We start from the raw sequence: 46,214 nt of genomic DNA on the forward strand, positions 1-46,214 counted from the left end.
GCGAACGGCTCGCGCCAATGGCCGGCGATCGAAGGTGCGCTCGGCGGTCGAGCATGTCTTCGCCCGGCAGAAAGGGCCGATGGGCCTGTTCGTGCGCACCATCGGCATCGTGCGCGCCGAGGCGAAGATCGGCATGGCCAATCTCGCCTACAATCTCACCCGCTTCGTCTGGCATCAGGGGCGAGGTGCGCCCGCATGACGGCAAAATCGCCACCGGTCTGAAGTTCCAATGGCGGATGAGCGCCAAGTGCCGCAAAGCCACACCGATCAAGCCCAAATCGGGCCGCCATCACCAATGACGTCTCTTCAATGCCGCCAAAACGTCGGTTCTTCGAGGTGTCCAGTTTCTCCTGGAAGCGGTGCTCGTCTGCCTGCTGGGAGGTGTGATCGGAGTGTTGATCGCGGTCGCCGCAGGGCCGGTGATTTCGCTGATCCAGCCCAACTATACCTTCGTCTATTCCCCTGCGACGATCCTCGTCGCCTTCGTCAGTTCCAGCCTCATCGGGGTGGCATTCGGCTATCTGCCGGCCCGCAGCGCCTCGCGGCTCGATCCGGTGGTTGCCCTGTCGAAGTAGATGTCGTTGCGTGGCGATAGGGAGACGAGTGCGGCTCCCCCTCGTGTAATCGAAGCGTCGGGCCGTTCATTCGGTGGTTCGACTAAGCCTCCAGTATCCGCCCCGAAGTGCCAACAGCTCACCGTGAGTACCGACCTCCTGCACGGTGCCCGCCTCCATATAGACGATCAGATCGGCGTTGCGGATGGTGGAGAGGCGATGGGCGATCACGAAGCTGGTGCGGCCTTGGCGCAATTCGGCCATCGCCGTCTGGATCTGCATTTCCGTGCGCGTGTCGACCGAACTGGTGGCCTCGTCCAGAATCAAGACGGGCGCGCTGAGTAGGAAAGCCCGCGCGATGGTCATCAGCTGTCTTTGTCCCTGCGACAAGGAGGCGCCAGCGTTTTCGAGCAGGGTGTCGTAGCCGCCCGGCAGAGTGCGGACGAATTCGTCGACATGGCACCGGCGAGCAGCGGCGACCACCTCTTCGCGCGAAGCTTCGGGGCGGCCATAGGCGATGTTGTCGTGCACGGTGCCGGTGAAGAGCCAGGTGTCCTGCAGCACCATGCCCATCGCCTGCCGCAGCTGCACCCGCGAAAGGCCGCAGATGTCGACGCCGTCGAGCAAAATGCGGCCACCCCCGACCTCGTAAAAACGCATCAGTAGGTTGACCAGCGTCGTCTTGCCGGCACCCGTCGGCCCGACGATGGCCAGCATCTGGCCCGGCTGCGCCTCAAGGCTGATATCCTCGAACAAGGGCCGGTCGGGCCGATAGCGGAAATGGACGTGCTCGAAACGCACCTCGCCGCGCAGCGGCACGGGCAACGTGGTTCCGCTCTTCTCGCCCTCCGGGTCCATCTCGCCGGCGTCGAGGAATTCGAAAACGCGCTCTGCCGAAGCCAGCGCCGACTGCACGAGCGTGGCCATGCTGCCGAGCTGTGAAATCGGCTGGCCGATCTGGCGGATATACTGGATGAAGGCCTGCAGCTCGCCGAGCGACAAGGCGCCGGCCAGGACCCTGAAACCGCCCAGCGCGACGACCGCGATATAGGCGAGGTTGGTCACGAACATCGTCGTGGGCTGGATCATGCTGCCGAGGATCTGACCCGTCAGGCTGGCTTCGACCAGAGCGTCGTTTCGGGCGCGGAACCGCTGCTCGATGCGCTCGCGTGCGCCAAACACCTTGATCAGGCTCTGCGCGGCGAAACTCTCTTCGACGATGGCGTTGAGATGGCCCGTCTCGCGCCATTGAGAGGTGAAGAAGGGATGCGCCAGCCGGGCGATGATCCGAGTGACCGTCAGGGACGCCGCGATGGCAGTCAGCGCCACGCAGGCCAGCGGCGGCGAAAGCACGACCATCATCACGACGACGCCAATGATCGTCAGCAGCATCAGCATTGCCTGGCTGGCGACCTGTTGAAAGTTTTGGACGATGTTGTCGATGTCGTTGGTGAAGCGCGACAGCACCTCGCCGTGAGGCTGCGCGTCGAACCAGCTCAGAGGCACACGGTCGAGCTTGGCCTGCGCCTCGCTTCGCAGCCTGCGTCCCATGGTTTGGACCAGCTCGTTGATCATCCACGCCTGGACCAGGTTCAGCCCTGAGGCGGCGAGATAAATCGCGACCACTAACACAAGCTGACTCACCAGCGCCGCCTTGCTGAACGTGCCGCTTTCCGCCGCCTCGGCCAGGATGTCGGTCGCCTTGCCGAGCTGCCACGGGCCGATCGCGCTGCCGGTGACGCTGGCCAGGCTCAAGACGATTGTGATGACGATCGCAAGGTGATGGCCGCTCAGGGCATGCCAGACGCGGCGCAGCGCACCACGCAGGTCGCGCGGCTTGGCGCCGGCGATGACGGCGCCCGGTCCGCGGGGCTGCGCGGCCGTCTGGATTGCGGACTGTCGTCTCATACGGCCAGTCCTTCATGACTCTGCTGCGAGGTTACGATGTCGGCATAGACGGGGCAGCCGTGCATCAGCACTTCGTGCCGACCCCGTCCGACGACGCGCCCCTTGTCGAGAACCAGGATCGTATCGGCGTCGCGAATGGAGACGGCGCGCTGACTGACGATCACCAGGGCCGCATCCTTGAGGTCGCGACGCAGCGCTACCCGCAGACGGCCGTCGGTCGCCTGGTCGAGCGCGGAGAAACTATCGTCGAAAACATAGATCGAGCTTCGGCAGACCAGCGCGCGGGCAATGGCCAGACGCTGGCGTTGGCCGCCGGAAAAATTCGAGCCACCCTGCGATACCGGCGCCCGCAGCCGATCGGGCAGCGCTTCGACAAAATCGGCAGCCTGGGCGATTTCCAGCGCGTGCCAGAGGTCGTCTTCGCTCGCTTCGGGTTTGCCGAGAGACAGAGTTTCGGCAACGGTACCGGAGAGCAGATAGGATGTCTGAGGCACATAGCCGATGTGGGCGGACAACGTCTCGGGCGACAGGGCGCGGAGATCGACCCCGCCCAGGGTCACGCGTCCTTCGCTCGGATCGTCGAGGCGTGGGATGAGATTGACGATCGTCGATTTGCCTGAACCGGTGGCGCCGATGATGCCGAGCACTTGTCCCGGCCCGACGTCGAACGACACGGTTTCGAGCACCATCGCCTCGGCACCGGGATACCCAAAGCTGACGGTCTCGAAGCGGAGCGATGGCCCCCTGTCTGCCGCCGGCAGGGGCGTCGGCGAGGCGGGCGGCGCAAGCGCCACCGGCACGCGGAGCAGTTCGCCGATGCGTTGTCCGCTGACCAGAGCGCGCGGCAGCATGACGATGAGCATGCCCATCATCATCACCGAAATGAGGATCAGCGCGACGTAGGAGAGGAAGGCGATCAGCGTGCCGACCTGCAGATCTCCGGAGGGCACCCGCGACGAGCCGACCCAGATCAGCGCAACCGAGGTCAATTGCACGATCATCATGACCGTCGGCGCGATCATGCTCATCAACCGGCCCGCGGCCGTCGCCGTATGGGTCAGGTTCGTATTCGCGGTGGCGAACCGGGCCGCCTCGCGTCGTTGCTGGAGAAATGCCCGGATGACCCGGATGCCGCTGATCTGCTCGCGCAGAACGGCGTTGACCCGGTCGATCTGTTTTTGCATCCGCCGAAAAAGGGGCGTGGCGCGAAACGTCAGGGTTGCGATGATGGCGGCGAGAATCGGAACCACGACGAGAAGCAGCAGGGAAAGCTGCGCGTCCTGCCGGACCGCCATAACGGCTGCACCGACGCCGATGATCGGTGCGATGATGATCATCGTCAGCGCCATGGTCAGCATCGTCTGCACCTGCAGGACGTCGTTCGTGCAGCGGGTGATGAGCGAATCGACCGTGAAGCTGCGGACCTGGGTGGCGGCCAGCGCGTGAACCTTGGCAAAGACCTCGGAGCGCAGGTCCCAGCCCACGCGATAGGCGACCGTGGCGCCGACGATCACCGCCGAGGCGCTCAAGACGACCTGGACGATCGCCGCAACGCCCATGAGCACGCTGTAGTGGACGATGACGTCCGGTTTGCCGGCGACGATGCCCTCATCGACCACATCGGCGCTCAGCGCCGGCAGCAAAAGGGACGCCGCAACCTGCCCAAGCTGGCAAGATACGAGCGCCAGCAACCGCCAGCGATACGGGCGAATGCGCCGCCACCAACCTCTCGCCGTCGCATTCAAGCGCGCATGGGAACCCGAATTGCTTCCCAGGATCATCTCATGTCTCGTCGCCGGTTGGCCTCGCGGAGCCCTCGAGCCTTCATGTTTTCCGCGCGATTGGATCGACCGAGGCGGTCGTCGGCTGTTCAGGAGCGCGCCGCTGGCTCGACGGTCGGGATCGAGCAAAGGCGAACCAGGCCGCGGACATCCGCTCGCTGGTCAATCGACCCGAGCCCCGACTTGGAGAATCTTCGACGTCGAGGCTGCGCTCGTGGTCCGGTTAGTTTGAGGTGACAACCGAAAGAATGGCGCCCGTGGCCACGGTGATCAGCAGATATTGACCATCGACCCGCACCCACTTCTGGCCATCTCCAGGCGACTTAAGACCTTTTTTCTTATAGTCGCTCACCGCATTATACTTCTTGGGTGACAATAGCTTGTCGCCGCTTCGCCAAATTTTCTTCTGACTTGTGCTTGACGATTGCGTCGCTTTGTTGTGCTGCGTCGCTTGTTGCGCCGAAGCGCCTGTAACGCAAATGGCCGATGCCAAAACGGCGGCTGCGATGATGGATTTCATGCTTCATTTCCTTTTTCTGTTTCTTCCGACTGGTTTCGTGGGCGCAAGCCGTCCATGATCACTGCGAAGCAGGTCTTGAGATAGTGGGTGCGGTCGCTGTTGGCGCCCCATTGCGAATCGCCCGACGATTTGGGCGACGATAGACCGAACGCGACATCCATCAGCATGCATGCGGTTATCTTCGCATCGGCGATCTGAATGCGCCCTTGCGCCTGTTGGTCTTCCAACCATTCGATCAGCAGTTCGCGGGCATATTCCGGGCCTTGGCCGTGAAACACCGGACGCAACTCCGGAAACCGGTGTTCCTCGGCAACGAACATCCGCACCAGTTCGGACCGTCGACGCTCGGTTTCGGCGTCGATATCGACCCAAAAGATTTTCTCCAGCGCGGCTTCGATCGACAGCCCGTCGAAGTCGCCGGGCAGCGCAATCATGCTGTGCCGATGCTGATCGACCAGCGCCGAGAAGAGCTGGGGCTTGCCTGGGAAAAGCCGATAGATCGTGCTGAGAGAAACGTGGGCGGCCGCCGCCACCTTCGCCATCGTCACACTCTGATAACCCTGCTCCACGAAAAGCGCGCAGGTCGCCTCGATAATCTTCTGGCGCGCGACCTCGTCAGGAACAACCTTCGGCCGCCCTATCGAGCGGCGCCCTACCGGTTCCGCGTTTGCCCCGCTATTCGTCTTGTCGAACTGGGACCTCTTGGGTGGCTTCATTTCGAAACAAAAATCGCCGTTGACAGTGATTTTGAGTAATGTCACTTACTCTAAGTGTCAACTGGAAACCCCCGCTGTCCCGTTCGGTGGCCACAACGTGTCCTTGGCTCGATGGATGGGGGGCGAATGCGCGGACGCAGGGCCGCGAGGCCTGTCGAAAGTACGATGGTTTCATCCACAGGACTGTCGGAGAGAGACCCCGTCACCCCACGAATGTGGTGCGGAGGACGGCCCTTCTCTGCGGTGGAAACACTAGAGCGCCAATGTCTTCGAAAACCTTTGCCGGAGCGCATGTTGTTTAGATCGGCCCATGTCTTCATCATTGCCACAGGTATCGGCATTTGCCTGGCCGCCGCTGGCGATGCGTCTGCGCAACCGGCAGAACAAAACAGCCAGCCGATGAAAGTCGGCGTGCTGACATTGGAGCGGCAGTCCGTTCCACAGACATTTGATCTTCCCGGTCGAGCGGTCGCTTACGAGCAAGTCCAAATCCGACCCCGCGTGGACGGCGTCGTCAAGAAGATACTCTATACGCCCGGACAGATGCTTCAGGCGGGCGATCCGCTGTTTCAGCTCGACGACGCCAGCTATGTCGCCACGGTCGCGTCCGACCAAGCCGATCTTGCCAAGGCGAAGGCGGATCTGCCAGTTAAGCAGGCCGCCTATGATCGTGCCGTCAAGCTGAAGGGGCAAGGTTACACCCAGGCCGAAGTGGAAAGCGCACAATCCGATCTCGCATCCGCCCAAGCGACGCTCGATGCGGCCAAGTCGGCGCTCGACTACGCGCAAACGCAATTGTCATGGACCAAGATCGCCAGTCCCATTCAAGGGATCGCCGATGTCTCAGAGGTTTCGGTAGGCGATCTGGTGACATCGGGGCAGGACGATGCGATGGCCACGGTCACCCGGCCCGATCCCATCTATGTCGACATGCTGGAGCCGTCCGCGAGGCTTCTCGAAATTCGGCGCAAGATCGAAAGCGGAAAGCTGGCGCCCAACGCGAAGCTCCATGCCACGCTCATCCTTGAAGACGGAGAGACTTACACCGGGAGCGGGTCTCTGGTGGCCCCGAGCGCAACGGTTTCGACATCCACGGGTACGGTCAGTATCCGCTTCCAGTTCGAGAATGCCGATCGCAAGATCCTGCCGGGCATGTTTCTCAGAGGCTCGGTCCAGATCGGTACGACCCAGGCGGTCCTCGTTCCGCAGCGTGCGGTCGAAATATCCAGCACCGGCGAATTGACCGCCTACATCGTCGGAGACGATGGCAAGGCCAGGCAGGTCAGCTTTTTTTCCATCGGCAGCTACAACAACAACTGGGTCGTGTCGGACGGGCTGGAAGCGGGACAGCGGCTCATTCTCGATGGGTTGAAAACCATGGCGAGCGGAACCGTGATCGATCCGGTTCCGGCGGAGATCGACGAAAACGGGCTGGTCAAGGATACGGTCGCAGACGGCACCGACGCGAGCAGCGGATCAGATGGCTCAGATACCTCCGACGCAAAAGCGGAGGAATAGTCCGATATGGCGAAGTTCTTCATTCATCGCCCAGTCTTTGCCTGGGTGCTCGCCATCATTGTCATGTTGGCCGGCTATTTCGGGATAACGAACCTTCCTATCTCGCAATACCCCGATATCGCTCCGACGACGGTCCGGATTTCGGCGACATACACCGGCGCGACCGCCACGACGGTGCAGAATTCGGTCACCACCGTGATGGAGGACGGGATGACCGGTCTCGACGGCTTGACCTATATGACCTCGACCTCGTCGGCCGGAAGCTCTTCGATATCGCTCGTTTTCGACGACAGCATCGATGCCGACATGGCGCAGGTCGAGGTGCAGAACAAGTTGCAGCTTGTTCAGTCTTCGCTGCCGGATACTGTCACCAGTGCGGGGGTCAGTGTTACCCGTTCGACCTCGTCCATCCTGCTGGTTGGTGCGCTGGTTTCGGAGGACGGATCCTATTCCCAGGTCGAGCTCGGAGACATTCTGGATCGCACGGTGAAAGATCCGATCCGGCGAACCTCGGGCGTCGGATCCATCGACACTTTCTCGTCCTCTTATGCGATGCGGATTTGGCTCGATCCGGACAAGCTCTACAAATACGGCTTGACAGCCAATGACGTCACCGACGCGGTTTCCGAGCAGAACGAGAACGTCACCGTCGGTTCCCTGGGCGATCTGCCTTCATCCCAAGGCCAGCAATTCACCGTTCCCCTGAACGCTCAATCGCAGCTTTCGACCGTCGAGGAGTTCGAGAAGATCGCGCTGTCGACCGCCTCGGATGGTTCGACGATCTATCTTGGCGACGTGGCACGCATCGAAATCAACTCGGAGGACCTATCCTCCACGTCGCGCTTCAATGGCAAACCCGCAGCGGGCTTCGGAGTGAACCTGGCCAACGGGGCAAACGCGGTCGAAACGGCAGCGGCGGTTCGGAAGACCATAGCCGGACTCCAAAAGGCGCTGCCGGACGGCGTGCGCGTCGAATACCCTTACGACACGTCCCCCTTTGTCGAGCAATCGATTCACGAAGTGTATCGCACGCTGGGTGAAGCGATCGTGCTCGTCTTCCTGGTCATTCTCGCCTTTTTGCAAAGCTGGCGCGCGACCATCATTCCGACGGTCGCCGTCCCGATCGTGCTGTTGGGAACGTTCGGCGTTCTGTCCGTCTTCGACATGTCGATCAACACGCTATCGATGTTCGCCCTGGTCCTTGCCATCGGCCTGCTCGTCGACGACGCGATCGTGGTCGTCGAAAACGTCGAGCGGATCATGGACGAGGAAAAGCTCGACGCGGTCGCCGCGACCGAAAAGAGCATGTCCGAGATTTCGGGCGCCTTGGTCGGTATCGTCATGGTGCTGTCGGCGGTCTTTCTGCCGATGGCCTTCATGTCCGGTTCGACAGGTGTGATCTATCGGCAGTTTTCGATCACCATCATCTCTGCGATGGTCCTTTCGCTTTTCGTGGCGCTGATCCTGACGCCGGCGATGTGCGCAAGCCTGCTGAAGCCCAGTCACGGCGAATCGCATCTTCTTCCCGCAAGGCTCTTCAATCGCGGCGTGCGCGGCGTGAACCGCGGATATTCCGGTGCCGTCGGCCGTCTTGTCAAACGTCCGTTCCGCTTGGTGATCGTGCTCGTCGCGGTCGGGCTCACCATTGGCTTCGTCTACCAAAAACTGCCGTCCTCGTTCGTTCCGACGGAAGATCAGGGCGTCCTGATGGGCATCATCCAGCTTCCCGAGAGCGCAACCCAGGCGCAAACCGAAGAAGCCATCGCGGATGTCGAAGACTACCTGCTCAACGGGCAGAAGGCCTATGTCGATGCCGTCTTCTCGGCCGTCGGATTCAGCTTCAACGGGTCGGGCCAGAACAACGCGATGATGTTCATCAAGCTTAAGAACTTCGATGAACGGCAGGACATGACTGCAGGCCAGATCGCGCTGGCGGCGAACATGCATTATGCAAACAACCGGATGGGCCAGATCGTCTTCATGCAGCCCGCCGCGATTCAAGGCATGGGAACGTCGTCGGGATTCGACATGTATTTGGTCGATGACGGCGGCAACGGGTCCGAAAAGCTGCATGAAGCCGCCGACGAGCTGGTGGCAAAAGCACAAGAAACCGGCGAGATCACCGGCTTGCGAGGCAATGAAGCGGCCACCAAATCCTCGCTGCAGTTGGATATCGACCGCGAGAAGGCGCAGGCGTTCGGCCTGACGCTATCCGAAATCAACTCGATGCTGACGACGATCTTCGCCGGCACGTACGTCAACGATTTCACGCTCAACGACAAGCTGCGCGAAGTCATCGTGCAGGGCGACGCGCCCTACCGGATGCAGCCTGAAGACGTTCTGAAATGGTACGCTCATAACAGCGACGGCGATATGGTGCCCTTTGGCGCCTTCCTCAGCCAGTCCTGGAAAAAGACCGCCTCTACGCTGTATCGGTATGGCGGCACCGGAGCGATCGAGATCACCGGCGATGCCGTCGAAGGCATCTCGACCGGCGACGCGATGGACAAGATGGAGGAATTGGTTTCCGACCTGCCCGGAAACTACGGTCTGGCGTGGGTCGGTCTGTCACTGCAAGAGCAGATGTCAGGCAATCAAGAACCGCTCCTGTACACCCTGTCGGCACTCGTGGTCTTTCTTTGCCTCGCGGCGCTCTACGAAAGCTGGACGGTGCCGTTCGCCGTGCTGCTGTCCGTCCCCGTTGGTGTGCTCGGCGCGCTTCTCGCCGCGCAATTCTTCGGCCAGTCCAACGACGTCTATTTCAAGGTCGGCATGTTGACGACGATCGGCCTTGCGGCGCGCAACGCGATCCTGATCGTCGAGTTCGCTCAGAGCCTTCGTGAAGAGGGCCGATCGTTGATCGAGGCGACGACCATCGCTGCGCGTCAGCGGCTGCGCCCGATCATGATGACGACGCTTGCCTTCATGCTCGGTATTTTGCCGTTGGCGATCGCGACCGGCGCCGGCGCGAACGCCCAGAATTCCATCGGCATCGGCATGCTGGGCGGAATCATCTTTTCCGCGCTCTTCGGGATCCTCATGGTCCCCGTGTTCTACGTCGCCGTGATGACCTTGCTGATAAAGGTCAAAGGTAAGGAGTCCGTGTGATGAACCTGGTGAAGCTTGCTCCTCTCCTGCTCATGGCAGGCTGCACAGCCGTCGGCCCGGACTATCAACGCCCTGCAATCGGTGTATCGCGAAGCTTCGTCGGCGGGACCCATGCACCCTTGGCTGCGGTCGCTTGGCGCGCCTGGTGGCAAGACTATCATGATCCGATGCTCAACGAGCTGATCTCCCGCGGCCTGAACCAGGGTCTCGACATCGCTTCGGCCAGTGAGAGGATTCGTGAAGCCGAAGCCAATTTGCGAGCCACGGGTATCGCCGCGGCACTCGATGGTTCAGCAAGCCTCGCACGAATGCGCAGCGGTGGCGACGGCGTATCGACGACGACCACCAACAGCAGGGAACTCAGCGGATCTCTAGTGGTCGACATGTTCGGCGGTATCCGGCGTGAGCGCGAGGCGGCCAAAGCCGATCTCGTTGCAGCACGAGCTGACCTTGAATCAACGCGTCTGGCCTGGCTTGCAGAACTGATCGCCGCCTATTCGGACGCCCGCTACTACCAGGAGTCCCTGGCCCTGACCCGCGAGACGATCAATTCGCGGGTCCAGACCGTGAGCGTTACCCAAAAGCAGTATGAAGCCGGCGCTGAGACCGAATACGATCTGGCCGAAGCGCAGGCGCTTCTGGATGCGGCGCGCGCTGATCTTCCGCAATACCTTGCCGAATTCAATGCCAACGTCTTTGCCATTGCGACCTTGCTGAACGAGCCGGCGGGGCCAATCATGGCGCAGATGCAGAAAGGCGCCCCCCAGCTCCGGACGCCAGGAAAGGTTTCGGTGGGCGTCCCTGCGGATCTGTTACGCACCCGCCCGGACGTTCGCTACTATGAGGGGCTTCTGCATGCGGCCGTCGCCGAGATCGGCGTTGCGACGGCCGACATGCTGCCGTCCGTCACCCTGACCGGTGACATCACCGTCTCGGGCAGCATAACGTCCTGGTCATACGGCCCCGAATTGTCTCTTCCCGTGCTCAATCAAGGACAGCTCGCGGCGCAACGCGACGCGAAAATATCGGAGGCGAAGCAGGCCGAGATCGACTGGCGGTCGGCCGTGGCCTCGGCGGTCGAGGATGTGCAGGTCGCTCTCTCCAATCTCGCCCAATATCGCCTTCGCAGTGTCGCGCTGCAAAAGTCGGTGGCGTCCTACAGCAGGGCTTTGTCCATGGCGCAGGAAAACTATCGGGCGGGCGCCATCACGCTGCTCGATCTGCTGGATACCGATCGCTCCACCGCTTCGGCGAAGATCAGCGCCGCCTCGGCTCGAAACGATGCGGCGAAGGAATGGGCGACGCTTCAGATCGCGATCGGCGCAGGAGCCTCTGCAGACGATGATTGATACATCCGCTACAGGAGGTTGCTGCTCTCTCCGGCGGAGGTGAGATCCTCTCTACTGCTGATCTGGCAAAGATGGAGAGCCGCGACTTCCTGTCGCGGATGTATAACTATATGCGCGCCATATTCCTTGGCGCGCTATTTCCTGTCTTTCTTTGCTATCGCAGGACGGTCCCGCCGTTTTCTCTACACCTCCTTGAACCGCTCCGGCAGTACGCTCGATCTTCTTCCGAAAGGAGAAAGGCGTGACGGCAGCCAAAATACTCTGGGGCCAGATTGTCATCGTCGTTGCAATCGTCATCGCGACGACGTGGGCGGCGACGGAGTGGACGGCCTGGCGGCTAGGGTTTCAGGCGCAGCTCGGGGTGCCATGGTTCGAGTTGGCCGGCTGGCCGGTCTACGCTCCACCGTCCTTCTTCTGGTGGTGGTACTTCTACGACGCCTATGCGCCGCCGATCTTCGTCGAGGGCGCGTATATCGCAGCGTCGGGCGGCTTCCTCGCCGTCGCCGTGGCAATCGGCCTGTCGGTGTGGCGGGCGTGCGAGGCGAAGAACGCCGAGACCTTCGGCTCGGCCCGCTGGGCGCGGCCGGATGAGGTGAAGGCAGCGGGGCTGCTTGGTCCCGATGGCGTTGTGCTCGGCAAGCTCGATCGCCAGTATCTTCGCCACGACGGCCCGGAGCACGTGCTGTGCTTCGCGCCAACCCGCTCCGGCAAGGGCGTCGGCCTCGTCGTGCCCTCGCTGCTGACCTGGCCGGGCTCGGCCATCGTCCACGACATCAAAGGCGAGAACTGGCAGATCACCGCCGGCTTTCGGGCACGGCACGGCCGCGTGCTGCTGTTCGACCCGACCAACGCGAAGTCGGCTGCCTACAATCCGCTGCTGGAAGTCCGTCGAGGCGAGTGGGAGGTCCGCGATGTCCAGAACATCGCCGACATCCTGGTCGATCCCGAAGGCAGCCTGGAGAAGCGGAACCACTGGGAGAAGACCGGCCGACGATCAGAGCAGGCGCACGGCCGAGCAGGCGCTCGACCGTTTTGGCCCTGCGCCCGCTCCGGGCCTATCGAATGCGCAGCCAACACCGATTCGGCGCTGGACAACGGGAGTGAAACACGCCGTAACGGGCGCCGGTGGCCGCGTCGACCTCCAGATCCATCAGCCGTTCGGCGACAAAGCGATCATCTCGCGCAGGAAGTCTGCATCCGCGCTCTTCTCCACGAGCGCCGGCAGGTTCATCATCTCGTCGGCCATCGGCGGTCTTCCCGATTCGGGTTGGGGTTGGCAACCAGACCCTACCGGAGATCGTCGGCGACCACCGCACCTGCTGTGTGAGAAAACAGTGGTCCGCCATCGACGTCCGGCGGCCTGCTGCGGGGCAATCGACTGCCGAGGTCGAAGGCCCTCCATGGCCGCCTATTCTCTTGCTCTCTTACCCGACGTCTCCAGCCAGGAGTTGCCATGACCGTCATTCCGACCATCGCCGCCTTCGCCGACGAGCTCACGGCGATTCGCCGCGACCTGCATGCCCATCCCGAACTGGGCTTCGAAGAGGTCCGCACGTCTGGCATCGTCGCCGCAGCGTTGGCGAGCTATGGCATCCAGGTACATCGCGGCGTTGGCGGCACCGGCGTCGTCGGCATCCTTCGCAGCGGCGATGGCGGACGGAGGGTCGGACTTCGCGCCGACATGGATGCGCTGCCGATGGACGAGCTCACCAACCTCCCCTACCGCTCCGCCGAGTCGGGCCGGTTTCACGGCTGCGGCCACGACGGTCACACGACCATGCTTCTTGGCGCCGCCCGCTATCTCGCCCAGACACGGAATTTCGACGGGACCGTGGTGTTCGTCTTCCAGCCCGCCGAGGAGGGCCTGGGCGGCGCGCGTGCGATGATCGCCGACGGCCTGTTCGAGCGATTTCCCTGCGACGAAATCTATGGCCTCCACAACCGCACCGACCTCGATCTTGGCCAGATCGGCTTCTGCGCCGGCAAGGCGATGGCCGGGGCCAGCTTCTTCGACATCACGATCAAGGGACTTGGCGCCCACGCCGCCCAGCCGCAGGAATCCAGGGATCCAATCATCGTCGCGACGGCGCTGGCGCAAGCCCTCCAGAGCATCGTCAGCCGCAACGTCCATCCGCTGCAGTCGGCGGTCCTGTCGATCACCACGATCCGCGGTGGCTCGGCCTACAACATCGTGCCGGAAACCGCCACGATGGGCGGCACCATCCGCTACCTCGACGAGGACGTGGGTGCCCTCGTCGAGCAGCGCCTGCGCGAGATCTGCGCCGGAGCCGCACAGATGTACGGTTGCGAGATCGGCGTCGACACCCGCAATGTCTTCTCCGTTCTGCACAACGATCCTGAGCGAACGGAAGCGCTGCGCCGGGCCGCAGCCGAAATCGTCGGCGAAGGCGGTATCGTCCCCGCGCTCGAGCCGATTATGGGCAGCGAGGACTTTGCCGACATGCTGCGCGTCGTGCCCGGCGCCTACTGCTGGGTCGGCCACGGCGGGTCGGTTCCGGTGCACAACCCCGGCTTCATCCTCGATGACGGGGTCCTGCCGGTCGGCGCCAGCCTGCTCGCGCGGATCGCCGAACGGCGCCTTGCCGCCTGATCACGCGGCCGAATGCCCCTCCCCGATCAGAGCCAGGACTGGACTTCGAGCTTGCTGCCCTGGCCGAAGCGTTCGAGATTGAAGGCGGCAAGGTCCACCGACGGACGCTCGCCGGTCGCCAGCTCGGCGACCACTTGGCCGGCGCCCGGCCCGATGCCGAAACCGTGGCCCGAAAATCCCGTCGCGACGAAGCAGCCGGGAACCGACGCAATCTGCGAGATCACCGGGATCACGTCCGGCAAGGTGTCGATCATCCCGCTCCAGCTCCGGGCGACAGCGACATCGCGAAAGGCCGGCAGGGTTTCGGCAAGGCGCCGGCGGACAGTTTCCAGCGTGGCTGCGTCCGGTGCCGGGCTGAGAATCCGCACCGCCTCGTAGATCGACGGCCGGTCCGCCTGCCCCGGCTTCCAGTCAAGGGCTTCGGCCAGGAACGCCCGCCCGAACCGCAGCCGGACACTGGTCAGCTGTCGGCGCAGCACCGGGAGAAAATCGCAGAAGTAGCGAAAGCTGTCCGGCGTCACATAGGAATTGCTCGCCGACGACGTGGCGGCGAGATAGGAGCCATCAAGCCGCCGGCCGACTGCCAGATCCGAAAAGCTGACGGAGGCTCGTGGCCCTGCCTCGACCGGTGCGGTCGCCAGCACCGACGACAAGACCTTGAGCTGCGGCAGACGGACGCCGAGCCCCCTGAGCATTAGCTGCGACCAGGCGCCGCCCGCCACGATCACCGACGAGGAATGCACAAGGCCCCGCTCGGTCACCACCTCGCTTGTCCGGCCGCCCTGGGTTTCGATCGCGCGCACTGCGCAGCCCTCGACGATCACGGCCCCCTTCGCCACCGCCGCGGCGGCGATCGCATGGCTGGCCCGCTGCGGCTCGGCCCGACCGTCTGCGGGCGTATAGATGGCGCCAGGCACCTTGCGCGTCACGCCGGGCACCAGGCGCTCCACCGCCGCGCCATCAATGATCCGGCTGTCGATGCCGACGTCCTTGGCATGGGCCGCCCAGCGAGCGTGGCGCTCCATCACCTCCTCGGAGCGCGCCGTATAGAGGATGCCCGTGCGCCGCAGACCGGTGTCGTCCGCAAGCTCCTCGGAAAAGCGATCCCAGAGCCGGTTGGCGAGCTGCATCAGCGGCAACTCACGCAGGTCCCGGCCGGTCTGGCGCACCCAGCCCCAGTTGCGGCTCGACTGTTCGCCGGCGATCCGCCCCTTTTCGAACAGCGCCACGGAGATCCCTCTGGACGCCAGCGCCCAGGCGGCGCTGACCCCGACGATGCCGCCACCGACGATGGCGACGTCGCAGCTCTTCGGGAACGACTGCGACGACGCGAAAGCCGGCAGCGACGGCCCGTCGGCCTGACGATAGGCACGCATCAGTAGCTGTCCTCCACCCGCCAGTTCACCGGAATTTCCGCAATGCTCGCCGAGGCGGGCAGTTCGAGCACCAGGCGGACGATCCGCGCGACGTCCGCCGGCTTCGTCACCGCATCGAGGTCGACGCCCTGCATGGACCCAGCCATGTCGGTGGCCACGAAGCCGGGACAGATGGCGGTCGAACGGATGCCGGCCTCGCTACCGCATTGGCGGATCGCGTGCGAGAGCGCGACGGCCGAAAATTTCGACATGGCGTAGAGACTGGAGCGGGGCGATTTCACGCGTTTGCCGGACAGCGAGGCGAGGATGACGACCTTGCCCTTCGTTTCGGCCAGCGCCGGCCAGGCGGCCCGGGTCAGCCGCAGCGGTGCCTTGACGTTGACGCCGAAGAGACGATCGAAGTCGTCGTCGTCGGCCTCGATCACCGATTTCTCGATCATGATGCCGGCCGAGTGGACCAGGGCGTCGATGCGGCCATAGCGCTGCCGGGTCGCCTCGACCCAGCCGGCTTCGCTGCCGGGCTCCAAGGCCTCGAAGCGACAGACCAGATCGTCAGGGTGCGCTTGCAACGCCGCGGGCCGGCGCACGCCGAGGCTGAGACCCCAGCCGGCTTGGCGCAAGGCGGCCGCAATGGCGGCGCCTATCCCTCGCGAAGCGCCGGAAATCATCGCGACGGGCTGTTCGGTGGTCATTGACTGTCTCTGTCTTCAGTCTCTGTCGGACGACATGGGTTGACCTGAACGCCGAGTCATGGCCGATCGAGTGTCATCACCGAACCGTCCTCGCGTTCGATCGCAACGCTCAAGATGCCCTCGCTGGCCGCGCGACTTTGATCCGTCGCGGTCGGGGTGACCTCCACCCAGCGGCCGGCGAAGTCGAAGCGATCAAGTCCGTCGACAACGCGTGGGGGCGCACCGAACACCGAGGCGAGCTGTGCACCGGCCAACGCGGTATCCTCCGCGGCGAGCCGAACGCCGACGATGCGGCGCGCGCCGTTGGCGTGGGCGATGCGCTCGTCGGGAACGCGCAGATGATGATCGGTGAGATCCTCGGCGAGCATCGGCATGAAGGCGCCGCCCACACCGCGCCCGAGATGGCACAGGATCACCGACCAGCGCTCGCCGTCGATCAGCGGCTTCGTCACCGTGCGCGGCGGCGAGGTGGCAAGGCCGGCCGCGGCGACCGCCTCGCAGAGGCCCTGCAGGCCTTCGGTGCGCACCACGTAGTCGGCCCAGCCGCCGGTCTCGGCCAGGGGCGCGAAGCGATGCCGGGCGAGCTGCGCCGGATCGCGGAAGCGCACGATCTCGATGTAGGAGCCGTCGGCGAAGCACACGAGCCGGTTTTCCGTCGGCGACGCCTCGGCATCGTGCCGCTCCGAGATCGAAAAGCCGAGCCGCTCGAAGCGGGCCGCGCCGTCGGCGAGATCCTCGACGAGAAAGATCAGGTGGTCGAAACCAAGCAGCATCGAAACGTCCCTCAAACCAAAGCGAACAACCGGCCGGGTCCGGCCGGATCCTCGACGCCCACAAGCCGCAGCGCATGCCAGGCGAGCGCCTGGCTGCTGGTGACCACCGGCAGGCCGGTGACGCGCTCGACCGTGGCAATCGCCTCGACGGCGCGAATGCCCGTGCAGGAGATGAAGACGGCCTGGCTGCCGCAGTCGGCCGCCGCGATTGCGGCCTCCGCGATCGCGGCCGGGGTCAGGCGCGCAAAGTCCGTGCCCAGCGCCAGGTCGAAGCAAGACGATGCGGAGATGTCGAAGCCGGCGCCCTCGCAGGCGGCGACGACCGCCTCGTGCACCGAGCGCTTGTAGGGCGAGACGAGCGCAATCCGCCGCGCCCCCAGTTGCGTCAGCGCGAGGCGCGCGGCCAGCAGCGGCGTCGTCGCCGCCACGCCCGGCCGCGCCGCCTCGAGCAGATCGATCATCGCCTGCTCGCCCTTTTCAGCCGAGCGCGACGTGCAACTGAAAGCGAGGCAGTCGATCCCTGCCTCCGGCAGCAGCTGACCGGCGGCCGCGGCCAACTCCACGTCCTCCTGGTCGGGCGCGTCGGCCGGCACGTAGCGGTACATCACGCGGGTGGTGAAGACGCGGGCGCCAGCGCCTTCGGCGATGCCATGGAACGCCCCCTCGCCAACCTGGTCGCTCGACAGGACCACAAGACCGATGCGTCGGCTGGGAGCGATGCCGGCATCGAAGCGCGCCGGAACGATCGTGGGTGCTCGGGTCGGCATGGCGGCTATCGGCTGACGAAGTCGGGAGGGCGATGGGCGGCGGGGGTGGGCGCGTCGGCGGCGGCTTCCACGTCGACGAGAGCGGAGAGCGCCGCGCAGCCCTGCGCCAGTTGCGAGGTGCCGGCGTCGCGGGTCAACACGTTGGGATTGCCCGCCTTTTCCAGCGGGTTCGGCGATCCGTAATCTTCGGCATCGTACCAGGCGCCGGTGGCCATGCGCACGACGCCCGGCATGATCGCGTCGCTGAGCTCGAGCCCGGCCAGACAAGCGCCGCGATCGTTGAAGACCCGAACGATCTGTCCGTCCGTCAGGCCACGGGCCGCGGCGTCGACAGGGTGCATGGTCAGCGGCTCGACGCCGGCGATCTTGCTTGCGGCGCTGGCGCCGACGCCGTCGAGCTGGCTGTGCAGCCGCGTCGCCGGCTGGCTGGTCACCAGATGCAGCGGCCAGCGCGCGACCGTCTCGGCGCCAAGCCATTCGGCCGGCGGCAGCCAGGTGGCATGGCCGGGGCAGTCGGCATAGCCGAAATCGGCGATGGTCTGCGACCACAGCTCGATGCGCCCGGACGGCGTCGCCAGCGGATGGCCTTGCGGGTTGGCGCGAAACGCCTGCAGCATCACCTGCCGCTGCTCCGGTTCGGGGAGTTCGACGAAGCCGGCCTCCCAGAAGGACTCGAATTCCGGCAGGGCGAACCCGTCGGCCGCCGCCCGCTTGCGCGCGGTGTCATAGAGATGGCGCGTCCAGCCCGGGATGTCGCGCCCCTCGGTGTAGGCGTCGGCGAAGCCGAAGCGGGCGGCGAGCGCGGCGAAGATGTCGTAGTCGTTGCGGGCCTCACCGACCGGCTCGACCAGTTTGTGCATCGCCAGGACGTAGCGGTCGCGCGAGGAGGCGGCAAGATCATCCCGCTCGAAAGCGGTCGTCGCCGGCAGGACGATGTCGGCCTGCCGCGCCGTCGGCGTCCACCAGGGCTCGTGGACGACGATCGTCTCGGCGCGCGCCCAGCCGCGGCGCAGGCGGTTGAGGTCTTGATGATGATGGAACGGATTGCCGCCGGCCCAGTAGATCAGCTTGATCTCGGGCAGGGTGATCGTCCTGCCGTCGAAGACGATGGTCGCGCCGGGATCGAGTAGGAGGTCGCCGACGCGTGCGCACGGAATGGCGAGCCCGAGCGGGTTGCGGCCGGCCGTCATCGCCGGGACGCCGACGGGCGCGCGGGGCGTGCCGACGCCGTTGATCGAGCCGTAGCCGAAGCCGACCCCGCCACCGGGCAGGCCGATCTGCCCGAGCATGGCCGCCAGCGTGATCAGCGCCCAATAGGGCTGCTCGCCATGGTCGGCGCGCTGCAGCGACCATGTGGCGCTGAGCATGGTGCGGGTGGCCGCCATCGCCCGCGCCAGCTCCACGATCGTTACGGACGGCACGCCGGTCAGCCGTTCGGCCCAGTCCGGGGTCTTGGCGATCCCGTCGGCCTCGCCGAGGAGATAGGCGCGAAAGCGCTCGTAGCCGACGGTGCAACGGTCGAGGAAAGCGTGAGCCGCCGCCCCCTCGGTTTCTATGACATAGGCCAGCGCCAGCATCATCGCCGTGTCGCTGTTCGGCCGGATCGGAATCCAGCGGGCGCCCATGACTTCGGGTGCGTCGGCGCTGATCGGGCTCACCACCACGAACTCGACGCCGGCCTCGCGCGCGCGCTTCAGCCAGGGCACGAAATCGTGCGAGCCGCCGCCGCCGGAGGTCACATGCGCGTTCTTCGGATTGGCGCCGCCGAACATCACCATCAGCCGGGTGTTGTCGGCGATGCTCTGCCAATCGGTGACCTCGGCGGACACCGCGCCGCGCCCGCCGAGGACATGGTTGAGCAGGATCTCGGCGGCGCCCCAGCTGTAGTTGGTGACCTGGCTTACGCAGCCGCCGAAGAGGTTCAGGAATCGATGGGTCAGCGTGCGCGCGTGGTTGACCCGGCCGGCGCTCGCCCAGCCGTAGGACCCGCCGAAGATCGCCTGGTTGCCGTCGCGCCGCCGCGTCGTCTCCAAGGCGTCACCGACCAGTTGTAACGCTTCGTCCCAGGAGATCTCGACGAAGGGCTCGGCGCCGCGCATCGCGCAGGCGGCCGGACCGTGATCGAGGTAGCCCCGGCGAACCGACGGGCGCCGAACGCGGTTCGGCGCGTAGACGGAGGCCGGCACAGCCTCGATCAGCGGCGACGGCGAGCGGTCGCGCTCGAATGGACGAACGGATCGGAGCACGCCGTCCTCGACCTCGGCGCGAAACGCACCCCAATGGGAGGCACTGGGCAGCGACGCCGCGGTCATGACAGAACCGCCTCGGCCTGTTCCGCCGACCGGTTCGCGGCGTCGGCGACACCCGGATAGTGACAGGCGACCTGGTGACCGCCGCCCCGCTCCGTCAACGGCGGATCGATTGCGGCACACTGCTCGGTGGCAAAGCGACAGCGGGTGCGGAAACGGCAGCCGGACGGAATGTTCGACGGCGAGGGAAGCTCATCGGCCTGCGGGCGCTTGAGCTTGGTGAAGCGGCGGTTGGCCGGATCGAGCGACGGCGCGGAGTCAAACAGCATCCGCGTGTACGGATGCAGCGGACGCCTGTAGAGGTCCTCGCGCCGAGCCAGTTCGACGATACGCCCAAGATACATCACCGCGACGATGTCGCTGACATATTCGACGACGCTGAGATCGTGGCTGATGAAAAGGTACGAAAGGCCGAGTTCATGCTGCAATTCGGTCAACAGGTCCAGAATCTGCGCCTGGACAGAGACGTCGAGCGCCGAGACCGGCTCGTCGGCTACCACCACCGCCGGCTCCAGCACGATGGCGCGGGCGATGGCGATACGCTGGCGTTGGCCGCCGGAAAATTCGAACGGGTAGCGATCGAGCATGGCCTGGCTGAGACCGCATCGCTCGAACAGCCGGCCGACGCGCCGGTCGATCTCGGCGCGGGAGAAGTCGCTGAGATTGACCAGAGGCTCGGCAACGATCTGACGCGCCGTCATCTGTGGATGCAGTGAGGCGTAGGGATCCTGGAACACCATCTGGATGCGCCGCCGGGCCCGATGCAGCTCCTTGCGCCGCATCAGGTGCAGCGGCTGTCCGTCCAGCTCGATCTGCCCGTCGGTGGGTTTCAGCGTCAGCATCAAGAGACGGGCAAGGGTCGACTTGCCACAGCCGGATTCGCCGACCACCGCGACCGTCTCGCCTTTCGGCAGATCCAGCCATACGCCGTCGACAGCGCGCACCGGTTTGGCCTCGCCGCCAAACAAGCCGCGCCTACTCTGAAAGTGCTTGGCCAGGCCGCGGGCGGACAACGCCATGGTGGCGCCGCCGGGCCGGCCGTGCAACCTGTCGGATCGAAGCGTCAGCTCGGATCGGATCGCCAGCGGCAGAGCCGGAGCCGGAGCCGAGGATCTTTCGGCCGCGAGGCCCCGACCGTCGCGCCAGGAGCCGCCACCGATGCGAGGCGTCGCCGCCAGCAACGCTCGCGTGTAAGTATGGCGGGGCGTCGCAAGGAGTTCGCCAACCGATCCCTCCTCCACCTTCTCGCCTTGCCTGAACACGGCGACCGTGTCCGCCATCTCGGCGACAACACCCATGTCGTGGGTGATCAGAATGACGCCGGTGTCCAACTCGCGCTTGAGATCATCGATCAGCGCCAGGATCTGTGCCTGGATGGTGACGTCCAGCGCGGTGGTCGGCTCATCGGCGATCAGGAGCTTGGGTCGGCAGGCGAGCGCCATGGCGATCATCACTCGCTGCCGCATTCCGCCCGACAGCTCGTGCGGATAGGCGTCGAGCCGCTTGCGCGCGTCGGGAATGCGCACGAGGTCGAGCATCTCCAGCGCCCGCTCGCGGGCCGCCTTGCTGGCGGACGCCTCGTGCGTGCGGATCGCCTCCATCACCTGATAGCCGACCGTCAGCACCGGGTTGAGCGAGGTCATCGGCTCCTGGAAGATCATGCCGATCTCGCGACCACGAATCGCGTTGAGGGAAATTTCGTCCAGCGCGTCGAGCCGCCGGCCCTCCAGGTTCACAGTGCCGCCGGTCTGTCTGGCGATTTTCGGCGGCAGCAGACCGAGCACGGAGAAGGCCGACACCGACTTGCCGGACCCGGACTCGCCGACGATACAGAGCGTTTCGCCGCGCCGCACGGAAAAGCTGACGGACTTGACGACATCCTTCCAGCCCGTCTCGCCGTGGAAAGCGACGGACAGATTGTCGACCTCGAGCAGTGTCTTCTGAGGTTCGCGGTAGAGCATGGTCAGCGGGCTTGCTGCTTGAGACGAGGATCGAGAAGGTCACGCAGGGCATCGCCCAACGTGTTGATCGCGAGCACCAAAGCGGACAAGCAGATGCCTGGCGCGATGATCACCCACGGCGCGATCAGGAAAAGTGTGCGTCCCTCGGAAATGATGTTGCCCCAACTCGGGATCTCCGGCGGCGCGCCGGCGCCGAGAAAGGACAGGATTGCCTCGGTGATCACTGCAGATGCGAAGACATAGGTATCCTGCACCAGCAGCGGCGCCACGGCGACGGGCAGGACGTGGCGTACCAGCAGGCGGACCGGGCGGGCACCGTTGGTGATGGCGGCTTCGATGTAGGGGCGTTCGCGAATCGACAGCGTCACACCGCGCACCACGCGCGCCATGCGCGGCACCTCGGGCAGGATCATGGCAATGATGACGTTGACGATGCCGGCCCCGAACAACGCGATGAAGGCGATCGCCAACAATATCGTCGGGATCGACATGATCGCGTCCATGATGCGCATCAGCACCGCGTCGACGCGCGGCAGGAAGCCGGCCAGAAGGCCCAGCGCCGTTCCCAGCACCGCCACCACGGTGGCGACCGCGAAGCCGACGATCAGCGAAACGCGCGAGCCGTAGATCGTGCGCGTCAGCACCGATCGGCCGAACTGGTCGGTGCCGAACCAGGATTCCATGCTCGGCGGACGCATGCGTGCCATCGGATCGAGGCTGGTCGGATCGCCCGTAATCAGCGGCGCCAAGATCGCGACGATTGTCACGCCGCCCAGGAACAGGAGCGGAATGAAAATACGCGGCTGCAAAACGACGGCGAGCAGCGACGAGCGGCGCCTGCGAACGAGAGGCGCCTCGATCTCTCCCGCGGTCATCGTGCCCCGCCCTGCCAGCTGCGCACGCGCGGATCGAAGAAGCCGTAACTCAGATCGACCGCGAGATTCACGAGAACGTAGATCGCCGCGAACAACAGGGTCAGCGCCTGGATCACCGGGTAGTCGCGACGCAGGATGGAATCGGCCGCCAGACTGCCGAGGCCCGGTATGTTGAACACCGTCTCGGTGACCACCACGCCGCCCAGCAGGGCGCCGACGCCGAAGCCGATCACCGTCATGATCGGGATCCCGGCATTGGGCAAGGCGTGGACGAGAATGATCTTCAGCCGGCGAATGCCTTTGGCGCGCGCCGTGCGGATGAAGTCCTCGCTCATGACCTCGAGCATCGCGGCGCGGGTGACGCGGGCGATCTGGGCCATGTAGACGCCGCTAAGCGCCAGCGCCGGCATGATCAGCGTGGCGAGGTTCGGCAGGATGCCTCCGGCGATCGGCTTGTAGCCCTGGGCCGGAAGCAGATGCAGATGGGTCGATAGGACGAGCACCAGGCAATAGCCGACGATGAACACGGGCACCGAAAATCCCAGGACGGAGAGCAGCATGACGATGCGATCGAGAATGCTGCCGACCCGCAGCGAGGCGACGATGCCGACGGGCACGCCGATGCCGATGGCCAGGACGATGGTCGCGAGCGTCAGCGCCAGGGTTGGCTCGGCGCGCTGCGCGATCAGCGTCGTGACGGGAACACCGGAGAACAGCGAGCGGCCGAGATCGCCCGACAGCAGCGATGCGCTCCAGGCCCAGGCCCGCGCCAAAATCGGCTGATCGAGATGGAGGTCGTGGCGGATTGCCTCGATTTGGGCGGGGGTCGCCGTGTCGCCGCCGATCAGAACCGCCGGATCGCCGGGGCTGAGCTGCAGCAGCGAAAAGACGGCGACGGCGACCAGAACGAGGACAGGAATTGCCGCCAGGCTGCGGCGAACGATGTAGCCGAGCATGTCGGTCCCCGTCCGCGGCTCAAGCCGCCTTCGTCAAGTTCCAGTAGATCGGCACCGGCGAGTTCACGACACCCGACACCGCCGTCGAGAAGGCATTCGGCTGCTGGAAGGTGCCGCCCGGCCGATAGAAGCCGAGATCGAGCGCCCGCGCCTGAACGTCGGCCGCGATGACCTTGCGCTTGTCGAAGTCCGCCTCGGCCAGATAGGCGGCATCGAACTTGACGATTTCATCGTCCTTCGACCAGCCGAGCGAGTCGCCGGCTCCCGAAAGCGTCCGGCTGGTGATCGGATCGGCCATGTCGGGACCGATATTGGCGAAATGGATCAGGTGCCAGCCATTGCCGCCGTCGATGGGATCGTTCTTGAGCGCACGGGCATAGATGGTGCCGAAATCGCCGGCCACCATCTGCACGTTGAGGCCCGCACGCCGAAGCTGGTCCGCCGTCACGGTGGCGAAGATGCGGTTGGTCGCGATGTTGGTGGCCTGCAGAACATAGATCGGCTCGCCCTTGTAGCCGGCCTCCTGAAGCAGGCTCTTCGCCGCGTCGAGATCGTAGCCGATCACGCCCTCCTCGGTGTGATAGGGCGTGCCGACCGGATAGACCGACCCGTCGACGGTGAAATAGGAGGGATCGCCGAGATAGGTGACGAGGTGCTCCTCGGGATTGATCATCCGCATGAACGCCTTGCGGAAGGCCGGATTGTCGAACGGCGCAGCCGTATGGTTCGGACGGATCACCAACTGCATGCCGATCGTGTTGTGCACGGCCACGTCGATGTTGCCGGCGGCCGATAGCACGGGCAGCAGCTCCGGCGACGGTTCCTCGAAGAAGTCGAGTTCGCCGGCCTGCATCGCGCTGGTCGCGGTCATGTCGTCCATGAACAGCCATTCGACCCGGTCGACGTTGACGACCTTACCGCCGGCCGTGCCCGATGCCGGCTCCGACCGCGGCACATAGGCCTCGTTGCGCAGGTAGACGGCCTTGGAGCCGGCGACATACTCGTCCGCGGCAAACTTGAACGGGCCGGAGCCGATCGTCTCGGTGATCTGCTCGCTGACGTCCTTCGAGGCGACCCGCTCCGGCATGATGAAGCAGACGTTCGAGCCGACCTTGGCAAGCGCCGTGAGAAGCATGGAGAAGGGTTGCGACAGGACGATCTGGAAGGTGCGGTCGTCGACCGGCTCCAGCTTCGTCATCTGGCTCGCCATGCGTGAGCCGAGATTGTCCTTCTTGGCCCATCGGGCAATCGAGGCCACGCAGTCCTTCGACGTCACGGGACTGCCGTCATGGAAGGCGAGCCCGTCGCGCAAGGTGAAGGTGTAGGTCAGCTGATCGCCGGAGACGTCGTAGCTGTCGACCATCTGCGGCTGGATCGCCAGCGTGTTATCCATGCCGAACAGCGTGTCGTAGATCATGTAGCCGTGATTGCGGGTGATGTAGGCCGTCGTCCAGATCGGATCGAGCGAGGCCAGCGGCGCGATCACCTTGGAGCGAATGATCCCGGTCTGATCCTGCGCCCATCCGCGACGGACCACGAAAGGCGTCAGCAAGGCTGCGGCGGCCGATGCGTTGAAGGTTCGACGGGTCAAGCGCATATCGGATCCTCACTTTGTTGCGCATAGGGCAACGGTGTTTCTCATTCCTATCTGAGAGCCAGAATTGCGACCTGTCAAGCCGCCGCGGGTGCGGCGTCCCAAAATTTTGCATAGACCCTATGCAACGAAACACACTGCTTGAGATTTGCACACCTGACCTTCCGCTTTTGAAGCCGTTGGGCCCATTCTATCTGGCGGCGACGCCCGCGGCAGGCGCGCTTGACAGCCGAACGAACTTCCCTGTAGCCTTCTTTATGCAACTATGTTGCTCTATGCGCAACAATGGAGAGACTCTTCCATGATCATTGGCGTCGACGTAGGCGGCACCTTCACGGACATCGTCCTTTGCGACGATGCTGGAGACCTGACCGTCTCCAAGGTGGTCTCTCGGCCAGACGACTATACGGCCGGTATCGTCGACGCGATCCGCACCGTGCTCGACAAAGCCGGCGCGAGTCCGAGCCAAATCCGCCGCTTCACTCTCGGCACGACGGTCGGCACCAATGCCGTCATCGAGCATCGCGGCGCGCCGACCGGCATTCTGATGACCGCCGGCTTCGAGGATGTGCTGGAAATCGGCCGGCAGAAGCGTTCGGTTCTCTACGACCTGTTCATCGACGCCGAGACGCCGATCTTCATCGCACCCCGGCGTCGACGGCGCGGCGTCCGCGAGCGGATCGGCTCCCGGGGCGAGACGCTGGTGCCGCTCGACGAGGCGCACGTGCGGGCGGCGGTCCGCGATCTGGTGGTGAACGAAAAGATCGAGGCGATCGCGGTCTGCTGCCTGTTCGCCTTCCTCGATCCTTCGCACGAGCGGCGCATCCGCGACATCATCCTCGAGGATTATCCGCACGTCGCCGTGTCGATCTCCTCCGACGTCGATCCCGTCTTCCGTGAGTATGAGCGTCTCTGCGTCACCGCGCTCGACGCCTATCTGAAGCCGGTGATGCGACGCCATGTCGAACAGCTGAGCGCCGGCCTGAGCGAGGCCGGGCTCGATGTCGAGCTGGAGATCATGCAGTCGCGCGGCGGCATTTCCAGCCACCGCCGCATTCTCGAGGCCCCGGCGCGGACCCTCGTTTCCGGGCCGGCGGCCGGTGTGCGCGGCGCCCACCACGTGGCCCAAGCCGCCGGCTTCAAAAACATCATCAGCCTCGACGTCGGCGGCACCTCGGCCGACATCGCCGTGGTGCGCGACGGCCGGATCGTCACCACCACCGATGGACGCATCGTCAACTATCCGATCCGCTTGCCGATGATCGACTGCAACGCGATCGGCGCGGGCGGCGGATCAATCGCCTGGCTCGATTCGGAGCGTGGCCTGCACGTCGGCCCGCAAAGCGCCGGTGCCCAGCCGGGTCCCGCGGCCTATGGCCAGGGCGGTACGGAGCCGACGGTGACGGACGCGAGCCTGGTTCTCGGTTGGCTCGATCCCTCCAACTTCGGCAGCGGCAAGGTCAGGATCGATAGAGCCGCCGCCCACAGGGCCGTCGGCGATCTCGGAGCCGAACTCGGCCTCTCCACAGAAGAAGCCGCCTGGGCGATCCACGCCATCGCGAACGCCAACATGGCCAACGAAATCCGTCTGTGGACCGTGTGCCGGGGCTACGATCCGCGCGACTTTGCGCTGGTCGTGCTTGGCGGCGGCGGCGCGGTGCATGGCGGCCTCGTCGCCAAGGCCCTCGCCATCGGCACCGTCGTGGTGCCGCCGACCCCCGGCGTGCTGGCGGCATTGGGTCTGCTCGTCGCCAACATCGAGCACGACAACGCCGTCGCCTTCAACCGCAAGGCAGCGGCGATCAGCGTCGACGAACTCGCCACGGCCTACGGCGAACTGGACGAACGCGGATACGCCCAGCTCGCCGACGAGCGGATCTCCAGAGACGAGGCCAGAGTGACTCGATCGGCGGATCTGCGCTATGTTGGCCAGTCCTTCGAGTTGAACATCACCCTCGACGGCGACATCGACGCCGACGCCATCGACAGGCTCGTGGCCGGTTTCCATGAACGCCATCGCGAGGTTTACGGCCAGGCCGATGAAGCCGCCCCGGTCGAGCTGGTGAGCTTGCGCACCGTCCACTGGCATCCGATGCCGAAGCCCGGGCTGCCCAGCGCCGCTGACACCAAGAGCTGGGGCGAGGCAAAGAAGGGCTCGCGCACCGCCCGCTTCTTCCCCGAATATCCGCGAGGGGTCGAGACGCCGGTCTACGATCGCGCCCGCGCGCCGCTCGGCGTGGCCCTGGAAGGTCCTGCCATCATCGATCAGCTGGATACGACGATCGTCGTCTATCCCGGCTTTTCCTGCCGCGTCGACGCCAGCGGCAGCATCATCATGACCGTCGAGAACCTGCCGCCGAAACCGGCTCCCTTGATTCGCGACCTGACCGAGGAGCCCGCGCTGTGACCCGGACCAAGAGCTTCGATCCGATCACGCTGGAAGTGCTGCGCAACCGCATGGAGATCATCGCCGACGAAATGCAGGCCGCGATGATCCGCAGCGCCTTTTCCAACATCATCAAGGAGGGCGGCGACTGCGGCGTCGCCATCTTCGACGCCAAGGGCGGCCTGATCGCCCACGCCAACGCCCTGCCCGCCAATCTCGGCATCCTCAACTCCTCCGTCGCCCGGGTACTCGAGGACTATCCGGCCGACGGGATGGAGGACGGCGACGCCTATTGCTTCAACGACCCCTACGAGGGCGGCACGCACATTCCGGACGTGGCGATGATCGTGCCCATCGTCTGGGAAGGGCGCACCATCGCGTTGTCGGCGGTCATCGCCCACCAGCAGGATTTCGGCGGCATGACGCTCGGCAGCCTGCCGCCCGATTCCACCGAGATCTTCCAGGAGGGACTGGTCCTGCCGCCGTGCCGGCTGATCCATCGGGGTCGGTGGAACAAGGAGGTGCTCGGCATCATCCTCAAGAACATCCGCATGCCCGACCACACGATGGGCGACTTCCGCGCCGAACTGGCGGCTGGCGACGTCGGGCGCCGGCGCTTCCTCGAAACGGTCGCCGAATATGGCATCGACACGCTCCTCGCCTATATCGACGAGCTCAACGATCGCGCCGAGCGCCAGGCCCGCGCCAAGATCGAGGAGATCCCGGACGGCGTCTACGACTTCGTCGACTACCTGGACAACGACGGCATCGACCTCGACGTCAAGCGCAAGATCCAGTGCACGGTGACGGTCGCAGGATCGAACATGACCTTCGACTTCTCCGGCACCGATCCGCAGCTGCGCGGCGCCTCCAACAGCGCCGTCTCCGGTCCGATCTCCTGCTGCTACTATGTCGCCCACTGCATCTATGGCGAGGACGTGCCCAACAACGAGGGCTGCTATCGTCCTCTCACCGTCCACGTTCCCAAGGGAACGCTGCTCAATCCCGAGCATCCGGCGGCGCTCAACTCGCGCACCATGACGGTTCTCAGGGCGGTCGACACCGCCTTTGGATCGCTGATGCGGGTGATCCCGCAGCGCCTGCGCGCCTCTTCAGGCGGCATGGAAGGCGTGACGCTGGCCGGCCGGCGCCCCGACGGCAGTGCCTACGTCTATCTCGAGCTGTTCGCCGCCGGCATGGGCGCGCGTCCGACCAAGGACGGCATCGAATATATCGAGTGCGACACCACCAACATGCTGAACACGCCGGTGGAGGCCCTGGAACTCGACTATCCGGTTCGCATTCACCAGCTTCTCCTGCGCCAGGACGGCGGCGGCGCCGGCCGGTTCCGCGGCGGCACCGGAATCGTCAAGGAGTTCGAGATACTCGACGAGACCACCGAGATCTCGCACCGCGGCGACCGGTTCGTCACCCAGCCCTGGGGCCTGTTCGGCGGGCGTCCGGGCGCGAGCTGGGAGACGACCGTGACGCGCACCGACGGCGAGGTCTTCAAGGTTCCCTCGCGCAAGCGCTTCAAGCTCGGCAAGGGCGACCGCATGGTCTGCGCCGTAGCCGGCGGCGGCGGTTATGGCGATCCGCTCGACCGCGAGCCGGAGGCGGTGGCCGCCGACGTCAGGGACCGCAAGGTGAGCCCGACCCAGGCGGACGAGGTCTACGGCGTCGTCCTGACGAAGGCCGGAACGGTCGATGGAGCGGCGACCGAGAGCCGGCGGGCGGCCCTCAAGGCTGCCGCGGGTCCGATCGACTGGACCTTCGACCGCGGCGCCCTCGGCACCGAAGCCTGATCCACTCCCCTATCGCTCTCGCCCTCTTCTCCGGAGTTCAGCCCATGGCACTGGAAGACATCCGCCGCATTCCGCTCGGCTTCCTTCCTACCCCGATCGAGCCGATGGAAAGCTTCAGCCGGTCGCTCGGAATCAACCTTTCGATCAAGCGTGACGACTTCACTGGCTTCGGCGGCGGCGGCAACAAGGTCCGCAAGCTCGAATTCCTGATGGCCGACGCGATCGATCAGGGCGTCAAGGTGCTGATCACCACCGGCGGCCATCAGTCGAATCACGCCCGCATGGTGGCGGCGGCGGCGCGCCGCTTCGGGATGAAGCCGGTGCTGGTTCTGCGCGGCCACGAACCCAAGGAATTTCAGGGCAATCTGCTGCTCGATCGCCTGTTCGGCGCCGAACTCGAGTTTCTCGATCCCGATGCCTATTTCGAGCTGATCGCGCCGCGCATGCAGGCCCATGCCGACGCCGCCGAGGCGCGCGGCGAAAAGGCCTACATCATGCCAGTGGGTGGCGCGACGCCGCTCGGCGCCCTCGGCTACGCCCAGGCAGTCAAGGAGATGGCGGAGCAGTATGCCGCAGCGGGCCGCAAGGCGCCCGACGTGATCGCGACAGCCGTCGGATCGGGCGGCACCCTGGCGGGACTTGCCATCGGCGTTCATCTCCACTGGCCGCAGACGAAGATCGTCGGCATCGCCGTTTCGGGCAGCGCCGTGCCCTTCACCGAACGCTGCGCCGTGATGGCGACGGCCGGTGGCAAGCTGATCGCCGCGGGCCGGAGCTGGACGGCGGACGAGATGTGGCTGGAGACCGACTATGTCGGCCCTGCCTATGGCGTGCCGAGCGCCGCCGGCAACGCCGCCATCAAGCGGGCCGCCCGCGACGAAGGCATCCTTCTCGATCCGGTCTACACCGGCAAAGGCATGGCGGGCCTTCTCGACATCGTGCAGAAGGGCAAGATCGATCCGGGCGCCGACGTCCTGTTCATCCACACCGGCGGCTCTCCGGCGCTCTTCCCCTTCGCCGAAACGCTCAATCAAGACTGAGCGCCATGGCCTATCGTATCGGCTGCGACGTCGGCGGGACATTCACCGACCTTTGCCTGTTCGAAGTCGAGACTGGCCGCTCGGTCTTCGTCAAGACACCGACCACGGTCGGCGAGCAGGCGATTGCCGTCATCGAGGCGACGAAGATGGCCATGGGTCTCGCCGGCATCATGCCGGACGAGCTCGTCGGCTTCTCGCACGGCACCACGGTGGCGACCAACGCCATTCTCGAACGCAAGGGCGCCAGGACGGCGCTCCTCGTCACCGAAGGGTTTCGCGATCTCCTGATCATCGGCCGCCAGACACGCGCTCATCTCTACGATCAGGCGGCACGCCATCCTGCGCCTCTGGTGCCGCGCTCGCTGGTGTTCGAAGTGCCGGAACGGCTCGGGCCGGACGGTGCTGTCCGCCGCGCGTTGGACGAAGAGGCACTGGAGGCGGTCGCCGAGGAGCTGAAGCGCGAGGGCGTCGAAACCGTCGCGGTGACGTTTCTTCACTCTTATGCCAATGCGGCGCATGAGCGCCGCGCCGCCGAACTGTTGACCCGCCGTCTGCCGGATCTCAAGGTGTCCATCTCCAGCGACGTGCTCGCCCAGCCCGGCGAGTTCGAGCGGGCATCGACGACGGTGATGAACGCCTATCTGATGCCGCCGCTGAAGAGCTATCTCGGCGCCATCTCGCGGCGACTGGACGAGATCGGCGTCGCTGCCGAACCTGCCATCATGCAGTCCAGCGGCGGCGTCATGCCGATCGAGACGGCCTCGAATGCCAAAGCGGTCCACACCTGCCTGTCCGGACCGGCCGCCGGCATGATCGGAGCCCGCTCCTTCGCCGAAGCCGCCGGTTTCGGCAACGTCGTCACCATTGACATGGGCGGCACCAGCTTCGACGTGGGTCTGATCCAGGACGGCGAGATCCTGACGCGCTACGAAGGCGCCATCGAGGGCTTTCCGATCCGCGTGCCGATGTTCGACATCATCACGCTCGGTGCCGGCGGCGGCTCGATCGCCGAGGTCGACATCGGCGGCCTTCTAAAGGTCGGCCCGGAGAGCGCGGGCGCCCGTCCCGGCCCCGCCGCCTACGGCAAGGGCGGCGAGCGCCCCACCGTGACCGACGCCAATGTGGTGCTCGGCCGCCTGCGCGCCGGCCGAGCCCTGGGCGGCGGCATCGTCATCGACCGTGACAGGGCGGTCCGCGCCATCGGCACGCATGTCGCCGAGCCGCTCGGCATTTCCGTCGAGGAGGCCGCGGCCGGTATCCTGCGTATCGTCAATGCCGCGATGGTCCGCGGCATGCGCACGGTCACCGTCGAGCGCGGCCTCGATCCGCGCGGTTTCGCGGCGATGGCCTTCGGCGGGGCCGGCCCGCTGCACGCCGTCGACCTCTGCGCCGAACTCGGCATTGAGACGGTCATCATTCCGCCTTCGCCAGGGCTCCTGTGCGCGATCGGCCTGCTCTTGGCGCCGTGGCGCCACGACGAGACGGGCGTCGTCGGCAAGATCGCCGACGCCATCCCGCCGTCCGACCTTGACGCATTGGTTGCCGAGCTCGGCGAGCGGGTTCTGACGGTGGCCGACACCGACGGAATCGACCGCGCGGCCGTGGCGCTTTCGCCGCTTCTCGGCCTGCGCTATCGCGGCCAGGGTCACGAGATTCTCGTTCCGCTCGGCCGCGACGGGCTCGATCCGGCGATCGAGGCTTTCCACGCTGCGCACCGGCAAAGCTTCGGCTACGCTCGCCGCGACGAGCCCGTGGAACTTGTGCTGCTGCGCATGGCCGGCACCGGACCGGCCCCCAGTACGACCCTGCCGCTGCCGATGATCGAGAATGACGCCGAGCCGCTCGTCGCCCACACGCCGCTCTGGATCGACGGCGACGTCCGCGAGGTTCCCGTCTACGACCGAACAAGGCTCGTGCCGGGCAGCGTGCTGACTGGTCCGCTCGTCGTCGAGCAGCAGGACACCACCCTCATCGTCGGCGACCAGACCCTGACCGTCGATCGGTTCGGCAGCCTCGTCATCAGGATGAACAGCGATGGTTGAAGACGCGATCCTGCCCGAGGTGGTGCGCCACGGGCTGCAGGCGGTGGCCGAGGAGATGGGCGCAGCCCTGATCCGCACCGCTTATTCGGTCAACATTCGCGACCGCCGCGATTTCTCCTGTGGCGTCTTCGACGCGCAAGCCCAGCTGATCGCCCAGGCCGAGCACATCCCGGTGCATTTGGGCCTGCTGTCGGGCGTGGTCGGACGCGTCGTCGCGGACATGGGCGCCGATCTTCCGGCCAGCAGCATGATCGTCACCAACAATCCCTGGCTGACGGGCTCGCATCTTCCCGACGTCGTCGTCATCGCACCGGTGGACCACGAGGGCGTACGGCTCGGTTATGTCGCCAACATGGCCCACCAGGTCGATGTCGGCGGCATGGCGCCCGGCAGCCTGGCCCTCGGCGTTTCCGACATCATGCAGGAGGGACTGCGTGTGCCGCCGATGCTGCTGATGCGCGCCGGCAGCCTGGACGAAACGGTCCTCGCCCTGTTCCGGCTCGGCAGCCGCACGCCGGACATGGTGGCCGGCGATCTTCTTGCGCAGGCGGCCGCCAACACGATCGGGGCCCGCCGCCTCGCCGAACTGGTTCTGCGCACCGGGCAGGCTGAGTTCGACGGCGCGGTGACCGCCCTTCTCGACAACACCACTCTTCGCCTGAAGCAGCGTCTCGCCGCCCTGGACGGCAGGAGCGTAACGTTTCGCGACGTCCTCGAGTGGCGGGAGGGCGAACACGATGTCGATCTCGCCATCCACGTCCGGCTGGGCGTCAAAGACAGCAATCTGATGGTCGACTTCGAAGGAACCTCGGGCCAAGTGCGCGGTCCGGTCAACGCACCGCGCTTCATCACCACGAGCTGCGTTCTCTACACGGTCAAAGCGATGCTCGATCCAGGCCTGCCGTCCAACGCCGGGCTTTTGCGCGCAATCGAAGTCAGGACGCCGAAGGGTTCGATCGTCGATGCCGACCCGCCCTTCCCCGTCGGCCTGTGCACGTCGATCACCAGCAGCCGGGTGTGCGACGCGCTGCTCGGCGCCTTCGACCAACTGTTGCCGGATCATCAGATCGCCGCCTCGACCGGCAGCATGAACGCGCTGATCGTCGGCGGCACCGACCCCGCAACGGGCCGCGCCTATTCCTATGTCGAGACCTACGGCGGCGGCCAGGGTGCGCTCAGCGGCCGCGACGGGGCCGACGGCATCCACTGCAATATGACCAACACTGCCAACTCGCCCGTCGAATTCATCGAGCGGGAGTATCCGATGACGGTCCTTCACTACGGCCTTGTCAACGGCAGCGCCGGCGCGGGCCAATTTCGCGGCGGCCATGGGCTGACCCGCGGCATCAGACTGGAGGCGGACGCCGCCGTGACGCTGCATCTCGATCGCACCCGGCACGAACCGTGGGGTGCCGAGGGCGGCCGCCCGGCGCGCGGCGCGCGCGTGACCGCCGTTGGCGACGATGGCATCACGATCCTGCCGGGCAAAGCGACGGTGTCTCTGGCCAAGGGCACCATGCTGGTGGTCGAAACGGCCGGCGGCGGCGGCTGGGGCGATTCGACCATGCGCGATCCTTCCGCGGCCCGGGCCGATGCCGAAAACGGCTTGGCGCCGCGCGCGGAGGACGCTCGATGAGCCGGCTGATCGATGCGTCGAGCCTGCGCGACCGGCTCGGCCAGGCCGGGCTGCTGCTCGTCGATGTGCGCGGCGACCAGGCCTGGCGCACCGGCACCATCCCCGGCGCCGTCAATCTGAACGTCTACGACTATTTCATTCCGCAGAGCGACGGCGCGGGTTTTGCCGAGCTTGAACGCGCGATCGCCGCTGCCTTCGCGGCGATCGGCGCGACCGACGCCAGGACGGTTGTCTTCTTCGAAGAGCAGACCGGCATGGTCTCGCCGCGCGGCCTCTGGTTCCTGGACTACACGGGACACGACGGCGGGCTGGTGCTCGACGGAGGGCTCGACGCCTGGACGGCGGCCGGCGGCGCGCTGACACCGGGCGACGGTGCCCAGGCCGAAATCGTCTCCAGCCCCTATCATCCGCCGGTCGAGCCCATGCGTCGCGAGCTGATCGCCTCGATCGACGACGTTGCGACGGCCGGCCCCGAGGTCGACGTCCTCGACGTGCGGCGGCCGACCGAGTTCCAGGGCACGTTCGCCCATGACTGCTGCGCGCGGGCAGGACGGATTCCCGGCGCAAAGTTCCTCTTCTACGAAGATCTGCTCGACGCCGGCCGCTACAGGCCGGCAGCGGACCTGCGCCGCCTGTTCGCGACGGCCGGCCTGTCGCCGCAGCGGCCGGTCGTCACCTATTGCCACCGCGGCGCGCGGGCCGCGACCGCCTATGTGGCGCTGCGCGAAGCGGGTTTCGACGACGTGCGCATCTTCGTCGGCTCCTGGCACGAATGGGCTTGGCGGTCCGACCTGCCGCTGGCGGCGGGTCCGGCGGCCTGACGTCCGGATCTTCCATCCGGGACATGGCTGGCCGCATGCGGACCGGCCAAGACCCGCCCTCCCCTATTCCAGTTCGCCCTCGTCGATCAGCACAGGGGGATCGTAGGCCGTCACCGGCGGCAGCGGTCCCGCCCATTTCTCCACCTCGACCAGCGCCGTCTGAGCGGCTGTCGCCTGGGCCAGCTTCGAGGTGCCCTTGTCGAGGGTCAGAACGTTGGGATTGCCGGTCTTGTCCATCGAGCCGTCGCGCGCCGGGTCCTCGGGGTCGTACCAGGCGCCGGTCGCCATCAGCACCACGCCCGGCCGCAGCCTGTCGCTGAGGCGAGCGCCGGCGAGCGTCGCGCCGCGGTCGTTGAAGAGCCGCACGACGTCGCCGTCGGCGATGCCGCGGGTCGCCGCATCCTGAGGGTTGAGATAGACCGGCTCGCGCCCCTTGATCTTCGTCGCCTGACTGACCGGCCCCATATCGAGTTGGCTATGCAGGCGCGCGGCCGGTTGGTTGGAGACGAGATGCAAGGGGTAAACCTGCGCCAGCGGCGCGCGGTGCCATTCCCAGGGCTCGAACCAGGCGGGATGGCCGATGCAATCGTCGTAGCCGAAGCTCGCGATCCGTTCGGAAAAGATCTCGATCCTGCCAGAGGGTGTGCCGAGCGGGTGGCCGGACAGATCGGCGCGGAAGTCGGCATACATCTCGAACGGCTCCGTGCGTTCCGGCAACTCGACCAGCCCCGCTTCCCAGAACGCATCGAATTCCGGCAAGTCGACGCCCATCGCCGCGGACTGCTCGCGGGAGATTTCGTAGATGTGCCGCAGCCACTCGGCCTCGCTGCGCCCTTCCGTGAAGGCCTCCGCCTCCGCCTTGCCGATGCGCCTGGCGATGCCGGTAAAGATCGTGTGGTCGTTGCGCGCCCCGGCCACCGGCGGCACCGCCTGCTTCATTGCCAGGATCGTGCCATCGGCACGCGAAGACATGATGTCGTCGCGCTCGGCGGTGGTCGTCGCCGGTAGGACGATGTCGGCGAAGCGGGCAAAAGGCGTCCACCAGGGTTCGTGCACCACGATGGTTTCCGGCTTGCGCAGGGCTTTCAGAAAGTGGTTGAGATCCTGGTGGTGATGCAGCGGATTGCCGCCGCACCAGTAGATCAGCCGGACGTCGGGATAGGTGATGCGCTGGCCGTCATAGTCGATCGTCGCCCCCGGATGGTCGAGCATGTCGGCAACCCGCGCCACCGGAATGAAGCGGCCGAGCGGATCGACGCCGAGCGGCAGTGTCGGCGGGCGAAAGCGCGGCACCGGATTGCCCGTCCCGTGGACCGCGGCATAGCCATAGCCGATGCCCCCGCCCGGCAGGCCGATCTGTCCCAGCATGGCGGCCAGCACCGCGCCCATCCAGTAGGTCTGCTCGCCATGATCGCAGCGCTGCACCGACAGGCTCAAATTGATGAAGGTGCGATGGCGCGCCATGCGACGGGCGAGCGCCACGATCTCCTCGGCCTCGATCGCGCAGATGGCCGCCGCCCACTCCGGCGTCTTGGCGATCCCGTCGCGAGTGCCCAGCAGATAGGTGAGAAAGGCTTCAAAGCCGACCGTGTACCGCGCGACGAAGTCGGCGTCGTAGAGCCCTTCGCGGTAGAGAACGTGGGCGAGGCCAAGCATCAGCGCGACGTCGGTGTTGGGCATCGGACGGATCCAGTGGGCCTGCGTGAACGCCGGCAGGTCGTCCTGCATCGGGCTGACGAGCACGAAGGCTCCCCCGCGCGCCGCCATCCGCTCGAGAAAGCCCCTGACCTTGTGATTGCCAACGCCGCCGGCCTCGATCTGCGCGTTCTTGAGCGGCAGCCCGCCGAAGCAGACGATGAGCTCGGCATTGGCCGCCAGAACGTCCCAGCCCGTCACCGGTCCCCAGATCGGTCGGTCGGACCCCAGCACGTGCGGCAGGATCACCGAGCCGGCGCCGACGCTATAGGTGTCGCGCGATTTCGTGGCGCCACCGCAAGCGTTGAGAAAGCGCCCCACCTGGCTCTTGGCGTGGTGGAAGCGGCCGGCGCTGCTCCAGCCGTAGGAACCGCCATAGAGGCTTTCGTTGCCGTAGTCCTCGCGAACCCGTGCGATCTCGCCGGCGACCAGGTCGAGCGCAGTCTTCCAGGAGACCGTCACGAAACGCTCGCGGCCGCGCCCCGACCGATCGCTGCCCGCCCCATCGCGCAGCCAGCCTTCGCGCACCGCCGGCGCCAGCACGCGCGACGGCGCCGTCAGCGCCTGCGGCATGGCGTGGATGATCGGCGAAGGATCCTGGTCCTTCTCGAATGGTTCGACGCCGACCATGCGGCCGTCCTCAACAAGGGCATGATAGACGCCCCAATGGGAGGCAGTCAGAATTCGCGTCGGCGGCATCGTGCCATCCTCGTCTTCATTATGGTTCTCGTGGGTTGTTCGACGGCTCATTCGGCAGCGTCTGTTGCGCATTAAGCAACATCGTCTTATAGCCTGCCGGTAGCTGAACGTGCCAATTGTGGCGTTGAGAGGGACGGCTCGAGGGCTTCTCTTCGCCGATGAACGACAAGGGACCCACAGGTGGAGCAGGACGTGACCAACGCAGCGACGGCCGAGGAGGCCATCAAGCGTAAACCGACCCAGCGCGAGTCCAGAGAGAAGCCGGAAGTCGGGGCCGTCGCCCACGCCATCACCATCCTGAAGGTCATCGGCGCCTCGCGCAAAAGCATCGGCGTCAACGAGATCGCGCGGCGGGTCGGGCTTCACAAGAGCACGGTCTCCCGGCTTCTGGCGACGCTGGTCACCCACGGCTTCCTGGAGCGTGGCGAAAACGACGGCCGCTTCAGCCTGGGGTTCGAACTGATCGCCCTGGCGGGCCCGTTGATCGCCGATCTCGACGTCGTCAACGCGGCGCGCCCCGCCCTGCAGGCGCTGGCCGACGAGACCGGCGAAAGCATCTACATCGCGGTGTGGAACGGCCGCGACACGATCATGATCGAGCAGGCGGTCGGCGAACATGCCGTGACCCACTATGCCCGTCCGGGCACGGCAATGCCAACGCATGCCTCCGCAGCCGGCAAGATCTTCATGGCGTTCCTGCCCGCGGCCAAGCATGCAGCCATGTTGCAACCGCTGCCGAGATACACGCCCTTCACAAAGCTCGGGGACGAGCTCGAGGCGGAGCTCGAGGATATCCGCTCGCGCGGGATCGCCTTCAACGATCAGGAATACGAGATCGAATCCTGCGGTGTCGCCGCCCCTGTCCGCGACGTCCGCGGCCAAGTTGTCGGTGCCCTGACGGTGGCTGCGCCCAAGCATCGCTTCGATCCGCGCCAGCAGGTCAAGCTCGCAATGTCGACGGCGCGCTATGCCGAAGAGCTGTCGCGCCGGATGGGTTACGTCGGACGCTGAGGCGGGCGCCCCATCCGGTCCATGGCTTGGGACAGAGCCTCGCCATCGACCTCGGTGCCGAAGTCGGGCAGCACAGCGGCCAGGCCCGGTCATCGGCTCGGCCGGACAGGGCGCGATGGTTGCGCCGGCCAAGGACGCTTCAAGCCAGCTCGTCGACAACGCGCGCCACGGTGTTGAAGGCCAGCAGGATCGGCACCGAGACGATGGCCTGCACCCGCAGCTTGATCGCCTCGTCATATCCAAGGCAGTCCATGACGATGAAATCCGGGTCGAGCGCGGCCATTTCCCGCGCCGCTGCGTCGATCGCTGCAGGATCCGCGCTGGGAAGAAGTGGTACGCCAACGACGCTCCGCCCCTCCTTCGTCCATCGTCCGATGAAATGATCGCGCTGGTCGGCCAACGGCATGAAGACGCCGAGCCGGCCGGTGCCGAAGACCGAATCCACCACCCCCGAAAGCACGGCGGATGGCACGACGAACAGGCCCTTGCGCTCGATGTGGGGAAAGTCGCCGGCGCAGAACAGCATGGCGACCGGCATACCGTCGCGCTTGAGACTGGCAATAACCGCCTCGGCCCGGTCCTCGATGGCGCGTTTCGAAACCTTGCGGCCCGCCGTTTCCTCGATCACACCGCGCTGCTCCTCCGGCAGGAAGGCGATCAGCGTATCGGCCTTGCTCTGAGGCGCGGCGGCCGCCAATCCCGCCTCGTCGAGCCCGTCCAGGGCACCGCGCAGTTCGATCTCGATATCGGTGCCGAGTACCGTGCGAAGCTGCCGTTCAATATCGTGCCGCGGGCTCTGGCCGATCAGCACCACGCCGAGACGCTTGCGGCGCATGGCGATCTTCCTTTCCGTGATGGGTTGAGGTGGAACGAGCAAACAGGCGGTCGGCGAAATGACACGCCGCAAGATGACCGGATGCGACGGGCGCGAGCAGCGGCGTCTTGGATGCGCAAATCTCCTCGGCGAAGGGACAACGCGTGCGAAAGGCGCATCCGCTCGGCGGACTGACGGGACTAGGCACGTCGCCGCTGAGCATCAGGCGCTCACCGCTGATGTCGACCGTCGGTGCCGAACTCATCAGGGCACGCGTGTAGGGATGACGGTGACCGTGCCACACGGCTTCGGCCGGCCCCACCTCGACGATCCGGCCCAGATACATCACCGCGATATGGGTCGAGACGTAGCGCACGACCGAAAGATCGTGGGAGATGAACAGATAGCTCAACCCCAGAGAATTCTGCAGGTCCAGGAAGAGGTTGAGCACCTGCGCCTGGACCGAGACGTCGAGGGCCGAGACCGGTTCGTCGCAGACGATGAGGCGCGGCTCCATCGCCAGAGCCCGGGCGATGCCCACCCGCTGGCATTGGCCGCCCGACATCTCGTGCGGAAACCGGGCGAGATGATCGGGCGTCAGGCCGACACGGCGGATCAGAGCATCGATCCGGGCCTGCCGTTCGGAGCGCCCGGTCAGGCCGCGCATTCGGAATGCCAAATCCAGCACGTCGCCGACGCAATGGCGCGGATTCAAAGAGCTGACCGGGTCTTGGAAGATCATCTGGATCGTTCGCGCTCGTGCCGGCCGATTCATCGCCGCATGATCGCTGCGGCCATCAACCGCCAGCGAGCCAGCCGTGGGATTGGTCAGGCCGACGACGCATCGCGCCAGGGTCGACTTGCCGCAGCCGGATTCGCCCACCAAGCCGAGGATTTCGCCTTCGCCGATGCGCAACGATACGCCATCCACGGCCCGCAACAGACCGCGCGGCGTTGCGTGGTAGACCTTGAGGTCGTCGATCTCGAGAAGACTGCTCACGCCTCTACCAACTCTGGGACCGGGTTGAAGCAGGACGCCCAGTGGCCGGACGGATCGGTATGGGGAGGCGGAGCCTCCGCTCCACACTCCGGCAGACAGGCGGAGCAGCGCGCCTGAAAGGCGCATCCCGGTGGTCGATTACGCGGGGCCGGGACGACGCCATCGATATCGGCGAGCCGGTGACGATGGCTCCAGAAATGGCCATGCGGGCGCGCCTCGATCAGGCCCGCCGTGTAGCGGTGCCGCGGCGCCGACAGAATCGCGCTCGACCGCCCGCCTTCCACCGCCGTGCCGGAATACATGACGATGGCGCGATCGGCATATCCTCCAACCACACCAAGATCGTGCGTGATCAGGATCATCGCCAATCCCATGTCAGTCTGGATCTCCCGCAGAAGGTCTAGAATCTGGGCTTGAACGGTGACGTCGAGCGCGGTCGTCGGCTCGTCGGCCACCAACAGAATGGGGTCGCACGCGAGCGCCATCGCGATCATGACGCGCTGGCGCATGCCGCCGGACAGGCGGTGCGGATAGTCGCTCAGCCGCGCCTCGGGATCGGGAATGTGCACGCGCTTCAGGAGATCCAGGGCTCGTGCGTTCGCCTGCCGCCATGTCAGCCCGCGATGAGTGAGCAGCATTTCCGTAATCTGGACCCCGATCGTCATCACCGGGTTGAGGGCTGTCAACGCGTCCTGGAACACCATCGCCATGCGATTGCCGCGCAGGTCGCGCAACCGAGCTTCGGGCGCACCGACAAGCTCGCGATTCTCGAAGCGGATGCTCGATCCGGACCCAAAATTGAGCTCGGGCGGCAGCAGGCCCATGACGGCCAAAGCCGAGACCGACTTTCCGCATCCCGACTCGCCCACCAGCGCCAGCGTTTCGCCGGCGGCCAAGTCGAAGCTCAGCGCTTGCACCAGGGCAGTGCCGTCCCTGAGATGGATCGACAGGTCGCGAACACTCAAGACGGGGCCGTTCATCGGCGCGCCCTCAATCGGGGATTCAGCATATCGTTCAGGCTGTCGCCGAAGATATTGAGGCCGAGTACGGTCAGCACGACCATGCCTCCGGGCAGCGCTACCAGATACCAGGCCGTGCGCAGCGAGGAGCGCCCTGCTCCGATCATGTTGCCCCAGCTCATCAGATTAGAATCGCCAAGACCCAGAAAGGAAAGACCCGCCTCGACGATGATGGCGCTGGCGACCAGAACCGACGTTGAGACGATGATCGGCGTCAGGCAATTGGGCAGGATCTGCGTCGCGATCAGCCTGAGGTTCGACATGCCGAGAATGCGAGCAGCATGAACGAAATCGGCGCTTCGCAAACGCAGGAACTCGGCGCGCACCAACCGGGCGATGGTCGGCCATGCCGGCAACGCGATGGCCGCCACGATGGTTGTGAGCGACGAGCCGAACAGGCCGACGAGCACCACGGCGAAGAGGAAGCCCGGCATCGTCTGAACGGCATCGGTGAGCCGCATCAGGACGACGTCCAGCCAGCCGCCGTAGAACCCGGCCAGGGCGCCGATGACGGTACCGAGGACGAGAGAGACCGCGGCGGCGGCCAGACTGGTGAGGAGGGAGACCTGGGCGCCGTAGCAAAGGCCCGCGGCGACGTCGCGCCCCATGGAATCGGTGCCCAGAGGAAAGGCCGGGTCGGCGCCCGGCCACATGAAGGGCGAGCCGGCGATCCGCCAGGGACCGTCGGGATAGAGCAGCGGCGCAAGTGCCGCCATCAGGACGACGAGAAGCACGATGAGCAGGCCGAGCCCCCCCTTGGGGTGGCGCAGCAGCAGCGAGCCGGCCCGACCAAAGCGGCCCATCATGCCAGTTCGATCCGCGGGTCGAGCACAACATAAAGCAGATCGACAATGAGATTGATCGCGACGACCACCGCCGAGGCGACGAGAAGCACGCCGAGAAGCAGGTTGACGTCCCGTTGCAGAACCGCATCGAGTGCGGTGCGTCCAAGACCAGGCAGGCTGAAGACGGACTCGATCAGCACGGCCCCGCCGAGCATGGCGCTCACTTGAAGTCCGGCCATCGTCACAAGCGGCAGCAGCGCGTTGCGCAAGGCATGGACATAGACCGTGCGCCGCCGCGTCAGCCCTTTCGCCCGCGCCGTCCGCACATAGTCCTGACCCAGCGCCTCGATCATCGAGGCACGGCCCAGACGCGCATAGAGCGCGACATAGAAGAGGGACAGTGATGCAACGGGCATGATCAGATGACGCGCCACGTCGAGCGTCAACGACCAAACACCAGAGCCCGCTCCGGGCGTGGCGAAGCCGGCGATCGGCAACAGATGCAGCTTCACCGAAAAGATCAGGATCAACAGTAGCCCGGCCAGAAACATCGGCGTCGCGTAAAACAGCAGAACCAACACCGAGATCGCCGTATCGAACACTGTCCCGCGCAGGCGTGCCGCTGTCACGCCGACCAGGCTGCCGACGAAAAGCGACAGAAGCACCGACAGCCCAACGAGAAGACCGGTAACGGGAAGACGCTCCAGGATGATCGTGCTCACGGGCGCCGCGAGAACGGGCGAGTAGCAGAGATCGAAGTGTGCCAGGTTGAACAGATAGGTGCCGAACTGGACGATGACCGGCTGATCGAGCCCGTAGCGCTCGCGCAACACCTGCATCTGGTCGGCATCCATGTTCGCTTGGCCCGCCAGAACGTCGACGAGATCGCCCGGCACCATGTGCAGCAGCACGAAATTGAAGACGATCACCACCACCATCACGACACACGCCTGAGCCAAGCGTCGGCCGACATAGGCGGTCATACCGTGCCGGGCGCCGCGCCGCGCCGCGCGCAGGCATCCTTTGCCGATGACAGGCTCAAGAATCCAGCCAAGTCTCTGCCTGGTCCGAATAGATCCCGGTGGCGCCGAGCGTGTGATCCTTGACGGCGCTCGCCGCGAGCGTGGCGAAGTCGACGCAGCAAAGCGGCACGGCGGGCAGGTCGGCCATCACCCGCTGCTGGAATTCCTTCCATTCGTCCTTGCGCTTGTCGGCATCATTCTCGACTTGGGCCGCCTCCAAGAGCGCGTCGACCTTGGGATTGGCATAGTGGGTACAGTTGGAGAACGCGACGCCGGGCTTGAAATTCTTGGACCAATAGAAGCGCTGCACGCCGATCGTCGGATCGGCCGAGCAGTTGACAGTGTTGGTGTTCATGTCGAAGTCGCGGTCTGTGTAGACCCGCTTGACGAAGGTGCCGAAGTCCTGATTGCGGATCGTCAGGGCGATGCCGATCTGGCGCAGCGATTCCTTGAGAAACTCGCTGATGTGGAAGTTCTCCTCGCCGTTGGGCGCGGGATCGATGGTCAGCGAGAAGCGCGTCCCGTCGGACCCGCGCGGATAGCCGGCCTGGTCCAACAGGGCTTCCGCCTTCTTGAGGTCCAGCGGATAGGACGGCACGCCGTCGCTCGTATAGGCCTCGACCTGGCGATAATGGATGGGGCCGGTCGCGACGACCCCGCGCCCGTACCAGATGTTTTTCAAGATCCAGTCCCGATCCACCGCATGGGCGATCGCTTGGCGCACCAAGGGATCGGAGAGGTATGGATTGTCGAGGTTGAACTCGATGTGATTCAAACCGGAAACATATTCATAGCCCCGCGTCTCGATAGCGAAACCAGGATCGGCGGCCAAGCGGTTGAGATCGGGCGCCGGCAGCCAGCTATATCCGACCATCTGAGCCTCGCCGGCTTCGATCATGGCGGTGCGCGTTGCCGCGTCCGCGATGAAACGCACGACGAACTGATCCAGCCTGGGCAGGTCCGGGTCCCAGTAGTCCGGGTTCTTTTCGAGGATGACGTATTCGCCCGGGGCGTAGGAGACGAAACGGTAGGGCCCGGTCCCCACCGGGGCGAGATTGGCCGGATTGTTTAGGATGTCCGTGCCTTCATAGACATGGGCTGGAATAATCGTCGATTCCATTGCCGCGAGTGCCTTCATCGCGGCCGGCGCCGGGCGATCGAGCACGAAGACCGCGGTGCTCGGATCAGGCGTCTCCACATCAGTGACAGCGGCAAACGTGCTGCGACCGCGACCATGGTGCACCTTCCAGGCCTGCATCATGGAGAAGGCGACATCCTTGGAGGTGAATGCCTCTCCGTCGTGCCATTTGACGCCCTCGCGCAGCTTGAAGGTCACGCGCAGTCCGTCGTCGCGAACCTCCCAGCTCTCAGCCAATCCAGGCCTTGGATTCAGATCGAAATCGTAGGTCAAGAGGCCGTCGGAGAGCTTTGCCGTGATCATCGATTCGACGCCGCCGGTGGTTATTGCGGAGGTAAGGTAGGTCGGCGCTAGGGCCGTCAGCAGCGTAACGGTGCCACCCCCCTTGCTCTGTGCGAAGACCGAAATCGGTAAGCTTGCTGCCAATGCTGAACCGAGGCTGCCGACGAGAAGGCCCCGCCGAGAGATGGTAGATTTAACTTCCATAATCGCGCCATCCCGTTGCTTATTGCGCAACTTCGTTCTGCATATGCAGCCTATGTTACGCTATTATGCACGTCAAGACGTTTTCTAGGCGATTCCCGATCTGCACAAATCCTGTGCATCACAAGAAAGGGGTGGCGCAGCGGGAGACGTGATCATCGCGTATTTCAAGCACGGCAGGCCGCACGTACCGTCCGCGGGTGTTAATCACCAACCTCGCATCGGCGATGCCTCTTGGCCCGGATTGCAGCGCGACGGGCACCGACAGAGCCGACGTTGCGAGCCCACACCGCGGCGCATACGCGCTACGGCTTTCGGCGATCACGGCGCAACTTCGGTCTCGCAGACGTCGGCGCCCTGATATGGCATCGTTCACCCTCGATGACCGCTCATTACGCCAAGGTCGAACTTGCTCTCCTATCCGAGATCAACATCGGTCGACCACTCAGGGTCTCCTCGCCTGAATCAAGGGCCAAAGGTGCGCCTCGCTTTCCAGCGACTTTCCCCCGATTGCTTCACGATATCCCGGACGTGGACGGCGGTCGCCGGCGCGCCGCGCTCCTTCACCTTGGTGCAGAGCTGCCGCAGATCGTCCGGCGTCACCTCGGTCAGAAGGCGGTTCTTCCATGCCGGAAGAATATCCCGGTCGAGGATTGCCTTGCGCATCGAGCGGGTGCTTTCCGCCATGCGCGCTTCCTTCATCCATAAGGCGCTGACCGCGCCGAAGCTACGCGCCATGGCCTTGCGCCGCTTGTCGCGCTGCTTCTCGTGGGCGGGGGAAGTCCCTCCGCCACCAACTTGCGGGCGGCTAGGCAGCGCTCGCGCGCTTCAGCGAGCGTGACGCCGTCAGCAACCATAGCGGCCGATCGTCAGCGTCTCCCAGCGGCCGTTCAGACGGCAATCGTACCGGAACGTGATTTGGCCGGTCGTGGCGACGGAAGCATACATACCGTCACGATCGGCCACCTTGTACAATTTATCCTTTGGTTTCAGCCTCTTGATGGTCATATCGGTAAGCATGGAGACGGCCTCGTTGACGATCGAAAACGCCTTTTCGACCCCCAAATTGCCGTCAAATCCGATACCGTCAATCGAAACGAATAACCATTTATATCAGCGCATTATGCTGATCTTGCGCCTAGCGCTACGGTTCTTGGCCTGACGGTAAGGAGGAAATCCGCCGACCGGAGAAAATTGCATACCGTCGCACGCATCGTCAGAGCCCATCGCTTCAGGGCGATAGACTCCGAACAGGGGAATCGCATTTGGGAATTTGAAGTGGCATTTGTTGGTTGAATGGAATCGGATGAGGGCCTAGCTCTGAGAGTCTTCTCTGATTGGGGTCGTTGAGGTCAAGCTGCTCCTTTCGGCATTTCTGGATCATTTCGCCCCGCGGGTCACGCGCTTCTCTTCGCGGTCGGCGTATAGCCGCCGCATGATGGGGTCAGGA

General features: G+C 65.3%; 32 protein-coding genes and 4 pseudogenes. 14 read left to right on the top strand and 22 right to left on the bottom strand.

The window, feature by feature from the left end; translation table 11 throughout:
* A pseudogene (locus tag SMD10_RS19050) lies at positions 1-199 on the top strand (IS5/IS1182 family transposase); the annotation flags it as partial.
* A 151-nt stretch (positions 200-350) separates the two neighbouring features.
* Entirely contained in the window at positions 351-575 is a 225-nt protein-coding gene (locus SMD10_RS19055) for an FtsX-like permease family protein (protein WP_331687352.1), read from the top strand.
* Between the two features lie 66 nt (positions 576-641).
* On the opposite strand, the gene SMD10_RS19060 is transcribed toward SMD10_RS19055, so the two are convergent.
* The 4 genes from SMD10_RS19060 to SMD10_RS19075 form a co-directional block, all read right to left on the bottom strand.
* Complete coding sequence (locus SMD10_RS19060) at positions 642-2,462, bottom strand: ABC transporter ATP-binding protein (protein WP_331687321.1); 1,821 nt, start codon at positions 2,460-2,462, stop codon at positions 642-644.
* Positions 2,459-4,243 carry an ABC transporter ATP-binding protein gene (locus SMD10_RS19065; protein WP_331687322.1) on the bottom strand — a complete coding sequence of 595 codons (1,785 nt, stop codon included), beginning with the start codon at positions 4,241-4,243 and terminating at the stop codon, positions 2,459-2,461. Before SMD10_RS19065 ends, SMD10_RS19060 begins: the two co-directional genes overlap by 4 nt.
* A gap of 223 nt (positions 4,244-4,466) precedes the next feature.
* Positions 4,467-4,763 carry an RcnB family protein gene (locus tag SMD10_RS19070; RefSeq protein WP_331687323.1) on the bottom strand — a complete coding sequence of 99 codons (297 nt, stop codon included), beginning with the start codon at positions 4,761-4,763 and terminating at the stop codon, positions 4,467-4,469.
* Positions 4,760-5,524: a TetR/AcrR family transcriptional regulator gene (locus SMD10_RS19075; RefSeq protein WP_331687324.1), complete on the bottom strand. Its 765-nt coding sequence runs from the start codon at positions 5,522-5,524 to the stop codon at positions 4,760-4,762. Before SMD10_RS19075 ends, SMD10_RS19070 begins: the two co-directional genes overlap by 4 nt.
* Positions 5,525-5,722: 198 nt before the next feature.
* Here SMD10_RS19075 and SMD10_RS19080 point away from each other — a divergent pair, with 198 nt between their 5' ends.
* The 4 genes and pseudogenes from SMD10_RS19080 to SMD10_RS19095 all read left to right on the top strand — a co-directional run.
* Positions 5,723-6,997, top strand: coding sequence for an efflux RND transporter periplasmic adaptor subunit (locus SMD10_RS19080; RefSeq protein ID WP_331687325.1), 1,275 nt, complete (start codon positions 5,723-5,725; stop codon positions 6,995-6,997).
* A 6-nt stretch (positions 6,998-7,003) separates the two neighbouring features.
* Complete coding sequence (locus tag SMD10_RS19085; RefSeq protein ID WP_331687326.1) at positions 7,004-10,105, top strand: multidrug efflux RND transporter permease subunit; 3,102 nt, start codon at positions 7,004-7,006, stop codon at positions 10,103-10,105.
* A complete protein-coding gene (locus SMD10_RS19090; RefSeq protein WP_331687327.1) occupies positions 10,105-11,454 on the top strand; it encodes an efflux transporter outer membrane subunit in 1,350 nt (449 codons plus the stop codon). The genes SMD10_RS19085 and SMD10_RS19090 overlap by 1 nt, the downstream gene beginning before the upstream one ends.
* A gap of 241 nt (positions 11,455-11,695) precedes the next feature.
* Positions 11,696-12,439, top strand: a pseudogene (locus SMD10_RS19095) (type IV secretory system conjugative DNA transfer family protein); the annotation flags it as partial.
* A gap of 124 nt (positions 12,440-12,563) precedes the next feature.
* Here SMD10_RS19095 and SMD10_RS19100 read toward each other — a convergent pair.
* Positions 12,564-12,700 (bottom strand): annotated as a pseudogene (locus SMD10_RS19100) (IS256 family transposase); the annotation flags it as partial.
* Between the two features lie 207 nt (positions 12,701-12,907).
* On the opposite strand from SMD10_RS19100, the gene SMD10_RS19105 reads away from it, so the two are divergent.
* Entirely contained in the window at positions 12,908-14,065 is a 1,158-nt protein-coding gene (locus SMD10_RS19105; RefSeq protein WP_331687328.1) for a M20 aminoacylase family protein, read from the top strand.
* A 26-nt stretch (positions 14,066-14,091) separates the two neighbouring features.
* Here SMD10_RS19105 and SMD10_RS19110 read toward each other — a convergent pair whose 3' ends face one another.
* Genes SMD10_RS19110 through SMD10_RS19150 form a run of 9 tightly spaced genes read right to left on the bottom strand, consistent with a single transcriptional unit; the run spans position 14,092 to position 25,371 of the window.
* Positions 14,092-15,441 (bottom strand): NAD(P)/FAD-dependent oxidoreductase, encoded by a 1,350-nt coding sequence (locus SMD10_RS19110; RefSeq protein ID WP_331687329.1) that lies wholly within the window; start codon positions 15,439-15,441, stop codon positions 14,092-14,094.
* Positions 15,441-16,133: an SDR family NAD(P)-dependent oxidoreductase gene (locus SMD10_RS19115; RefSeq protein WP_331687330.1), complete on the bottom strand. Its 693-nt coding sequence runs from the start codon at positions 16,131-16,133 to the stop codon at positions 15,441-15,443. Before SMD10_RS19115 ends, SMD10_RS19110 begins: the two co-directional genes overlap by 1 nt.
* Before the next feature lie 56 nt (positions 16,134-16,189).
* Positions 16,190-16,906, bottom strand: coding sequence for a VOC family protein (locus SMD10_RS19120; protein WP_331687331.1), 717 nt, complete (start codon positions 16,904-16,906; stop codon positions 16,190-16,192).
* A gap of 11 nt (positions 16,907-16,917) precedes the next feature.
* On the bottom strand, positions 16,918-17,673 hold the full coding sequence (locus SMD10_RS19125) for a maleate cis-trans isomerase family protein (RefSeq protein ID WP_331687332.1): 756 nt from the start codon (positions 17,671-17,673) through the stop codon (positions 16,918-16,920).
* Positions 17,674-17,678: 5 nt separating this feature from the next.
* Complete coding sequence (locus SMD10_RS19130) at positions 17,679-19,985, bottom strand: molybdopterin-dependent oxidoreductase (RefSeq protein WP_331687333.1); 2,307 nt, start codon at positions 19,983-19,985, stop codon at positions 17,679-17,681.
* Complete coding sequence (locus SMD10_RS19135) at positions 19,982-21,943, bottom strand: ABC transporter ATP-binding protein (protein ID WP_331687334.1); 1,962 nt, start codon at positions 21,941-21,943, stop codon at positions 19,982-19,984. The genes SMD10_RS19130 and SMD10_RS19135 overlap by 4 nt, the downstream gene beginning before the upstream one ends.
* A gap of 2 nt (positions 21,944-21,945) precedes the next feature.
* Positions 21,946-22,818, bottom strand: a complete 873-nt coding sequence (locus tag SMD10_RS19140) for an ABC transporter permease (RefSeq protein ID WP_331687335.1) — start codon at positions 22,816-22,818, stop codon at positions 21,946-21,948.
* Positions 22,815-23,774 (bottom strand): ABC transporter permease, encoded by a 960-nt coding sequence (locus SMD10_RS19145; RefSeq protein ID WP_331687336.1) that lies wholly within the window; start codon positions 23,772-23,774, stop codon positions 22,815-22,817. Before SMD10_RS19145 ends, SMD10_RS19140 begins: the two co-directional genes overlap by 4 nt.
* 19 nt (positions 23,775-23,793) lie before the next feature.
* Positions 23,794-25,371, bottom strand: a complete 1,578-nt coding sequence (locus SMD10_RS19150) for an ABC transporter substrate-binding protein (RefSeq protein WP_331687337.1) — start codon at positions 25,369-25,371, stop codon at positions 23,794-23,796.
* A gap of 298 nt (positions 25,372-25,669) precedes the next feature.
* On the opposite strand from SMD10_RS19150, the gene SMD10_RS19155 reads away from it, so the two are divergent.
* The 6 genes from SMD10_RS19155 to SMD10_RS19180 are packed head-to-tail and all read left to right on the top strand — an operon-like array spanning position 25,670 to position 35,098.
* Positions 25,670-27,775 carry a hydantoinase/oxoprolinase family protein gene (locus tag SMD10_RS19155; protein WP_331687338.1) on the top strand — a complete coding sequence of 702 codons (2,106 nt, stop codon included), beginning with the start codon at positions 25,670-25,672 and terminating at the stop codon, positions 27,773-27,775.
* The gene (locus SMD10_RS19160; protein ID WP_331687339.1) at positions 27,772-29,559 is read left to right on the top strand and encodes a hydantoinase B/oxoprolinase family protein; all 1,788 of its coding nucleotides are present in this window, start codon (positions 27,772-27,774) and stop codon (positions 29,557-29,559) included. Before SMD10_RS19155 ends, SMD10_RS19160 begins: the two co-directional genes overlap by 4 nt.
* Positions 29,560-29,603: 44 nt before the next feature.
* The gene (locus SMD10_RS19165; protein ID WP_331687340.1) at positions 29,604-30,599 is read left to right on the top strand and encodes a 1-aminocyclopropane-1-carboxylate deaminase/D-cysteine desulfhydrase; all 996 of its coding nucleotides are present in this window, start codon (positions 29,604-29,606) and stop codon (positions 30,597-30,599) included.
* A 5-nt stretch (positions 30,600-30,604) separates the two neighbouring features.
* Positions 30,605-32,641 carry a hydantoinase/oxoprolinase family protein gene (locus SMD10_RS19170; RefSeq protein WP_331687341.1) on the top strand — a complete coding sequence of 679 codons (2,037 nt, stop codon included), beginning with the start codon at positions 30,605-30,607 and terminating at the stop codon, positions 32,639-32,641.
* Complete coding sequence (locus tag SMD10_RS19175) at positions 32,634-34,277, top strand: hydantoinase B/oxoprolinase family protein (RefSeq protein ID WP_331687342.1); 1,644 nt, start codon at positions 32,634-32,636, stop codon at positions 34,275-34,277. The genes SMD10_RS19170 and SMD10_RS19175 overlap by 8 nt, the downstream gene beginning before the upstream one ends.
* Positions 34,274-35,098: a sulfurtransferase gene (locus tag SMD10_RS19180; RefSeq protein WP_331687343.1), complete on the top strand. Its 825-nt coding sequence runs from the start codon at positions 34,274-34,276 to the stop codon at positions 35,096-35,098. Before SMD10_RS19175 ends, SMD10_RS19180 begins: the two co-directional genes overlap by 4 nt.
* A gap of 63 nt (positions 35,099-35,161) precedes the next feature.
* On the opposite strand, the gene SMD10_RS19185 is transcribed toward SMD10_RS19180, so the two are convergent.
* Positions 35,162-37,492 (bottom strand): molybdopterin-dependent oxidoreductase, encoded by a 2,331-nt coding sequence (locus SMD10_RS19185; protein WP_331687344.1) that lies wholly within the window; start codon positions 37,490-37,492, stop codon positions 35,162-35,164.
* Between the two features lie 192 nt (positions 37,493-37,684).
* Here SMD10_RS19185 and SMD10_RS19190 point away from each other — a divergent pair, with 192 nt between their 5' ends.
* Positions 37,685-38,503, top strand: coding sequence for an IclR family transcriptional regulator (locus tag SMD10_RS19190; RefSeq protein ID WP_331687345.1), 819 nt, complete (start codon positions 37,685-37,687; stop codon positions 38,501-38,503).
* A gap of 139 nt (positions 38,504-38,642) precedes the next feature.
* Here the strand turns inward: SMD10_RS19190 and SMD10_RS19195 are convergent, their stop codons facing one another.
* The 7 genes and pseudogenes from SMD10_RS19195 to SMD10_RS19225 all read right to left on the bottom strand — a co-directional run.
* Positions 38,643-39,338, bottom strand: coding sequence for an AroM family protein (locus SMD10_RS19195; RefSeq protein WP_331687346.1), 696 nt, complete (start codon positions 39,336-39,338; stop codon positions 38,643-38,645).
* Positions 39,280-40,317, bottom strand: a complete 1,038-nt coding sequence (locus SMD10_RS19200) for an ABC transporter ATP-binding protein (protein ID WP_331687347.1) — start codon at positions 40,315-40,317, stop codon at positions 39,280-39,282. The genes SMD10_RS19195 and SMD10_RS19200 overlap by 59 nt, the downstream gene beginning before the upstream one ends.
* A complete protein-coding gene (locus SMD10_RS19205; protein WP_331687348.1) occupies positions 40,314-41,297 on the bottom strand; it encodes an ABC transporter ATP-binding protein in 984 nt (327 codons plus the stop codon). The genes SMD10_RS19200 and SMD10_RS19205 overlap by 4 nt, the downstream gene beginning before the upstream one ends.
* Complete coding sequence (locus tag SMD10_RS19210; RefSeq protein WP_331687349.1) at positions 41,294-42,142, bottom strand: ABC transporter permease; 849 nt, start codon at positions 42,140-42,142, stop codon at positions 41,294-41,296. Before SMD10_RS19210 ends, SMD10_RS19205 begins: the two co-directional genes overlap by 4 nt.
* Positions 42,139-43,104 carry an ABC transporter permease gene (locus tag SMD10_RS19215; RefSeq protein WP_331687350.1) on the bottom strand — a complete coding sequence of 322 codons (966 nt, stop codon included), beginning with the start codon at positions 43,102-43,104 and terminating at the stop codon, positions 42,139-42,141. The genes SMD10_RS19210 and SMD10_RS19215 overlap by 4 nt, the downstream gene beginning before the upstream one ends.
* Before the next feature lie 55 nt (positions 43,105-43,159).
* Positions 43,160-44,584, bottom strand: coding sequence for an ABC transporter substrate-binding protein (locus SMD10_RS19220; RefSeq protein WP_331687351.1), 1,425 nt, complete (start codon positions 44,582-44,584; stop codon positions 43,160-43,162).
* 690 nt (positions 44,585-45,274) lie between these two features.
* A pseudogene (locus SMD10_RS19225) lies at positions 45,275-45,784 on the bottom strand (tyrosine-type recombinase/integrase); the annotation flags it as partial.
* Positions 45,785-46,214: the final 430 nt, after the last annotated feature.

It is taken from the genome of Consotaella aegiceratis (assembly GCF_036541425.1).
Lineage (GTDB): Bacteria > Pseudomonadota > Alphaproteobacteria > Rhizobiales > Rhizobiaceae > Consotaella > Consotaella aegiceratis.

What these genes read in the sequence shown, in the direction of transcription:
- SMD10_RS19060 (WP_331687321.1), bottom strand. Translation starts at nt 2,462, where the DNA reads ATGAGACGACAGTCCGCAATCCAGACGGCCGCGCAGCCCCGCGGACCG.
- SMD10_RS19065 (WP_331687322.1), bottom strand. Translation starts at nt 4,243, where the DNA reads ATGATCCTGGGAAGCAATTCGGGTTCCCATGCGCGCTTGAATGCGACG.
- SMD10_RS19070 (WP_331687323.1), bottom strand. Translation starts at nt 4,763, where the DNA reads ATGAAATCCATCATCGCAGCCGCCGTTTTGGCATCGGCCATTTGCGTT.
- SMD10_RS19085 (WP_331687326.1), top strand. Translation starts at nt 7,004, where the DNA reads ATGGCGAAGTTCTTCATTCATCGCCCAGTCTTTGCCTGGGTGCTCGCC.
- SMD10_RS19090 (WP_331687327.1), top strand. Translation starts at nt 10,105, where the DNA reads ATGAACCTGGTGAAGCTTGCTCCTCTCCTGCTCATGGCAGGCTGCACA.
- SMD10_RS19105 (WP_331687328.1), top strand. Translation starts at nt 12,908, where the DNA reads ATGACCGTCATTCCGACCATCGCCGCCTTCGCCGACGAGCTCACGGCG.
- SMD10_RS19110 (WP_331687329.1), bottom strand. Translation starts at nt 15,441, where the DNA reads ATGCGTGCCTATCGTCAGGCCGACGGGCCGTCGCTGCCGGCTTTCGCG.
- SMD10_RS19115 (WP_331687330.1), bottom strand. Translation starts at nt 16,133, where the DNA reads ATGACCACCGAACAGCCCGTCGCGATGATTTCCGGCGCTTCGCGAGGG.
- SMD10_RS19120 (WP_331687331.1), bottom strand. Translation starts at nt 16,906, where the DNA reads ATGCTGCTTGGTTTCGACCACCTGATCTTTCTCGTCGAGGATCTCGCC.
- SMD10_RS19125 (WP_331687332.1), bottom strand. Translation starts at nt 17,673, where the DNA reads ATGCCGACCCGAGCACCCACGATCGTTCCGGCGCGCTTCGATGCCGGC.
- SMD10_RS19130 (WP_331687333.1), bottom strand. Translation starts at nt 19,985, where the DNA reads ATGACCGCGGCGTCGCTGCCCAGTGCCTCCCATTGGGGTGCGTTTCGC.
- SMD10_RS19135 (WP_331687334.1), bottom strand. Translation starts at nt 21,943, where the DNA reads ATGCTCTACCGCGAACCTCAGAAGACACTGCTCGAGGTCGACAATCTG.
- SMD10_RS19140 (WP_331687335.1), bottom strand. Translation starts at nt 22,818, where the DNA reads ATGACCGCGGGAGAGATCGAGGCGCCTCTCGTTCGCAGGCGCCGCTCG.
- SMD10_RS19145 (WP_331687336.1), bottom strand. Translation starts at nt 23,774, where the DNA reads ATGCTCGGCTACATCGTTCGCCGCAGCCTGGCGGCAATTCCTGTCCTC.
- SMD10_RS19150 (WP_331687337.1), bottom strand. Translation starts at nt 25,371, where the DNA reads ATGCGCTTGACCCGTCGAACCTTCAACGCATCGGCCGCCGCAGCCTTG.
- SMD10_RS19155 (WP_331687338.1), top strand. Translation starts at nt 25,670, where the DNA reads ATGATCATTGGCGTCGACGTAGGCGGCACCTTCACGGACATCGTCCTT.
- SMD10_RS19165 (WP_331687340.1), top strand. Translation starts at nt 29,604, where the DNA reads ATGGCACTGGAAGACATCCGCCGCATTCCGCTCGGCTTCCTTCCTACC.
- SMD10_RS19170 (WP_331687341.1), top strand. Translation starts at nt 30,605, where the DNA reads ATGGCCTATCGTATCGGCTGCGACGTCGGCGGGACATTCACCGACCTT.
- SMD10_RS19175 (WP_331687342.1), top strand. Translation starts at nt 32,634, where the DNA reads ATGGTTGAAGACGCGATCCTGCCCGAGGTGGTGCGCCACGGGCTGCAG.
- SMD10_RS19180 (WP_331687343.1), top strand. Translation starts at nt 34,274, where the DNA reads ATGAGCCGGCTGATCGATGCGTCGAGCCTGCGCGACCGGCTCGGCCAG.
- SMD10_RS19185 (WP_331687344.1), bottom strand. Translation starts at nt 37,492, where the DNA reads ATGCCGCCGACGCGAATTCTGACTGCCTCCCATTGGGGCGTCTATCAT.
- SMD10_RS19195 (WP_331687346.1), bottom strand. Translation starts at nt 39,338, where the DNA reads ATGCGCCGCAAGCGTCTCGGCGTGGTGCTGATCGGCCAGAGCCCGCGG.
- SMD10_RS19205 (WP_331687348.1), bottom strand. Translation starts at nt 41,297, where the DNA reads ATGAACGGCCCCGTCTTGAGTGTTCGCGACCTGTCGATCCATCTCAGG.
- SMD10_RS19210 (WP_331687349.1), bottom strand. Translation starts at nt 42,142, where the DNA reads ATGATGGGCCGCTTTGGTCGGGCCGGCTCGCTGCTGCTGCGCCACCCC.
- SMD10_RS19215 (WP_331687350.1), bottom strand. Translation starts at nt 43,104, where the DNA reads ATGACCGCCTATGTCGGCCGACGCTTGGCTCAGGCGTGTGTCGTGATG.
- SMD10_RS19220 (WP_331687351.1), bottom strand. Translation starts at nt 44,584, where the DNA reads ATGATCACGGCAAAGCTCTCCGACGGCCTCTTGACCTACGATTTCGAT.